The organism is Streptomyces cellostaticus (genome assembly GCF_023630175.1).
Taxonomy (GTDB): domain Bacteria; phylum Actinomycetota; class Actinomycetes; order Streptomycetales; family Streptomycetaceae; genus Streptomyces; species Streptomyces cellostaticus_A.
On sequence record NZ_JALLIN010000026.1, the window covers coordinates 1 to 55,976 of the forward strand.

Annotated in this window: 55 protein-coding genes and 1 pseudogene (1 of these 56 running past the window's edge); 28 read left to right on the top strand and 28 right to left on the bottom strand. The window is 71.6% G+C overall.

Annotation, left to right across the window (positions count from 1 at the left end; translation table 11 throughout):
* The first annotated feature begins 158 nt into the window (after positions 1-158).
* Positions 159-488: an antibiotic biosynthesis monooxygenase family protein gene (locus MXD57_RS17870; RefSeq protein ID WP_250402436.1), complete on the top strand. Its 330-nt coding sequence runs from the start codon at positions 159-161 to the stop codon at positions 486-488.
* A 460-nt stretch (positions 489-948) separates the two neighbouring features.
* On the opposite strand, the gene MXD57_RS17875 is transcribed toward MXD57_RS17870, so the two are convergent.
* Complete coding sequence (locus MXD57_RS17875) at positions 949-1,140, bottom strand: hypothetical protein (protein ID WP_250402437.1); 192 nt, start codon at positions 1,138-1,140, stop codon at positions 949-951.
* Between the two features lie 195 nt (positions 1,141-1,335).
* On the opposite strand from MXD57_RS17875, the gene MXD57_RS17880 reads away from it, so the two are divergent.
* From MXD57_RS17880 to MXD57_RS17895, 4 genes and pseudogenes are all read left to right on the top strand, one after another.
* Positions 1,336-4,071: a hypothetical protein gene (locus tag MXD57_RS17880; protein WP_250402439.1), complete on the top strand. Its 2,736-nt coding sequence runs from the start codon at positions 1,336-1,338 to the stop codon at positions 4,069-4,071.
* A gap of 209 nt (positions 4,072-4,280) precedes the next feature.
* On the top strand, positions 4,281-5,675 hold the full coding sequence (locus MXD57_RS17885; RefSeq protein WP_250402440.1) for a hypothetical protein: 1,395 nt from the start codon (positions 4,281-4,283) through the stop codon (positions 5,673-5,675).
* A 266-nt stretch (positions 5,676-5,941) separates the two neighbouring features.
* A complete protein-coding gene (locus MXD57_RS17890; protein ID WP_250402441.1) occupies positions 5,942-6,343 on the top strand; it encodes a helicase associated domain-containing protein in 402 nt (133 codons plus the stop codon).
* A 531-nt stretch (positions 6,344-6,874) separates the two neighbouring features.
* Positions 6,875-7,712 (top strand): annotated as a pseudogene (locus MXD57_RS17895) (IS5 family transposase).
* Here the strand turns inward: MXD57_RS17895 and MXD57_RS17900 are convergent.
* Positions 7,678-8,295: a dihydrofolate reductase family protein gene (locus MXD57_RS17900; RefSeq protein WP_250402442.1), complete on the bottom strand. Its 618-nt coding sequence runs from the start codon at positions 8,293-8,295 to the stop codon at positions 7,678-7,680. The pseudogene MXD57_RS17895 and the gene MXD57_RS17900 overlap by 35 nt on opposite strands.
* Complete coding sequence (locus MXD57_RS17905) at positions 8,292-9,080, bottom strand: alpha/beta fold hydrolase (RefSeq protein ID WP_250402443.1); 789 nt, start codon at positions 9,078-9,080, stop codon at positions 8,292-8,294. Before MXD57_RS17905 ends, MXD57_RS17900 begins: the two co-directional genes overlap by 4 nt.
* A gap of 120 nt (positions 9,081-9,200) precedes the next feature.
* Between MXD57_RS17905 and MXD57_RS17910 the strand changes: the two genes are divergently transcribed.
* A complete protein-coding gene (locus tag MXD57_RS17910) occupies positions 9,201-9,842 on the top strand; it encodes a TetR/AcrR family transcriptional regulator (protein ID WP_250402444.1) in 642 nt (213 codons plus the stop codon).
* 136 nt (positions 9,843-9,978) lie between these two features.
* Here MXD57_RS17910 and MXD57_RS17915 read toward each other — a convergent pair whose 3' ends face one another.
* The 3 genes from MXD57_RS17915 to MXD57_RS17925 all read right to left on the bottom strand — a co-directional run bounded on the left by MXD57_RS17915 (position 9,979) and on the right by MXD57_RS17925 (position 11,552).
* On the bottom strand, positions 9,979-10,233 hold the full coding sequence (locus MXD57_RS17915; protein WP_284505745.1) for an IS3 family transposase: 255 nt from the start codon (positions 10,231-10,233) through the stop codon (positions 9,979-9,981).
* Positions 10,220-10,726 carry a hypothetical protein gene (locus tag MXD57_RS17920; RefSeq protein WP_250402445.1) on the bottom strand — a complete coding sequence of 169 codons (507 nt, stop codon included), beginning with the start codon at positions 10,724-10,726 and terminating at the stop codon, positions 10,220-10,222. The genes MXD57_RS17915 and MXD57_RS17920 overlap by 14 nt, the downstream gene beginning before the upstream one ends.
* 166 nt (positions 10,727-10,892) lie before the next feature.
* On the bottom strand, positions 10,893-11,552 hold the full coding sequence (locus tag MXD57_RS17925; RefSeq protein WP_250402446.1) for a class I SAM-dependent DNA methyltransferase: 660 nt from the start codon (positions 11,550-11,552) through the stop codon (positions 10,893-10,895).
* 360 nt (positions 11,553-11,912) lie between these two features.
* On the opposite strand from MXD57_RS17925, the gene MXD57_RS17930 reads away from it, so the two are divergent.
* The 7 genes from MXD57_RS17930 (at position 11,913) to MXD57_RS17960 (ending at position 20,376) form a co-directional block, all read left to right on the top strand.
* On the top strand, positions 11,913-13,136 hold the full coding sequence (locus MXD57_RS17930) for an amidohydrolase (protein ID WP_250402447.1): 1,224 nt from the start codon (positions 11,913-11,915) through the stop codon (positions 13,134-13,136).
* A gap of 290 nt (positions 13,137-13,426) precedes the next feature.
* Positions 13,427-14,479, top strand: a complete 1,053-nt coding sequence (locus MXD57_RS17935; protein ID WP_250402448.1) for a BMP family lipoprotein — start codon at positions 13,427-13,429, stop codon at positions 14,477-14,479.
* 200 nt (positions 14,480-14,679) lie between these two features.
* Positions 14,680-16,203 (top strand): ABC transporter ATP-binding protein, encoded by a 1,524-nt coding sequence (locus MXD57_RS17940; protein ID WP_284505748.1) that lies wholly within the window; start codon positions 14,680-14,682, stop codon positions 16,201-16,203.
* Positions 16,203-17,330 carry an ABC transporter permease gene (locus MXD57_RS17945; RefSeq protein WP_250402450.1) on the top strand — a complete coding sequence of 376 codons (1,128 nt, stop codon included), beginning with the start codon at positions 16,203-16,205 and terminating at the stop codon, positions 17,328-17,330. The genes MXD57_RS17940 and MXD57_RS17945 overlap by 1 nt, the downstream gene beginning before the upstream one ends.
* Positions 17,330-18,616, top strand: a complete 1,287-nt coding sequence (locus MXD57_RS17950) for an ABC transporter permease (RefSeq protein WP_250402451.1) — start codon at positions 17,330-17,332, stop codon at positions 18,614-18,616. The genes MXD57_RS17945 and MXD57_RS17950 overlap by 1 nt, the downstream gene beginning before the upstream one ends.
* A complete protein-coding gene (locus MXD57_RS17955; RefSeq protein ID WP_308290815.1) occupies positions 18,613-19,020 on the top strand; it encodes a cytidine deaminase in 408 nt (135 codons plus the stop codon). The genes MXD57_RS17950 and MXD57_RS17955 overlap by 4 nt, the downstream gene beginning before the upstream one ends.
* A 72-nt stretch (positions 19,021-19,092) precedes the next feature.
* Entirely contained in the window at positions 19,093-20,376 is a 1,284-nt protein-coding gene (locus MXD57_RS17960) for a thymidine phosphorylase (RefSeq protein ID WP_250402452.1), read from the top strand.
* 150 nt (positions 20,377-20,526) lie between these two features.
* Here MXD57_RS17960 and MXD57_RS17965 read toward each other — a convergent pair whose 3' ends face one another.
* On the bottom strand, positions 20,527-21,447 hold the full coding sequence (locus MXD57_RS17965) for an AEC family transporter (protein WP_250402453.1): 921 nt from the start codon (positions 21,445-21,447) through the stop codon (positions 20,527-20,529).
* A gap of 74 nt (positions 21,448-21,521) precedes the next feature.
* Here MXD57_RS17965 and MXD57_RS17970 point away from each other — a divergent pair, with 74 nt between their 5' ends.
* Positions 21,522-21,908: an STAS domain-containing protein gene (locus MXD57_RS17970; RefSeq protein WP_250402454.1), complete on the top strand. Its 387-nt coding sequence runs from the start codon at positions 21,522-21,524 to the stop codon at positions 21,906-21,908.
* On the opposite strand, the gene MXD57_RS17975 is transcribed toward MXD57_RS17970, so the two are convergent.
* On the bottom strand, positions 21,792-22,805 hold the full coding sequence (locus MXD57_RS17975) for a sigma-70 family RNA polymerase sigma factor (protein WP_250402455.1): 1,014 nt from the start codon (positions 22,803-22,805) through the stop codon (positions 21,792-21,794). The two genes, MXD57_RS17970 and MXD57_RS17975, sit on opposite strands and share 117 nt — an antisense overlap.
* Positions 22,806-23,005: 200 nt before the next feature.
* Positions 23,006-24,295 carry an MFS transporter gene (locus MXD57_RS17980; RefSeq protein ID WP_250402456.1) on the bottom strand — a complete coding sequence of 430 codons (1,290 nt, stop codon included), beginning with the start codon at positions 24,293-24,295 and terminating at the stop codon, positions 23,006-23,008.
* 119 nt (positions 24,296-24,414) lie between these two features.
* Here MXD57_RS17980 and MXD57_RS17985 point away from each other — a divergent pair, with 119 nt between their 5' ends.
* Positions 24,415-25,308: a LysR family transcriptional regulator gene (locus tag MXD57_RS17985; RefSeq protein ID WP_250402553.1), complete on the top strand. Its 894-nt coding sequence runs from the start codon at positions 24,415-24,417 to the stop codon at positions 25,306-25,308.
* Between the two features lie 55 nt (positions 25,309-25,363).
* Here the strand turns inward: MXD57_RS17985 and MXD57_RS17990 are convergent, their stop codons facing one another.
* Entirely contained in the window at positions 25,364-26,125 is a 762-nt protein-coding gene (locus tag MXD57_RS17990) for an alpha/beta hydrolase (RefSeq protein WP_250402457.1), read from the bottom strand.
* A 130-nt stretch (positions 26,126-26,255) separates the two neighbouring features.
* On the opposite strand from MXD57_RS17990, the gene MXD57_RS17995 reads away from it, so the two are divergent.
* Together MXD57_RS17995 and MXD57_RS18000 are read left to right on the top strand one after the other, a co-directional pair.
* Positions 26,256-27,431 (top strand): adenosine deaminase, encoded by a 1,176-nt coding sequence (locus MXD57_RS17995; protein ID WP_250402459.1) that lies wholly within the window; start codon positions 26,256-26,258, stop codon positions 27,429-27,431.
* Between the two features lie 151 nt (positions 27,432-27,582).
* Entirely contained in the window at positions 27,583-27,915 is a 333-nt protein-coding gene (locus MXD57_RS18000) for an ATP-binding protein (RefSeq protein WP_250402460.1), read from the top strand.
* Positions 27,916-28,004: 89 nt separating this feature from the next.
* On the opposite strand, the gene MXD57_RS18005 is transcribed toward MXD57_RS18000, so the two are convergent.
* The 5 genes from MXD57_RS18005 to afsQ1 all read right to left on the bottom strand — a co-directional run bounded on the left by MXD57_RS18005 (position 28,005) and on the right by afsQ1 (position 31,849).
* The gene (locus tag MXD57_RS18005; protein WP_250402461.1) at positions 28,005-28,208 is read right to left on the bottom strand and encodes a PspC domain-containing protein; all 204 of its coding nucleotides are present in this window, start codon (positions 28,206-28,208) and stop codon (positions 28,005-28,007) included.
* 92 nt (positions 28,209-28,300) lie between these two features.
* Positions 28,301-28,861 (bottom strand): VanZ family protein, encoded by a 561-nt coding sequence (locus MXD57_RS18010; protein WP_250402462.1) that lies wholly within the window; start codon positions 28,859-28,861, stop codon positions 28,301-28,303.
* A gap of 92 nt (positions 28,862-28,953) precedes the next feature.
* Positions 28,954-29,592, bottom strand: a complete 639-nt coding sequence (locus tag MXD57_RS18015) for a hypothetical protein (protein WP_250402463.1) — start codon at positions 29,590-29,592, stop codon at positions 28,954-28,956.
* A complete protein-coding gene (locus MXD57_RS18020) occupies positions 29,589-31,175 on the bottom strand; it encodes an ATP-binding protein (protein WP_250402464.1) in 1,587 nt (528 codons plus the stop codon). Before MXD57_RS18020 ends, MXD57_RS18015 begins: the two co-directional genes overlap by 4 nt.
* A complete protein-coding gene (gene afsQ1 / locus MXD57_RS18025; RefSeq protein WP_190012869.1) occupies positions 31,172-31,849 on the bottom strand; it encodes a two-component system response regulator AfsQ1 in 678 nt (225 codons plus the stop codon). The genes MXD57_RS18020 and afsQ1 overlap by 4 nt, the downstream gene beginning before the upstream one ends.
* Before the next feature lie 296 nt (positions 31,850-32,145).
* On the opposite strand from afsQ1, the gene MXD57_RS18030 reads away from it, so the two are divergent.
* Positions 32,146-32,883 (top strand): SigE family RNA polymerase sigma factor, encoded by a 738-nt coding sequence (locus MXD57_RS18030; protein ID WP_250402465.1) that lies wholly within the window; start codon positions 32,146-32,148, stop codon positions 32,881-32,883.
* A gap of 151 nt (positions 32,884-33,034) precedes the next feature.
* Here MXD57_RS18030 and MXD57_RS18035 read toward each other — a convergent pair whose 3' ends face one another.
* Positions 33,035-33,664, bottom strand: coding sequence for a uridine kinase family protein (locus MXD57_RS18035; RefSeq protein ID WP_250402466.1), 630 nt, complete (start codon positions 33,662-33,664; stop codon positions 33,035-33,037).
* Positions 33,665-33,791: 127 nt separating this feature from the next.
* On the opposite strand from MXD57_RS18035, the gene MXD57_RS18040 reads away from it, so the two are divergent.
* Positions 33,792-34,184: a hypothetical protein gene (locus MXD57_RS18040; RefSeq protein ID WP_250402467.1), complete on the top strand. Its 393-nt coding sequence runs from the start codon at positions 33,792-33,794 to the stop codon at positions 34,182-34,184.
* Positions 34,185-34,283: 99 nt separating this feature from the next.
* On the opposite strand, the gene MXD57_RS18045 is transcribed toward MXD57_RS18040, so the two are convergent.
* From MXD57_RS18045 to deoC, 3 genes are read right to left on the bottom strand one after another with little or no spacing between them, the layout of a single operon-like run.
* A complete protein-coding gene (locus MXD57_RS18045) occupies positions 34,284-35,186 on the bottom strand; it encodes an aldehyde dehydrogenase family protein (RefSeq protein WP_250402470.1) in 903 nt (300 codons plus the stop codon).
* Positions 35,179-36,615, bottom strand: a complete 1,437-nt coding sequence (locus MXD57_RS18050) for an aldehyde dehydrogenase family protein (protein WP_250402471.1) — start codon at positions 36,613-36,615, stop codon at positions 35,179-35,181. The genes MXD57_RS18045 and MXD57_RS18050 overlap by 8 nt, the downstream gene beginning before the upstream one ends.
* Positions 36,616-36,620: 5 nt before the next feature.
* Positions 36,621-37,586: a deoxyribose-phosphate aldolase gene (gene deoC / locus MXD57_RS18055; RefSeq protein ID WP_374114718.1), complete on the bottom strand. Its 966-nt coding sequence runs from the start codon at positions 37,584-37,586 to the stop codon at positions 36,621-36,623.
* 130 nt (positions 37,587-37,716) lie between these two features.
* Here deoC and MXD57_RS18060 point away from each other — a divergent pair, with 130 nt between their 5' ends.
* Positions 37,717-38,382, top strand: coding sequence for a PH domain-containing protein (locus MXD57_RS18060; protein WP_250402473.1), 666 nt, complete (start codon positions 37,717-37,719; stop codon positions 38,380-38,382).
* Between the two features lie 122 nt (positions 38,383-38,504).
* Here the strand turns inward: MXD57_RS18060 and MXD57_RS18065 are convergent, their stop codons facing one another.
* The 3 genes from MXD57_RS18065 to MXD57_RS18075 all read right to left on the bottom strand — a co-directional run bounded on the left by MXD57_RS18065 (position 38,505) and on the right by MXD57_RS18075 (position 41,711).
* Complete coding sequence (locus MXD57_RS18065; RefSeq protein ID WP_250402475.1) at positions 38,505-40,151, bottom strand: phospho-sugar mutase; 1,647 nt, start codon at positions 40,149-40,151, stop codon at positions 38,505-38,507.
* A 104-nt stretch (positions 40,152-40,255) separates the two neighbouring features.
* Positions 40,256-41,080: a purine-nucleoside phosphorylase gene (locus MXD57_RS18070; RefSeq protein ID WP_250402476.1), complete on the bottom strand. Its 825-nt coding sequence runs from the start codon at positions 41,078-41,080 to the stop codon at positions 40,256-40,258.
* Between the two features lie 193 nt (positions 41,081-41,273).
* Entirely contained in the window at positions 41,274-41,711 is a 438-nt protein-coding gene (locus MXD57_RS18075; protein ID WP_250402477.1) for a gamma-glutamylcyclotransferase, read from the bottom strand.
* A gap of 96 nt (positions 41,712-41,807) precedes the next feature.
* On the opposite strand from MXD57_RS18075, the gene MXD57_RS18080 reads away from it, so the two are divergent.
* Positions 41,808-43,256 (top strand): NAD(P)H-quinone dehydrogenase, encoded by a 1,449-nt coding sequence (locus tag MXD57_RS18080; protein WP_250402478.1) that lies wholly within the window; start codon positions 41,808-41,810, stop codon positions 43,254-43,256.
* A gap of 167 nt (positions 43,257-43,423) precedes the next feature.
* Positions 43,424-44,371 carry a DeoR/GlpR family DNA-binding transcription regulator gene (locus MXD57_RS18085; protein WP_441350705.1) on the top strand — a complete coding sequence of 316 codons (948 nt, stop codon included), beginning with the start codon at positions 43,424-43,426 and terminating at the stop codon, positions 44,369-44,371.
* Positions 44,372-44,890: 519 nt separating this feature from the next.
* Here MXD57_RS18085 and MXD57_RS18090 read toward each other — a convergent pair.
* Complete coding sequence (locus tag MXD57_RS18090; RefSeq protein WP_250402480.1) at positions 44,891-46,663, bottom strand: acetyl/propionyl/methylcrotonyl-CoA carboxylase subunit alpha; 1,773 nt, start codon at positions 46,661-46,663, stop codon at positions 44,891-44,893.
* Positions 46,664-47,029: 366 nt separating this feature from the next.
* On the opposite strand from MXD57_RS18090, the gene MXD57_RS18095 reads away from it, so the two are divergent.
* Positions 47,030-47,617 (top strand): hypothetical protein, encoded by a 588-nt coding sequence (locus tag MXD57_RS18095; protein WP_250402481.1) that lies wholly within the window; start codon positions 47,030-47,032, stop codon positions 47,615-47,617.
* Here the strand turns inward: MXD57_RS18095 and MXD57_RS18100 are convergent.
* The 4 genes from MXD57_RS18100 to MXD57_RS18110 all read right to left on the bottom strand — a co-directional run bounded on the left by MXD57_RS18100 (position 47,589) and on the right by MXD57_RS18110 (position 50,333).
* Positions 47,589-48,206, bottom strand: a complete 618-nt coding sequence (locus tag MXD57_RS18100; RefSeq protein WP_250402482.1) for a Maf family protein — start codon at positions 48,204-48,206, stop codon at positions 47,589-47,591. The two genes, MXD57_RS18095 and MXD57_RS18100, sit on opposite strands and share 29 nt — an antisense overlap.
* Before the next feature lie 40 nt (positions 48,207-48,246).
* Positions 48,247-48,375: a morphogenic membrane protein MmpB gene (gene mmpB, locus MXD57_RS31550; protein ID WP_284505742.1), complete on the bottom strand. Its 129-nt coding sequence runs from the start codon at positions 48,373-48,375 to the stop codon at positions 48,247-48,249.
* A 79-nt stretch (positions 48,376-48,454) separates the two neighbouring features.
* Positions 48,455-48,664, bottom strand: coding sequence for an acyl-CoA carboxylase epsilon subunit (locus MXD57_RS18105; protein WP_250402483.1), 210 nt, complete (start codon positions 48,662-48,664; stop codon positions 48,455-48,457).
* A 67-nt stretch (positions 48,665-48,731) separates the two neighbouring features.
* Complete coding sequence (locus tag MXD57_RS18110; protein WP_250402484.1) at positions 48,732-50,333, bottom strand: acyl-CoA carboxylase subunit beta; 1,602 nt, start codon at positions 50,331-50,333, stop codon at positions 48,732-48,734.
* Between the two features lie 111 nt (positions 50,334-50,444).
* Here MXD57_RS18110 and MXD57_RS18115 point away from each other — a divergent pair, with 111 nt between their 5' ends.
* Both MXD57_RS18115 and MXD57_RS18120 read left to right on the top strand, forming a co-directional pair.
* The gene (locus MXD57_RS18115) at positions 50,445-51,305 is read left to right on the top strand and encodes a biotin--[acetyl-CoA-carboxylase] ligase (RefSeq protein ID WP_250402485.1); all 861 of its coding nucleotides are present in this window, start codon (positions 50,445-50,447) and stop codon (positions 51,303-51,305) included.
* Positions 51,306-51,658: 353 nt separating this feature from the next.
* Positions 51,659-52,777, top strand: coding sequence for an adenylate/guanylate cyclase domain-containing protein (locus tag MXD57_RS18120; RefSeq protein ID WP_250402487.1), 1,119 nt, complete (start codon positions 51,659-51,661; stop codon positions 52,775-52,777).
* Here the strand turns inward: MXD57_RS18120 and MXD57_RS18125 are convergent.
* Complete coding sequence (locus tag MXD57_RS18125; protein WP_250402488.1) at positions 52,768-53,400, bottom strand: hypothetical protein; 633 nt, start codon at positions 53,398-53,400, stop codon at positions 52,768-52,770. The genes MXD57_RS18120 and MXD57_RS18125 overlap by 10 nt on opposite strands.
* A gap of 187 nt (positions 53,401-53,587) precedes the next feature.
* Here MXD57_RS18125 and MXD57_RS18130 point away from each other — a divergent pair, with 187 nt between their 5' ends.
* The 3 genes from MXD57_RS18130 to hutH form a co-directional block, all read left to right on the top strand.
* Positions 53,588-54,382: an enoyl-CoA hydratase/isomerase family protein gene (locus tag MXD57_RS18130; protein ID WP_250402490.1), complete on the top strand. Its 795-nt coding sequence runs from the start codon at positions 53,588-53,590 to the stop codon at positions 54,380-54,382.
* Between the two features lie 201 nt (positions 54,383-54,583).
* Positions 54,584-55,726: a GGDEF domain-containing protein gene (locus MXD57_RS18135; RefSeq protein ID WP_250402491.1), complete on the top strand. Its 1,143-nt coding sequence runs from the start codon at positions 54,584-54,586 to the stop codon at positions 55,724-55,726.
* 96 nt (positions 55,727-55,822) lie between these two features.
* Positions 55,823-55,976, top strand: the start of a protein-coding gene (gene hutH / locus MXD57_RS18140; protein ID WP_250402555.1) for a histidine ammonia-lyase. Its footprint extends 1,385 nt past the window's final position; the window shows 154 of its 1,539 coding nt (coding positions 1-154); its start codon is at positions 55,823-55,825; its stop codon lies off the right edge, out of view.

Here is a 55,976-nt window from a genome sequence, read left to right on the forward strand (position 1 = left end):
ACCGGGGTGCCCGACGCCGTCCGCGACCGGGTGACCGCCCGCACCGAAGCGGGCCCGCTCGAAGTCCGGGCCCGGCGGGCGATGCACGCCGGGGGGCACGGCGGTGCGGTTCGCCGGGGGAGTGGGCGGGCGGCGCGGGCGCGGGGCAGGATGGGGGCATGAGCGTAGTGAAGATCAACGTGCTGACCGTCCCCGCCGAGCAGCGGGAGACACTGGAGAAGCGGTTCGCGTCGCGGGCCCACGCCGTGGAGAACTCCGACGGCTTCGAGTGGTTCGAACTTCTCCGCCCGGTTGAGGGCACCGACAACTACCTCGTCTACACGCGGTGGCGTGATGAGGAGTCCTTCCAGGCCTGGCTTGAGGGCCCCATGAAGGCAGCGCACCAGGGCGGTGGCGGGGAGAGCGGTGAGAAGCCGAAGCCGGCGGCATCGGGTTCGACTCTGTGGTCCTTCGAGGTCGTTCAGCAGGCCGAGCCTAAGGACGTATAGACAAGAAGGCACGTGACGCATGACAGCGCTCTAATCGGCACAGATTCGCCGTCTGACGGGCACGGCCATACAGATCAGCCCGGCCAGCAACAAGCTGCTGCCTCTGGCGGGCAAGAACGCAGGTCCGGCGCCGGCTTCGAGTGGTCACTCGCGCTGACGTGAGCGAGGCGCTCGATCGGGTGAGGGAGGCGCTGGCAGGGGTGAGCGAGGCGGAGGTGGCGGCTGCGGCCGGCGCTTCGCTCCCTCGCCCGTCGGCGCCGCCAGCGGGCGCGGGCAGCGGCCGTGCGCATTGGGGATCATCCCCGCGGGTGCGGGGATCAGGTCGGCACCGCCACAGTCCTGGCCCTGGTCTCGGGACCATCCCCGCGGGTGCGGGGAGCAGGCGCTGACGACTTACCGGCTGCCCGCCTGACCCACGTCCTTCACTCCAGAAGAGCTACAGATCCTGGTTTGCGCATTTTTACGTCGGCGGTGCCGGGGGCATCTTGGCGATGGTCACAACGGTCTCGGCGCGGACACTGAACACTTTCTTGCCGTCGGCAGTAGTGAACTCCACGAACGCGTCTCTCACCGCGAAGTCGTCTGCCTCCACCTTGCGTTCCCTCAGGGGCGGGGTTTTGGGTGTCGAATACTCGACGAGATAGACGTTCACGCGTGCACCTCCCGTAGCCGTAGCTGATGAGACATCGTCCCATCCGTATACCTCGCGCGCCGTGCAGCGATCCGACGAGGGGCGCCGTCACCCGATCGGCCCGCCATTCGCGTGGCCGACTGGCTCTCAGCGCGCCGCGCCCCGTATGCCAGGCGAGTATGACTCCGGAGATACGGCGAGCTGAGGAGCGTCTCGATGACGTACACGGTCACATTCCAGGGCACGTCATCCCTTCCTGTGGCGAACAGCGGCGGTGCATATCGGATCTGGTCGTACAAGGTGGAGGGCTCCAACACGGAGATCGTCACCGGACGCCGGATGACCATGGCCTTCCCTGGCAGCGTCACGGTGGTGGACCCCAGCGCCTATCCCGGCGTGGACGCCCTGAACGGGACTCTCGTGTGGCGGAGCCCGGACGGGGCACGCCAGTATGTCGCGGCCCGGGCCAGCGCGGCCGGCAGCGTGGTGATCGCGTTCGTCGCCACGGCGCAGACATCCAGCGGCCTGGTCCAGCTCTTCAAAGCCACCCCCGGAAACGACCTGGTGGAAGTCCAGTACCAGGCCATTCCCGACGGTGGCGAGGCCGGCCCTTCCCAGCGTCTGGTCATGCCCGCCGCCGGCGCCCCCGCGTTCACTGGACAGCCGGTCTACAACTTCGCAGGGGCGCTGCCCTACGACAGTGAACTGTTCGGCGTCTACCAGCCGCTGTCCGGGTGGGTGGGGGCGACGGCCGGACTGTCTGCGAAACCGATCTACCCCCCGTCGTCCGACATTGGCAATCTCACCTTTGCGAATTTCCGCGGGAGCGACGCCCTCACGCTCAGCCAGCCTGGTCTGAAGGCCCTGGCCGACCGCTACAGCGCCGGCGCGGGGGGAGCACTGTCGCCGGTGGGGTTGGTCAACCTCTTCCGCGAGTACTTCTTCGAGTTCGACAGCTTCTTGGGCGCCCCCTCGGGTCACATCTGGGTCAGCCCGGGAGGCACCGTCGAGGTGGTGGAGAGCAGCACGCGGCGCACCTTGGTCGAGAAGGTGGTGGAGCAGTCAGAGGAGGTCTCCCGCAAGAGCGAGGAGAGCCTCACCGATCAGACAGACGTCTCGGACGCTGTCAAAGAGGAAAACACCAACGACACGAAACTCGGCGTCAGCGCCACCGGTGGGGTGAACGCGAAGATTTACCATGCCGACGCCAGTCTCAGTTTCAGTACCCAGAACACCGTCAAGCGGGGTGGCGAGACGGCGCACAAGCGCGCCCGCACACAGACCTCCAAGGTCACCAGCGAGATCAAGCGGAACTTCAAGACGACGTTCCGGACGGTGACGGAGACCACCGATACGTCGAGCCGCCGCTACGTCCTGCAGAACACGACCCCCGAGCTGGTGAACTACGAGATGCGGCGCAAGATGCGCAAGGTCGGCATCCAGCTGCAACACGTCGGAACACGCCTGTGCTGGCAGATCCACCTGATGGATCCCGGCAGGGAACTCGGCCTGGGGGACATGGTGCACGTCGTTCCCGCGCCTGACCTCAGCTCGATCCAGAAGCCGGAGAAGATCCCGGACCCGGCGAGCAAGGAAGTGCCCTACCACTTCGAAATCTCTTTCAAGCACGACCAGGGCCCGGACGACGAGGCCGAGGAAACCTATCAGCCCGAGCCGGGCAACGATTGCCGGGGACTGCACGATACTCCCGACTTCCTCCCGGGGAAGGACGACATCATCCAGTTCTGCTTCCCCAAGCCGCTGCCACCCGTTCCGGAGGGCTACAGCTTCAGCAAAGTGCATTCCCTGGACAAACACGGCGCCCAGGTCGAGTTCGCACCGTTCACAGTGGATACGTCAACGAACCCCCACACGCTCAACGTGAAAATGACGTACGCCAACTTCCAGGGACGCAAATCCTTGCCATTCGACGTCACGCTCCTCTACGAGCCGACGCAAGAAGCTAAGGATAAGGTCAAGGCACTCAACGACGCGACACAGGCCGAATACCAGAAGGAGGTCGACCGGCTCCAGCACGAGGCGTACGGCCAGGCCGTCCGTGAGCGGCTGCGCCTGATCAGCTCGATGCGCCTCCGCTCCTCCGAGGACCTGCGCAACGAGGAGCGGCGATGCGTGTTCCGGAAACTGATCAAGCAGCTGCCGGAGGGAATTTATCCCACGCCCAACAACAACACGCCGTACCTGGAGGCGCAGGAGATCCAGAAGTTCTTCGACGTCGACGAGATGCTGTACTTCGTCGCCCCCGACTTCTGGCGCGCCGGCGCGGTGAACGCGCCCATGCCCTCCGCTCAGAGCACCGGCAGGTATCCCGTACGCGCCATCCCGCAACCCGCACCCGGCGTCACGCTGCCGCCTCTGGCCGGCCAGACCGTCGCGGGGTGGTACACCCGGGCGGATTCCTACGCGCCCCCCAGTGGCGCGGCGACATCGCAGGAAGAGTGGCGGGTCGACTACCTGATCTCCGAGGAGACCGTGCCGGCACCCCTCGGAAGTTCATTGGGCTGGCTGATCCAGATTGACGCTGACGAGCGCCGCAATGAATTCCTGAACGCCGCCTGGGCCAAAGTGGTCTTGCCCGTCCGGCCCGGCCAAGAACAGACAGCGCTCGCATGGCTGAAGAAGGTCGAAGGAGAAGCCGGCCTCGGCAAGACGTACACAAAGCAGCTGGACGACCCTGACGACTACCAGGGCAAGACGGTCGGGCAGGTTCTGGACCTCCTCGCCACGCAGCTGCGGTCCCTTGCCCAGGAGAAGTTCGACACGACGCTCGCCGCCGATAAGGTCTTCGAGAACGGGTTCGATCCCCTGGCTGGCGGCTTCCGGCCCGCGGAGCCCTATCAGATCTTCGATCAGTGGGTCGAGGTGCTCCCGACCGACCAAGTCGTCGCCGTCAGTGTCAAGTACGACCCCAAGACGGGCCAGCAGCTGTGAACACGACGTGCGCTCGAGCTCGTGCAGGAAGAACGTTGGCGACGAAAGGCGTCAGCAGACCACGGAGGCACATCATTGCCCTGGCCTCGATCGCGCCGCTTAGTCGAATTATCGACGAAAGATCCCGGCCCCTCAAATAGCGTAATTATCGGCGTAGCGCCGGCAGAAGGGGCAGCAGCGCAAACGATAATGGCGTCCCAGGACATGCGGTGAGTAAGGTTACCAGCCTGATGATGACTGACGCATTCGCCCGGTTTCAGCCACTCCAGGGCCCCGGCTACAGTGTCCTCAAGCCTGATGGCACAACCGACACCGATCTCCTGCTGCCGCTCATGTTCCACCGGGACCGCGCCATCGACGTGCCGGGGCGGCGCGTACTGGATGCGGGCAAACCCGATGGTCTCAACGTCCGGATGGTTGAGTACACCGACATCCCGGGCGGGCTGGCGGACGAGCACGGGACCGTGCTCGTCGCGGAACGGGAGAAGGGCACCCAGCTCTTCCTCATGTGGGTTTCGCGGACCGCCGCGCTGCACCTGAAGGGCCGAACCCCGGAAAAAGTCAATGTGCATTTCCTGTTCCATCCGCCCACGTATCGAGAGTGTTATACCGAATCCACGTACTGGACCGGCACCTGCGGCATCGACGGAAAAGACAGGTACTGTGTCGATTCGGGATTCAAAGGGCAGCAGCCTTACGTCCAGCTCGGTGAGCGCTATCTCTGCACGGGCGATACGGGCTTCCGGGCGGTGGCCCAGCATTTGCTGGCGTCGGACCGGTTGGAGCCGAACGTAATCTACGTAGTTCCGGTGGCGTCCACGCGGGGTGGCAACTTCGACGACCTTCTCACGGCCGAGGCCCTGGCCCGCGCAGTCCAGGACGTGATTATCTTTGCTTCCCGGAAAATCGCCGGAAGTCCCGATGTGGACGGCTTCGTTGACTTCGGTGAGGTAATGCTGTCCGGCTACAGTCACAGCGGAGATCGCGTGGAGAAACTGCTTCTCACTGTTAGTGACACGCCGTTCTTCCGTAGGCATCTCTCACAGATCAACCTTTTCGACCCAAATCTCGACGAAAAGGATGCGAGAATCCGTTTGGTGCGATTTAAGGCCCTTCTCGAGAAGGCAGCCCTATGGAAGAAGAAGATCAATCGCGATGCTCGGATTTTCGTCTACACCTCTTATGGAGATCACCAACAGGCAATGCTCGGCAGCGACCTGAAGCTCGAGTCACCAACCGTGGTGAACCTCGACACCGTCGACTGGAGTGTCGACCGGAGCGGTGCTCGGCCCTCGAAGAGGGCCAAGGGTGCACGGCCACGGGGCAGTGGCGTCGAAGCCTATGACCACGACCGCACCGTGGGTCTGGTCCACATTCCTGTCGCATTCTTCCGGCACTGGCTGGAGGATAAACTCGACAACCCGTCCGGCTGGGACCAAGCCACGCGGGACAGCGGCCACGGACACGGCTGGATCCTCCGCACGCTCATGTCACACGCCCTGTCCCATGCCGCACCGTCATGGTTCGGCGCACAGCGCGGCTTCAAGGCGGCCACTCCAATCGAGAAGTCAAAGCCGGAACGACCGGTGCTCCCAGACGGCTGAGATCCTGTCGCGGCACTGAGAAGAGAGCATCTCCTCGAAGAGCTGAGTCGGCCCGCGGTGAGTACGCCGGCACCCTCGCCCTGCGCTCGGATTCATCGACGTCAAGGCGATCGGACTCATCTCGACCCGGATGTCCCACGGGACTCCGATTTCCTCTCTCCTCCACCTCCGGGTCAAGTCGAAGTCCGCGGAGATCTATCGACGAAGAGCGGGAACCACACTCACTCTCGCCTACAACCGGACCCGTTGGTACAACGGTCGCGTGCGTGAAGGCCGGCGGCGCGCTCCCGGCCCGGGCGGGCGAGGTGATCGTGCAGGGCGAGGACCTCGGAGCCTGGATCGCCGGGCAGCGGGGCGCGTGGGATCGGCTGATGCCGGCACAGCAGTACCTCCTGGAGACCATCGGCATCGAACCCGCGAGCGAAGACGAGACCCTGCGCCCAGTACCAGTACGGCGGTCCCAGGATGAGTTGTGGGAGCGGAACATGGCCGCAGCACAGCAGTTCCACGCCCGCGAGGGGCACTTGACGGTGCCTCGCCAGCACCGCGAGGAAGTCAACGGCGAGCTGCTGGGACTCGGGTCATTCGCAGCCAACGCCCGGCGCCGGGCCGCGAAGCTGAGCCCAGAACGCCGCGCGGCCTTGGACCAGTTGGGGATGCGCTGGTGAGGGCTCTCGGTGGTGTGGTTTCTCACGAGAGCTGGGGGAAGCGTGTCGAGGAGTGCGGACTGTGGCGTGGTTGAGGACGGTGGGGGCGTCGTAGGCAGCAGGTTCCTGGGACTGGAGTCCGGTCGTCGGCGTGCTCCCCCGGGTGCACCCCGCCGATCGGAGGAAGGCGCCCAACCAATCAGTCACTATCCGTGCGCCCCCGCCGTCACGGCTGCCGGTATGACCTGGAGGCGGCGGAGATGCTGACCGCTCACGGGAACAACCGTTCCTCAAGGTGAACAGTCATCGGAGGCAACCATGGCGCAACTGACTCCCGTCGACCACAGGGTCAAGCACAAATCGACCATCCCGGCGAATTCCGGCGAGGACATCGAGCTCTTCGTACGGGAATACAGGGCCGCCGGATCCAGCGGCACCCCTGACTGATCGTTTCAGAATCAGGCTGTCAGCGCCTGGGAGGGCCAGTCGAGGTGGTGACGGATCTGCGTGAGCCGCTCACCTCGGCCACCTGTCTCTGGCACGCTTCCACGCGTGAGTAGGGATCTTGTGCCTGATGACCTGTGGACGCGTGTCGCTGCCCTGTTACCGCCGCCTCCGGAGCGGCGACGCCGACACACGGGTCGGCATCGGATACCCGATCGCACTGCATTGGGGGGGGCATCATCTACGTCCTGCGGACCGGAGTGGCCTGGCGTGATGTGCCACGCCAGGTAGTGGGCTGCTCAGGTGTCACGGCCTGGCGCCGCCTGCGGGACTGGACTGAGGCCGGCCTCTGGCCCCAGCTGCACGCCGCGCTGCTGACCGGACTGCGGGCAGCGGGTCTGCTGGAGATGGACGACTGCGCTATTGACGGCTCGCATGTCCGGGCACTCAAAGGGGGCTCCGCACCGGGCCATCGCCGGTCGACCGAGGCCGTTCTGGCAGCAAGCACCATGTGATCGTTGATCGGCGCGGCACTCCTCTCGCAGTGTCGCTGACCGGAGGGAACCGGCACGACGTCACCCAGCTGGTGCCGTTGCTCGATGCCGTTCCCCACATCCGCGGTCTGCGCGGTCGTCCCCGTCACCGTCCCCGTCGTCTGTTCGCCGACCGCGGTTACGACTTCGACAAGTACCGTCGACTTCTGCGCAGTCGGGGAATCACCCCGGAGATCGCCCGACGTGGTGCCCCGCATGGCTCTGGTTTGGGCAAGACCCGGTGGGTGGTCGAGCGTACTTTTTCCTGGTTGCACCAGTTCAAGCGCCTGCGCATCCGATACGAAGTGCGAGCCGATCTGCGTCAGGGCCTGCTCGAACTTGCTTGCAGCATCGTTTGTTTGAGGCGCCTCCGCGCGGTCAGGGCCGCACAACCTGGTATGTCAGGTGGGTGACGCCGGGCGAGTGGATCGCGCGGGTGGGTTCGAGGGCAAGGTCGGGCGAGACGTCGTTGAAGAGACGGACTCCCTTGCCCAGCACGATGGGCGCCAGGTGGATCTGGAGTTCGTCGACCAGGCCGGCCTCGAGGTACTGGCGCACGGTGTGGGCGCCGCCGGAGATCTGCACGTCCTTGCCGGCTGCGGCCTCACGGGCCTGGGCCAGGGCGGATTCGATGCCTTCGGTGACGAAGGTGAAGGTGGTGCCGCCTTGGCGGACCCAGGGTTCCCGGGGCGTGGTGGTCAGGACGAAGACCGGGGCACGGAACGGCGGCGGGTCAGGCCATCCCCGCTCGCCCTCGTCGAACAGGCGGCGCCCCATGACGTACGCCCCGGCGCGGTTGAAGTTCGCGCGCACGATCTCGTCGTCCGCGTTGCTCTGGCCGCCTGCCATGCTCTGGCGTTCCCGCCAGGACTCGATGTTCTCGACCCATTCGTGGATGCGGAGTCCGCCGTCTCCGAGGGGGTTGTCCGGGCCTGCGTTCGGGCCGGCGATGAAGCCGTCCAGGGACATGCCCAGGCTGGCGAAGACCTTGCTCATGCCATCTCCCCGGTGGTGAAGAAGTCGATCAGGGCGGGGGCGAGGACGTGCGGGTCGACGCCGTGGTCCTGGCCGTCGAGCGTGCGGTGCAGGCCGGGCAGGGCGCGGGCGCCGTTGCGGATCCAGCTGTCGCTCGCGCCGCCGTCCAGTACGAGGAGCCGGTCGGCCAGGGTGTTCCATCGCCCCGTCGGCAGCGGGCGCCCGGACATGGTGTCGCCCATGACCGCGCCGTCGTAGGGAAGGGTGTGGGCGACGGCCTCCATATCCGCCCAGAACGGCGCATGACGCATCCCGGCCACCGCATCGTCCGGGACACCGACGGCCCGGGTCAGGAAGTAGGCGACCGCGTCGCCGCGCGCGTCGTCCTTCACGAGCGCGCCCAGGTGTTCGAGGTAGTCCGCGGGAAGCGGCGAGCGGCTGTCGTCGACGACGAATGGCGGCTCGTACACCGAGAGCCGGGAGACCGCGCTGCCCCGGACCGCTGTTTCCAGCGCCAGGACGGCTCCGGAGGACATGCCGTGGACGAACGCGGTTCCACCGGCGAGCCGGATCAGTGCGTCCAGGTCTTCGACCTCGCGCTGGACGTCGTACGGGGCGGTGTCACCGCTGTCGCCCCGGCCGCGGCGGTCGTAGGTGATGACACTGAAATGCCCGGCGAGCAGGTCGGGAAGTGCCCCGAAGTCACCGCGCCGCTGAAAGGCGCCTCCGACGAGCACCAGGGTCGGTCCCCGCCCGGTCCGTTCGTAGGCGATGGCAGTGCCGTCGTGCGAGAACACCTTGTCCATGGGATCTGTCTCCGCTCATACCGGCAGGTCACACACCTGCCTCGTGGGAACTGGACGGTACAGTACCCATTCGAGTACTGGTCGGTCCAGTACTGTTCTCGTATGGAAGCAGGGAGGAACATGGAGACGAACGCAGGAGGCCGCTCGGCCCTCAAGCGACAGGCGATCCTGGAAGCAGCCACCACGGTGTTCCTGAACAAGGGGTACCTGGGCACGAGCATGGACGAGGTCGCCGCCCTGGCCTCGGTGTCCAAGCAGACCGTCTACAAGAACTTCGCCGACAAGCAACGGCTGTTCACCGAGATCATCCATGGCGGGCTCGACCGCATCGACGAACTCTTCAGCGACGTCACCGGTTCACTGGCCGGCACGCAGGACCTGGAGAAGGACCTCACGGCACTCGCCCGGCAGTTCGTCACCATCCTCACTCAGCCCCGCCTGCTCCAACTGCGAAGGCTGGTCATCGCCGAGGCCGACCGATTCCCCGAACTCGGGCGCACGTACTACGAACGCGGCCCTGAGCGCGTCCACGCCCTGCTCGCCGAAAGCTTCGGACAGCTCGCCGACCGCAACCTGCTGACTCTGGACGACCCGGTGCTCGCGGCCAACCACCTCACGTGGCTCATCACCTCGATCCCGGTCAACAAGGTCATGTTCTGCGGCTCTGGCGAATACTTCACCCGCGCCGAACTAGACCACTACGCCGACGAAGCAGTACGGGTCTTCCTCGCCGCCTATCGCCGGGACACGAAATCCGCCTGACGGAGCACACGCCCGGCGTCTTTCTGAAACGATCAGTAAGCCGGTTCTCATGCTCCACGGCCGGAGCGTCCCGGCCCTACCCGGCTTCGACCTCGTCCTCCCTCCTGAGGTTCCCCCGCTGCGCGGGAGCGGATGACTAGCCGGTCAGGGCGGGTTGACGTGGTTTCAGGTTCACTTGTTCGGTCGTTCCCTGGTTGGCGTAGTGCTTCTCCTCGTACTCGATGGGGCTGAGGTAGCCGAGCCGTTTCTGGATGCGGCGGGGGTTGTAGAAGCCGTCGATGTACTCGAAGAGGGCGAGGTTCGCTTCGGCCCTGGTGGCGAAGCCCCGACCGCGGATGCAGCAGGCCGAGCCGAAGGGCGCCTGACCCCGAAGCCCGTCAGGGCGAATCAGCCGCGGCCGTCGGGGGCTCCTCCGGTGCCGGCGCTCCCCGGCCGATGGTCATCGCCCAGCGCACGGATGACGGGGCCTCGACGGAGGCGACGCCGCCGTTCTCCGCGCCGCCGATGTTCACCTGGTTGTAGATGGTGGTCGGCCGTCCGGTGCGGCACTTCAGCGGGAAGGCGACGTAGACGGGCCGCACGGCGATCTCCATGCGGCCCGCGCCCTGGCAGCGCACCGCGAGGATCAGGGCCTCGCCCTTCCCGCCCTTGCCGAAGGCGATGCTCGCGTTCCCCGTGGTCACCCCCAGGCGGCCGGCCAGGGTCTCGCCGATGTCCAGCTCCGGGGGCCGCCGGAACGTGGGCGCCGGGCTGCGGTGCGGGATGGTCGCCGCCGCTGACGGGCTCCGCCCGGACGGGTGGCCGTGGCCCGCCGCGCAGCCCGCCAGGGGGACGAGCAGCAGCGTGCACGTGATGGTCAGGCCCGCGCGGGTCCGGAGGGGCATGTCGGCTCTCCCAGGTAGCGGCCGCATGGCGGCCGTCGGCTGGCGCGATCATGGCAGGGCCGGGAGGCGGACCGGGGGCGTCCGCGTGTTCCCTGAGCAAGATATGAGGTGTGGCGGGGGCGGGCCCCGGGGCGGTTCCGCCGGGGGCCGGGGCATCCCGGCGGCCTCACCCGGGCCGGCGCGCCAGCAGGAAGGCTCGCGGCCGGGTCTCCCCGTCCCGGGGCTCGCGGACCACCGTCGCCACCAGGTCCAGGCCCGCCGCCGTGAGCAGGGATGCCATCCGCTCCGGCGTACGCCAGTGGTACCGCAGGTCGATCTCGTGACCGAAGCGTTCGGTCAGGTGGAGGCCGCCGGGCTCGGTGCCGGTCCGGAAGGCGAGCAGCACGTGGCCGCCGGGGACCAGGGTGCGGCGGAAGCCGGCGAAGGTGGCCGGGAGGTGGCCGTCCGGGACGTGGGTCGTGGAGTGGAGGGCGAGGATGCCGCCCAGCGTGGCGTCCGGGAGGTCCAGGGACGTCATCGAGCCCACGTGGAAGCGCAGCTCCGGGTGGGCCTCCCGGGCCAGGGCCACCATCGCGGGGGAGACGTCCACGCCGAAGACGGGGACGCCCAGGCCCTGCACGAGTGCGGTGACGCCGCCGGGGCCGCTGCCGAGGTCGGCGACGGGGGCGGGGCCGTTCGCCGTGACCAGCTCGGCGAAGGCGCTGATCAGCGAGCGTTCGAGGGGGTGGGACAGGCCGTGCGGACGGCGGGCCGCGTAGTCCTTGGCGATCACGTCGTAGGAGGAGGCGGTGGCCCGCAGGAAGTCCGTGTCCGAGTCGTCGCTCACGGCGCCGCACCCTACCGGCCGGGTCGAGCCCGGCAGCGCTCGCCGCGATCCCGGTCCCGGCGGGTCACCGCTGGTCCGCCGCCTGTGACCGCCGGGGCCGGGGCCGCCCGGCGCCGCGCGTCCGCCACCGGCCACCGCGGGGCCCGTCACCCCCGCGCGTGCGTCCGCTCGGCGGACTGGGGGAGCGTGACGGTGGTGCGGCATGGTATGCGTGGAGAGAGGAAACAGGGGTTTTACCCGTCGAAGTCCGCCGCCATGCGTCCGCCGGTCAGTTTTTCTTCCCCTAACGGACTGAACTTTTGTTGATCCGGGGTCAGTTGGCCGGGCGGGCGTCCTACCCTTCAGAGGGTGAAGCAATTGATGTCCCGAGAGTCCGAGGCCGAACTGCCCGGGGACGTGCTCCCCGGCGTGCTCAGCGAGTCCCTGCACGCCGAACTGGTCGCCTTCCGCCGCGACCTGCACATGCATCCCGAGCTGGGCAACCAGGAGTTCCGTACGACCGCCGCGATCAAGGAGCGGCTGGAGCAGGCCGGGCTCAGGCCCCGCGTCCTCGCCACCGGAACCGGGCTCATCTGCGACATCGGTCTGCCCGAGGGGCAGCGGCCCACCGTGCCGATGCTCGCCCTGCGCGCCGACATCGACGCCCTGCCCATCCCGGACACCAAGACCGACTGCCCGTACCGGTCCACCGTGCCCGACCGGGCCCACGCCTGCGGCCACGACGTGCACACCGCCGTGGTGCTCGGCGCCGGTCTCGTCCTCGCCGACCTGCAGACCAAGGGGCTGCTGTCCCGCCCGGTGCGGCTGGTCTTCCAGCCCGCCGAGGAGGTACTGCCCGGCGGCGCGCTCGTCGCGATCGGGGACGGGGCGCTCGACAACGTGGGCCGGATCCTGGCCGTGCACTGCGACCCGAAGGTCGAGGCCGGCCGGATCGGACTGCGGCACGGGCCCATCACCAGCGCCTGCGACCGGCTGGAAGTCGCCCTTGACGGGCCCGGCGGCCACACCGCCCGGCCGCATCTGACCACCGACCTGGTCACGGCGGCCGCCCGTGTCGCCATCGACGTGCCCGCGCTGGTCGCCCGCCGTGTCGACACCCGCGCCGGGCTCGCCGTCACCTGGGGCCGGATCGAGTCGGGCCATGCCCCGAACGTCGTACCGCAGCACGCAGAGCTGTCCGGCACCGTGCGCTGCCTGGACCTGGACGCCTGGCGGGACGCTCCGGACATCGTGCACGCGGCCATCGACGAGATCGCCACGCTGCACCGCGCCAAGTCGGAGATCAACTACGTGCGAGGGGTCCCGCCGGTGGTCAACGACCGGGAGTCCGCCGAACTGCTGCGCCGGTCGATGGTGGCCCGGCGCGGTATGAAGTCGGTCGAGAGCACCGAGCAGAGCCTCGGCGGGGAGGACTTCTCCTGGTACCTGGAGAACGTGCCCGGCGCCATGGCCCGCCTGGGCGTGCGGGCCCCCGGCGACCGCATGGTCCGGGACCTGCACCAGGGCGACTTCGACGCCGACGAGCACGCCATCACGGTCGGCGTGGAGATGTTCACGGCCGCCGCCCTGCTCGACGACATGTAGCCGGTCCCGGCCGCCGACGGGCGGACCCGGAGCAGCCGGGCCGCCCCGGGGCAACACGCTCGTAAGCCAAGCGTGCACTGTGCGCAACGGGCGTGTGAGAGGTCCGGTACGCCGAGTTCAGGAGGTGTTTGCCTCGAATAGATAACGGCTTCGTGAGGGGGTTTTTTGCGACATCTACGCGCGTTACGATGCCGCGAAGCCGACGCCGCCGGGGCGTTTCGGCCCGAGCGCCGCCACGGCGCTCACATCAAGCGCCGACATGGCGCTCAGGTCAGGTGAAGGAGCCTCCCGTGCGCCGGGTAGCCAAGCTTTCCGCTGCGGTCGTCGCGTCCGCGGCACTCGCCATGACTGCCACCGCGTGTGGCAGCACCTCCTCCGACAACTCCTCCTCGTCCTCCTCCGACGGCGGCAAGGGCGTCAAGATCGGTCTCGCCTACGACGTCGGCGGCCGCGGTGACCGTTCCTTCAACGACTCCGCCGCGCGCGGTGCCGACAAGGCCAAGGACGAGTTCGGCGGCTCCATCAAGGAGCTGACCGCCAAGACCTCCGACACCGAGGCCGACCGCGAGCAGCGCCTGTCGGACCTGGCGGACGCGGGTTACAACCCGATCATCGCCGTCGGTTACGCCTACGCGCCCTCCATGACCAAGGTCGCCGCGAAGTACCCGAAGACCAGCTTCGGCATCGTCGACTCGGTCGTGGACGCCAAGAACGTCGACAGCATCACCTTCACCGAGGAGCAGGGCTCCTACCTGGCCGGCGTCGCCGCGGCGCTGAAGACCAAGAAGGACCACGTCGGCTTCATCGGCGGCGTCGACGTCCCGCTGATCAAGAAGTTCGAGGCGGGTTACGTCCAGGGCGTCAAGGACACCAACCCCAAGGTCAAGGTCGACACCCAGTACCTGTCCCACGGCTCGGACACCTCCGGCTTCGCCAGCCCCGACAAGGGCAAGGCGGCCGCCAAGGGCATGCTGGACAACGGCGCCGACGTGATCTACTCGGCGGCCGGCTCCTCCGGCAACGGCGCGATCGAGGCCGTCAACGGCGTCAAGGGCGCCTGGGCCATCGGCGTGGACTCCGACCAGTACAACGTCCCGGGTCTGGCCAAGTACAAGAACTCGATCCTGACCTCGATGGTCAAGAACGTGGACGTCGGCGTCTACGACTTCGTCAAGTCCGTCAACGACGGCAAGCCGCTGACCGGCACCAACAGCTACTCGCTCGCCAAGGACGGTGTCTCCCTGTCCACCAGCGGCGGCTTCATCGACGACATCCAGGCCAAGCTGGACACGGCGAAGAAGAAGATCACCGACGGCGACGTCAAGGTCAAGACCACCCCGTGACCTGACGGGTCCCGCCGGACCCCGGCTCGGCGCGGGGGCGCCTGACGGAGCCCCCCGCCGAGCCATAACAATGTGTCAACTCTACGCGTGTAGCATGGAGTTGCCGCGCTAGCGTCGCCGACGCCTGCCCTCCCCTACGCAGCCCCTTTCCCCGAGGAGAGTGCGCCATCAACGCGTCCAGCCCTCCCGCTGCCGTCGAACTGCGCGGCATCACCAAGCGTTTCCCCGGCGTCGTCGCCAACCGCGACATCGACATCACGGTCCGCACGGGCACCGTACACGCGCTGTGCGGTGAGAACGGTGCCGGCAAGTCCACCCTGATGAAGATCCTCTACGGCATGCAGCAGCCGGACGAGGGCACCATCACCGTCGGTGGCGAACAGGTGGTCTTCCACAACCCCGGCGACGCCATCGCCCGCGGCATCGGCATGGTGCACCAGCACTTCATGCTCGCCGACAACCTCACCGTCCTCGAGAACGTCGTGCTCGGCGCGGAGAAGCTGCACGGCATCGGCGGCAAGGCGCGCGCCAGGATCAAGGAGATCTCGGACGCGTACGGCCTCAACGTCCGCCCCGACGTGCTGACGGAGGAGCTCGGCGTCGCCGACCGCCAGCGCGTGGAGATCCTCAAGGTCCTCTACCGCGGTGCCCGGACCCTCATCCTGGACGAGCCGACCGCCGTGCTCGTGCCGCAGGAGGTCGACGCGCTCTTCGACAACCTGCGCGAGCTGAAGGCGGAGGGCCTCACGGTCATCTTCATCTCCCACAAGCTGGGCGAGGTGCTCTCCGTCGCCGACGAGATCACCGTCATCCGCCGCGGCACCACCGTCGGCACGGTCGAGCCGCGGGGCACCACGCCCAAGCAGCTCGCCGAGCTGATGGTCGGCAGCGAGCTGCCCACTCCGGAGACCCAGGAGTCCACCGTCACGGACGTCCCGATGCTCGAGCTGAAGGGGCTGCACCTGGCGCAGACCGACCTCGACGGCGTCGAGCGGATCATCCTCGACCAGATCGGCCTCACCATCCACAAGGGCGAGGTCCTCGGCATCGCGGGCGTCGAGGGCAACGGCCAGTCCGAGCTGGTCGAGGCGATCATGGGCATGCGCCAACCGGACGCCGGGTCGGTCACGCTCGACGGCACCGACATCTCCCGTGTCGCCACCCGCCACCGGCGCGAGGCCGGCATCGGCTACATCCCCGAGGACCGCCACCGCCACGGCCTGCTCCTGGAAGCGCCGCTGTGGGAGAACCGCGTCCTCGGCCACGTCACCGAGAAGCCGAACTCGCGCGGCGGACTGCTCGACATCAAGGCCGCCCGCACCGACACCGAGCGCATCGTCGAGGCGTACGACGTCCGTACGCCCGGCATCGACGTGACCGCCGGCTCGCTGTCCGGCGGCAACCAGCAGAAGCTGATCGTCGGCCGCGAGATGAGCCACGACCCCAAGCTGCTCATCGCCGCCCACCCCACCCGCGGCGTGGACGTCGGCGCGCAGGCCGCGATCTGGGACTACATCCGCGAGGCCCGCCGCGAGGGCCTGGCCGTGCTGCTGATCTCCGCCGACCTGGACGAGCTGATCGGGCTCTCCGACACCCTGCGGGTGATGTACCGCGGCCGCCTGGTCGCCGACGCCGACCCCGCCACGATCACCCCCGAGGAGCTGGGCTCCGCCATGACGGGTGCGGCCTCCGGCCACCTGGAGCACACAGAGGACGACGCGTGATGAAGAAGCTGACCTCACGGATCGACAAGGAGCGGCTGCTCCTCGGAATCGCGGCGCCGCTGCTGGCGATCGTGGCCGCGCTCGTCGTCACCGCCCTGGTGATCCTCGCGACCGGCAAGAACCCCGGCCCCGCCTTCAGCGACATGCTGACCTACGGTTTCGCCAGCGACAGCCAGGTCTACATCCTCAACAAGGCGACGACCTACTACCTCTCGGGTGTCGCGGTGGCCGTCGGCTTCCGCATGAACCTGTTCAACATCGGCGTCGACGGCCAGTACCGGATCGCCGCGTTCTTCGCCGCCGTCCTCGGCGGCGCGCTGACCGTGCCCGGATGGCTCGCCATCCCGATGATCATCATCTGCGCCATGGCGACCGGTGCCCTGTGGGCCGGCATCGCCGGTGTGCTGAAGGTGACCCGCGGCGTCAGCGAGGTCATCGCCACCATCATGCTGAACGCCATCGCCACCGCGGTCATCGGCTACCTGCTCCAGCCCGGCAAGCTCGGCGAACTCCAGCAGGGCGGCACCCTGGTCTCCACCAAGCCGCTGCCCGAGTCGTCGTACTTCTTCACCATCGACACCGGCCCGGCCGGTGTCCTGGACGGCTTCATCGTCGTCGCGGTGCTCGTCGGCCTCGCCTATTGGTTCATCCTCGGCCGCACCCGCTTCGGCTTCGACCTGCGCACCGTCGGCCAGTCCGAGAGCGCGGCCTCCGCCAGCGGCGTGTCGGTGAAGAAGATGGTCGCCACCAGCATGATCATCTCGGGTGCGGTGGCCGGTCTGATCGGTATGCCGACCCTGCTCAACGAGAGCCACCAGTACGACAACAGCTTCCCCGTCGGGATCGGCTTCACCGGCATCGCCATCGCGCTGCTCGGCCGCAACAACCCGATCGGCATCGCGCTGGGCGCCCTGCTGTGGGGCTTCCTGGAGCGCACCACCAACCACCTGGAGTTCCAGGGCTACGACAAGGAGATCCTCGGCGTCATCGAGGGCGTCATCGTCCTCTGCGTCGTGATCGCCTACGAGGTCGTGCGCCGCTACGGCCTCAAGCGCCAGCAGCAGCGGGTCGGCGCCGAGCTCGCCGCCCAGGCCGCCGCTCCGACGAAGAAGCAGGAGGTGGCGTGATGACTGCCACGATGACAGACACGCCGCCGCCGGCGGCACCCAAGGCGCCGGGCGCGGCCAAGCGCACCGGCCGCTCCACCGGCCAGATCCTGCTGCTCGTCGCGGGCGCCCTGCTGCTCCTGGCCGCCGTCCGCATGATCACCGGCTCGAACCAGCTCGACTCCGCCGGACAGGTCGGCGCCGCCCTCAGCCTGGCCGTGCCGATCGGTCTGGCCGGACTGGCGGGCCTGTGGTCCGAGCGGGCCGGCGTGGTCAACATCGGCCTCGAGGGCATGATGATCCTCGGCACCTTCGGCGCCGGCTGGATCGGCTGGCAGACCAGCCCCTGGCTGGGCCTGCTGTGCGGCGTCGGCTTCGGTGTCCTCGGCGGTCTGGTGCACGCCGTCGCCACGGTCACCTTCGGTGTCGACCACATCGTCTCCGGTGTGGCCGTCAACCTGCTCGCGCTCGGCGCCACCCAGTACCTGGCCAAGGTGTTCTTCGCCGAAGGCGCCCCGGCCGAGGCGGGCGGCAACCCCAAGCAGTCCCCGCCGGTCGACTCGCTGCCGCGGGTCACCGTCCCCGGCCTCTCCGACGCCCTCTCCTCGATCGAGAAGCACCACTGGTTCCTGGTGTCCGACCTCGCCGGCATCGTCGGCGGGCTGATCACCGACCTCTCCGTGGTGACGATCCTGGCCGCCGTGCTGTTCGTCGCCAGCTGGTGGGTGCTGTGGCGCACCCCGTTCGGGCTGCGGCTGCGCTCCTGCGGCGAGAACCCCACCGCCGCGGAGTCGCTCGGCGTCAACGTCTACCGCTACAAGTACGCGGCCGTCGCCGTCTCCGGCGGTCTCGCCGGCCTCGGTGGCGCCTTCCTGGCCCTGGTCACCTCCCACACCTACCTGGAGGGCCAGACCGGCGGGCGCGGCTACATCGGTCTCGCCGCGATGATCTTCGGCAACTGGCGGCCCGGTGGTCTGGCCATGGGCGCCGGCCTGTTCGGCTACTCCGACGCGCTGCAGCTCCGCAACGGCGGCACCACCGTGCACGCGCTGCTGCTCCTGCTGGTCGTCCTGCTGGTGGTCCTGGCCGGCTGGAAGCTGTACCGCTCCGCCCTCTGGCAGGGCGCCGTCAGCCTCATCGTGGGCGGGCTCGTCCTGGCCTGGTACCTGCTCACCGACGAGGTCCCCAGCGACTTCGTGGGCGCCACGCCCTACGTCGTGACGCTGCTGGTGCTCTCGCTCTCCGCCCAGCGGCTGCGCATGCCCAAGGCGAACGGCATGCGGTACCGGAAGGGACAGGGCAAGTGACCGCCGCGCCGGACGCGGGCTTCGACTGGGAGCCGCTGCGCGCCGAGGCACGGGAGGCCATGACCCACGCCTACGTCCCGTACTCGGGCTACCCGGTCGGCGTGGCCGCCCTGGTCGACGACGGGCGTACGGTCACCGGCTGCAACGTCGAGAACGCCTCCTACGGCCTCAGCCTGTGCGCCGAGTGCGGGCTCGTCTCGCAGCTCCAGCGCACGGGGGGCGGCCGTCTCACGCACTTCACCTGCGTGGACGGCGAGGGCGCCCTGCTGGTGCCGTGCGGCCGCTGCCGCCAGCTCCTCCACGAGTTCGGCGGCCCCGGCCTCCTGCTGGACACTCCCGAGGGCGTCCTCCCGCTCTCCGAGATGCTGCCCCAGGCCTTCGGCCCGGGCCATCTCTCCAAGTAACTCCCCGTACGGCCCCCCTGACCCGATCAGGGGGGCCGTGCACTTCGCACCTCCCGGAAGGAAGCCATAGCCATGGCCATGGACGCCATCTCCGTCATCCGTACCAAGCGGGACCGCGGTGAGCTGACCGACGAGCAGATCGACTGGGTCATCGACGCGTACACCCGCGGCGAGGTCGCCGACGAGCAGATGTCGTCGCTCGCGATGGCGATCCTGCTGAACGGGATGAACCGCCGGGAGATCGCCCGCTGGACCGCGGCCATGATCGCGTCCGGCGAGCGCATGGACTTCTCCTCGCTGTCCCGCCCGACGGCCGACAAGCACTCCACGGGCGGCGTCGGCGACAAGATCACGCTCCCGCTGGCCCCGCTGGTCGCGGCGTGCGGCGCCGCCGTCCCGCAGCTCTCCGGCCGGGGCCTCGGCCACACCGGCGGCACGCTGGACAAGCTGGAGGCCATCCCCGGCTGGCGGGCGCTGCTGTCCAACGAGGAGATGCTGCACGTCCTCGACACCACCGGCGCGGTGATCTGCGCGGCCGGCGACGGCCTGGCCCCGGCCGACAAGAAGCTGTACGCCCTGCGGGACGTGACCGGCACGGTCGAGGCGATCCCGCTGATCGCGTCCTCCATCATGTCCAAGAAGATCGCCGAGGGCACCGGCTCCCTGGTCCTGGACGTGAAGGTGGGCTCCGGCGCCTTCATGAAGACGATCGAGGACGCCCGTGAACTGGCCTCCACGATGGTCGGCCTCGGCACCGACCACGGCGTGCGGACGGTCGCGCTGCTCACGGACATGTCCACCCCGCTCGGCCTCACCGCGGGCAACGGGCTCGAGGTCCGCGAGTCGGTCGAGGTCCTGGCGGGCGGCGGCCCGGCGGACGTGGTCGAGCTGACGGTCGCCCTGGCCCGCGAGATGCTCGACGCGGCCGGCGTCAAGGACGCCGACCCCGCGAAGGCGCTGGCCGACGGCTCGGCGATGGACGTGTGGCGCCGGATGATCGCGGCCCAGGGCGGCGACCCGGACGCCCCGCTGCCCACGTCCAGGGAGCAGCACGTCATCAGGGCCTCCGCGTCCGGTGTCCTGACCCGGCTGGACGCCTACGGCATCGGTGTCGCCGCCTGGCGCCTCGGTGCGGGCCGCGCCCGCAAGGAGGACCCGGTGCAGGCGGCCGCGGGCGTGGAGATGCACGCCAAGCCGGGCGACACGGTGACCGAGGGCCAGCCGCTGCTGACCCTGCACACGGACACCCCCGAGCGCTTCGAGTACGCGCTCCAGTCGGTCGAGGGCGCGTACGACATCGCGGCCCCGGGCACGGCCTTCACGCCGTCGCCGGTGGTGCTGGAGCGCATCGCCTGACCAGGGACCGCGGCCTGCGGCGACAGCCCTTTCGGGCGAACGGGACCGGTGGAGGGCCACCGGTCCCGTTCGGCACGCCGGGACCGGTGACGGAGCCGTTCGACATCACCATCGGCACCGGCGGGTTCCCCGCCGGCTGACGGCACGCCCTCATCCCAGCACCGTCGCCACCCCCACCAGTACCGGCACCGAGACCACCGTCGACAGCAGCACCGACTCGCGGGCCAGGGTCTCCGCGACCCGGTAGCGGCCGGCGTAGGTGAACAGGTTCTGGGCGGCCGGCAGGGCCGAGGTGACGACCACGTCCAGCAGGGGCGCGCCGTGCAGGCCGAAGACGCCGCGGGCCAGCACCCAGGCCACCAGCGGCTGGCCGAGCGACTTCAGCGCCACCGACAGCAGCACCGGCCCGCGGTCGAGCCCCCGCCCGGGAGCCGCACTGCCGCGCAGGGACATGCCGAAGACCAGCAGGGCCGCCGGGACCGACATGTTGCCGATCATGGCGAGCGGCTCCATGACCGGGCCCGGCACCTCCCAGCCCGCCGCCGACACCGCCACACCGGTGAGCGAGCCCACCGCGATCGGGTTGCGCAACGGCGTCAGCAGCCGTTGCCACACCGTGCCCCGCCCGCCGGTGGCGGTGAGGTCCAGGACGGTCAGGGCGACGGGCGTGACGATGACGACCTGGAACAGCAGGACCGGGGCGACCAGGGACGCGTCGCCCAGGACGTAGGCGGCGATCGGGATACCCAGGTTGCCCGCGTTGACGTACCCCGCGCACAGGGCGCCGATCGTCGTGCGGCCCACGCCCCAGCGCCGCAGCGCGCCCACCGCCACGAAGGCCGCCGAGACCGCGGCCGTGCTCAGCGCCGTCACCAGCAGGCGGCTGGAGAACAGCACGGAGAGGTCGGCCCGGGCCAGCGTCCGGAACAGCAGGGCCGGTCCGGCCACCGAGAAGGCGAGGCGGGTCAGCACGTCACGGCCCGGCTCACCGAGCGTGCCGCGCCACCCGAGCACATAGCCCACCCCGATGACGACCGCGATCACCGCGAACCCGCTCAGCACCCCCGTCACGGCCCCAACCCTCCGCCGGGCACGGCGGAGGGTCAATGTGATCTCCGCCCGGGACGTCCGGCGGACGGCTCGCGATGAGTTGCGCCCGCGCCGCGGGTCTACCGCACGTGGACGCCAAGACACCCGCTGTGCTCGTACTGAACGGACCCGTCACCCGCGCCGAGGCGGCCGGGCTCTGCGCCGATGTGCGGGCGCTGCTGGAGGGCGGCGGGGCCGCGGCCGTGGTGTGCGACGTGGCCGGGCTCGGGCCGCCGGGGCTCCGGGACGTGGACCTGCTGGGCCGGCTGGAACTCGCCGCGCGCCGGGCCGGCGGGCGGATACGGCTGCGCGACCCGGACCCCGCGCTACACGCCCTCCTCGATCTGGTCGGACTCCGCTTCCAGGTGGAGGGGCAGACCGAAGAGCGGGAACCAGCGCGCGGTGTCGAGGAAGCAGTGGAAACCGGTGATCCGGCCTTCTGACGCCTCCAGCACCTGCACCGCCCAGGGGGTGAACCCGCCCTTCTCCTCGTCCGGCTTGTAGTGCGCGAACCCCGGCAGGCCGTTTGCCCGCACCGGCAGCAGCCGCGAGCCCGCGCAGGACGCGCCCAGCGTGGTCATGAATCCGGTGATGTCGGCCGGGCCCCGCAGCCACAGGTCGAACGGCGGCATCGTCATCACGGCGTCCTCGTGCAGCAGCGCGGTCAGCGCCGTCATGTCGTAGCCCTCGAACGCCTTCACATAGCGCTCCAGCAGTCTCTGCTGCTCCTCGTCGAGCGGGTCGGACACCGACCCCGCGGCGGTCCCGGGGTCCCGCTCGGCGAGGGTGGCCCGGGCCCGCTGCAGGGCGCTGTTGACGGAGGCGACCGTCGTGTCCAGCAGTTCGGCGACCTCGCTCGCCCGCCAGGCCAGCACCTCGCGCAGGATCAGCACCGCCCGCTGCTTGGGCGGAAGCTGCTGCAGCGCCGCCATGAACGCCAGCCGGACCGACTCCTTGGCGACGGCCGCCTCCGCCGGGTCCTCCACCGCCGGCAGCACACGGGCGTCCGGCACCGGTTCCAGCCAGGTGTTGTCCGGACGGGGGGAGAGCGCCGCCCGCGCGAGCGGACTGGAATCGGTCAGGTCCATCGGCCGGGCCCGCTTGTTGCCGGCCGACAGCATGTCCAGGCAGACGTTGGTCGCGATCCGGTACAGCCACGAGCGCAGGGAGGAGCGGCCCTCGAACCTGTCGTAGCTCCGCCAGGCCCGCACCAGCGTGTCCTGCACCGCGTCCTCGGCCTCGAAGGAGGAGCCCAGCATCCGGTAGCAGTACCCGGTCAGCTCCGTGCGGTGCTTCTCCAGTGCCGTGTCGAGATCCGTCGTCGCCGTTCCGCTGCCCATCACGCACCCACCCCTGTGGCCGTCCCCGTCGCGCGCCTTCGCGCCCCAGCACTTGGGAAGCTACCGCAGCCCACTGACAACGGCGCCCGGAGCGCCCGAATGCCCCGGCCGGGGCGGGCCGGGGCCGGGTTCCCCACCCGGAACGGAACGGAACGGGCGGGCACCGCAGAGGGTGCCCGCCCGTTCGTCCGCGCGTCGCCTCAGTGCGCCGGCACCGGCTCCCGCCGGGCCGCCGCCCGGGCCGCCCGGGACCCGAGGACGGTGATGGCCACGACGCCGAGGACCGCGAGGACACCGACGCCGACCGTGCCCGTCCAGCCGCCGGCGTGGTACGCCGTCGCGCCCACCGTGCTGCCCGCGCTGGAGCCGATGTAGTACGCGGACTGGTAGAGGGCGGAGGCCTGGGCGCGGCCGTGCTCGGCCGTCCGGCTGACCGCCGAGGAGGCGACCGCGTGGCCCGCGAAGAAGCCCGCCGTGATGAGCACCAGTCCCAGCAGGACCAGCGGCAGGGAGGGGGCCAGCGACAGCAGCAGGCCCGCCGCCGTCGTACCGCCCGCCAGGTACAGCGCGCCCCGGCGGCCGAGCCGGCCCACCAGACGGCCCGCCGCCGACGCCGACACCGTACCGACGAGGTACACCAGGAAGATCGAGCCGATGATGCCCTGCGGCAGGGAGAACGGCGCCTGCGTCAGCCGGTAGCCGATCACCGTGTACACGCCGCCGAACACCGTCATGAACAGCGCGCCGATCGCGTACAGCCGGCGCAGCAGCGGGTCGGCGAGATGGCCGCGCACCGTGCCCAGCAGCACCCGCGGGCGCAGCGAGCCCGCCGCGAAGTGCCGCGGGGCCGGCAGCAGCAGCCGGAACGCCACCGCGCAGGCCACCGCGACCGCGCCGATCACGCCGACCGCGACCCGCCAGCCCCACTCCTGCGCGACCCAGCCGGTGATCACCCGGCCGCTCATCCCGCCGACACTGTTGCCGGCGACGAACAGCCCGATCGCCGTGACCAGCGCCTTCGGCCGGACCTCCTCGGCCAGGTACGCCGTCGCGGAGGCGGGCAGTCCCGCGAGGGCCGCGCCCTGCACCGCGCGCAGCGCCACCAGCGCGCCGATGGACGGCGCGAACGGCACCAGCAGGCCCACGCCCACCGCGACCGCCAGCGAGGCCGTCATCACCGTACGGCGGCCGAAGCGCTCCGACAGGGCGCTCATCGGCAGCACGAACAGCGCCAGACCGCCGGTCGCGGCCGCCACCGTCCAGCTCGCCCGGCTCGCCGCCACCCCGAACTCACCGGAGATCAGGGGCAGCAGGGCCTGGGTGGAGTACAGCAGGGCGAAGGTCGCCACCCCGGCGAGGAAGAGGGCGAGGCTCATCCGGCGGTAGCCGGGGCCGCCCGGAGCCATCCGGGGGTCGGTCGCGGAGTCGGAGGAGGGGACGGGCGTTGCGGCGTCCAAGGTGGCGGACGCCCCGGTACTGGCGGGAGACATGCTTCGACGCTAGGCACGGCCCACTGATCCGTCCAATGCATGGAATCGCCATAATCGTTCCCGTGAAGCATGAGCAGAGGTCACCGGATCAGCTGTCATCGTTCAGTGACATGGAAGACATGGCGCTGTTGCTCGCGCCACGCCTCGCGTACTTCGCCGGGGTCGCCCGCACCGAGCACGTCACCCGGGCCGCGCGCGAGATGAACGTGCCCCAGTCCACGCTCTCCCGGGCCATGGTCCGGCTGGAGCAGGACCTCGGCGTCGCCCTGTTCGCCCGCCACGGCCGCACGGTCTCCCTCACCACCGCGGGCCGCACCTTCCTGGTCTCCGCCGAGCGCGCCCTGGCCGAGATCGAGCGCGCCGCCGAGGAGGTCCGCGCCGACGCCGACCCGGCCACCGGCAAGGTCGCCTTCGGCTTCCTGCACACCATGGGCGCCGAGACCGTCCCCGGCCTGCTGCACGCCTTCCGCGCCGACCATCCGCGCGTGCGCTTCAGCCTCGTCCAGAACTACGGCGAGGCCATGCTGGAGCGGCTGCGCGCCGGCGAACTGGACCTCTGCCTGACCTCCCCGGTTCCCGACGCCCCCGACCTGGTCGCCCGCCGCCTGGACGAGCAGAAGCTGCGCCTGGTCGTACCGGCCGACCACCGCCTGGCCGGCCGCCGCCGTGTCCGGCTGGCCGAGGCGTCCGAGGAAACCTTCGTCACCCTGGAGCCCGGCTACGGGCTGCGCCGCATCACCGACGACCTGTGCCGCGAGGCGGGCTTCAAGCCCCGGATCGCCTTCGAGGGCGAGGAGGCGGAGACCCTGAGGGGCCTGGTGGCGGCCGGGCTCGGGGTCGCCCTGCTGCCGCCCCCGACGGTGCCGCGCCCGGGAGTGGTGGAACTGACGGTCACGGCGCCGCGGGCGGCCCGGGAGATCGGCGTCGCCTGGCTGGCCGACCGCCCGGACACCCCTCCGGTGGCGGCCTTCAAGAAGTTCCTGCTCTCCAGGAGGGGGAGTCTGCTTCCCTGAGGGCTGTCCCGCGGTCCCCCGGCGGGCGCACGGCGACGGCTGCGGCGCCCCGCCCCTACCGCCGCAGCGACCTGCCGAACCCCGCGGCCAGCGGCATCCGCAGACCGATCGGCGGCGGAGCGGCCAGCGCGTCCTCCACCGGCCGTGACAGCGGGTGGCCGAACAGCGCGCCCATGACGAAGTCCACCGCGAGCGAGCGCACTTCGTCGCGGTACTGGTGCAACGTGTGGCCGTCGGTGTGCACTTCGAACCGGCACACGTTCCGGTTCGCCTTCTTGGCCCGCTCCGCCAGCCGGAACGACAGCTCCGGGTCGGTGCGCTCGTCGTTCGTACCGTGCACGATCAGCACCCGCCGCCCCACGAGCTGCCGCACCGGCTCGGCGGGCGCGGCCACGTCCTCCTCGGGCAGCCAGGGGGCGAGCGCGACGACGGAGTTCACCGCGTCGTGGCCGCCCGCCCGCAGTGCCGCGCGGCCGCCCATGTCCAGGCCCACCAGGCACACCGGCACATCCCCGTACCGGCGCACCACCTCGTCGGCGGCCCACGCCGCGTCCGCGGCGAGATGCGCCTCGCCGCCGTTCCAGCCGCGGTACCGGTAGTGCACGGCGTGCACGGCCAGTCCCTCCTCCCGGCCCGCCCGGGCGAACCGGCGGCCCAGGGAACGGACGAAGGCCGTCGCCCGAAAAGGTGACGGCCTGCGGTCGGAGTTCTCCTCGCCGCCGGGGAGCAGCAGCACCGCTCCACCCACCGCCGTCGGCTCCGGCCCGACCGCCTTTCCCAGTCCGGCCGTTCGGACCGGCATCGCTTGCTGTCCCATGGCAGAACAGTGTCAGAAGGCGCCGGGTACGAAACCCGTCCGGGCGGTCACCGTTGCGTATCGGCGAAAACCTGCTCCGTCTCCTGGCGTAACGCAGGTGATCTACGCGCGTAGGAGTTAGAGTGCGGAAATGACGAGCCAGATTGCACCGGCTGGGAACGTCCCGGCCCACGTTCCGGCGCCGGACCAGATCCGACGGGCGCCCAAGGTTCTGCTGCACGACCATCTCGACGGCGGGCTGCGTCCCGGTACCGTCGTCGAACTCGCCCGGGAGGCCGGGTACCGCCAACTGCCCGAGACCGACCCCGACAAGCTGGGCCTGTGGTTCCGTGAGGCCGCCGACTCCGGCTCGCTCGAACGGTACCTGGAGACCTTCTCGCACACCGTCGGCGTGATGCAGACCCGGGACGCGCTGGTCCGGGTCGCCCGGGAGTGCGCCGAGGACCTGGCCGAGGACGGGGTCGTCTACGCAGAGGTGCGCTACGCGCCCGAACAGCACCTCTCCGCCGGACTGAGTCTCGAGGAGGTCGTCGAGGCCGTCAACGAGGGGTTCCGGCAGGGGGAGCGGCTGGCCAGGGAGGGCGGCCACCGCATCCGCGTCGGCGCCCTGCTGACCGCCATGCGGCACGCCGCACGTGCCCTGGAGATCGCCGAACTCGCCAACCGCTACCGGGACATGGGCGTCGTCGGCTTCGACATCGCCGGTGCCGAGGCCGGCTACCCGCCCACCCGGCACCTGGACGCCTTCGAGTACCTGAAGCGGGAGAACAACCACTTCACCATCCACGCCGGCGAGGCCTTCGGGCTGCCCTCCATCTGGCAGGCGCTGCAGTGGTGCGGCGCGGACCGGCTCGGACACGGGGTGCGGATCATCGACGACATCGAGGTCCGGGCGGACGGCTCGGTGCGGCTCGGCCGGCTGGCCTCCTACGTCCGCGACAAGCGCATCCCGTTGGAGCTGTGCCCCAGCTCCAACCTGCAGACCGGGGCCGCGCACTCCTACGCCGAGCACCCGATCGGGCTGTTGCGGCGGCTGCACTTCAGGGCGACGGTGAACACGGACAACAGGCTGATGTCGCACACCACCATGAGCCGGGAATTCGAGCACCTCGTCGAGGCGTTCGGTTACACGCTCGACGACCTTCAGTGGTTCTCCGTCAATGCGATGAAATCAGCGTTCATTCCTTTCGATGAACGACTCGCGATGATCAATGACGTGATCAAACCCGGATACGCGGAACTGAAGTCCGAATGGCTGTTCCAGCAGACCGCCTCCACCATTGGTTCTTCCGGTCCGGAGAGCTGACGGCAGGTAAGTCCGCCACCGACATGCGAACGCCCCTTCACGAGTCGTACGCATTTCGGTGTTTGCGGCGGGCTGCGCGGGATGTCTACGGTCGTGGGACCGCTCGGATCTCTTGCGATCACCCGTCTCCGTATTCAAGGACGCATTTAACATGAAGCAGTCTGCTGCCAAGACCCTCGGCGTCGCCGCCCTCGGTGCCGCTTTCGCGGCCGTGGGCGCGGGCGCCGCCGAGGCGGCCCCGGCCGTGCCGGTCGCCCCGCAGGCCCTGGACTCCGTCACCACCGTGCTGCCGGCCCAGCACGTCGGCCAGGCGCTCGCCCAGGGGCAGGGCGCGCTGGGCGCCGGGGGCACCACCGCGCGGCCGGTCGTCGGGAACGTCCTCGCCGGAGGCCCGACCGCGCCGCTCGCCGGGCTGCTCGGCGGACTGCCGCTCCAGGGCATGCCCACCCAGGGCGTCGGGGTGAACGGCCTGCCGCTCGGCTGACATCCGCCGCACGCGCCGCCGGCGCGCCCCGGAACCTTCCCGGGGCGCGCCGGCGGCGATCGCGTGCGAGGGGTCCGGCCCGCGGGGGCTCACCAGGTGGCGGCGCGGGCCTTGTCCTCGGCCGGGAGCAGGATCCACAGCGCTATGTAGAGCAGGAACTGCGGGCCGGGCAGCAGGCAGGACACCAGGAAGACGACCCGCATCGTCGTCGCGGAGGTGCCGAAGCGCCGGGCCAGCGCGGCGCACACTCCGCCGATCACACGGCCGTGGGTGGGGCGGGCGAGGCTGGACATCTGCGGCTCCTTCGTGGACGTCAAACGAGGCGGTCCGGTCGGCTGCCTCAACGATGTCCACGGTACGCGGACGAAGGGGGCGAAGCGTCGCTCTAGGGGGCGATCCCGACCCTGGGAATCGTCGGGGTGCGACCCTGAGCCTGGTCCTCCTGGACGCCGGCCCGCCCGGTCGCGTCCGGTGCCCGCCCGGCCCGCCGGCGCAGCAGCGACCGGCCGGCCGGGACCACGGCCAGGTGGGCCAGGGCCACGCCCACGGTGTTCAGCAGCAGCGAGTCGACGTCCACGACCCGGCCGGGCACGCCGGTCTGCAGCAGGGCGATGCCGGTGGAGACCAGGGCGCCCGCGGCGGTCGTACGGACCAGCGAGGCCAACGGCGACACGGCGAGCCGGCCGTGTGCGGCGGGCAGCAGCACCCCGAGCGGCGCGAGCAGCACCAGCCCCTCGGCGACGCGCCGGGCCGCCCGGGCCGCGCCCAGTGCCAGATCGGCCCGGATGCCGGCCAGGGGACGCAGATTGGCGGGTGCCATCCAGGGCACGTCCAGGGGTCGCAGCATCAGCCAGGCGACGAGCCCGAGATGGGCGACGAGGAGGACACCCCCCGCCACACGGATACGGATCGCGGCGCTGCCGCCGATGGAGCCTTGACGCTGCACGCCCCCCAAGACGCGCCCCTGTGCACAATCGGTTCCGCAACCGTCACGGGGGCGCGGCGAGTCGCCCGCCACATCCGGGCGCCGCCGGTCCCTCAGCCCGCGTCGACCTCGCTCGACGGCGGCTCCGTGCTGACCGGGCGGCTGCGGACGGCGTCGGTGCACTCGTAGCGGCGCAGCGGGGCGGGGGCCGGTCCGCCGAGGATCACCGAGCCGTCGCCCTCCGTCGCCGCCGAGTCGGAGAGGGTGCAGACGATCTGGGCGAGGGCGTAGGAGGTGAGCCGGGACGGGGCGGTGCTCAGCCGCAGCGTGTCCTCGGGGTCCTTGTGGCCGGGGCCGGTCACACCCTGGCCGCCCGGCACGTACGTGGTGTAACCGGCCGACTTCTCCGCGGCCGACGGGGACGCGGCGAGCTGGTCCAGCAGGCCCTGGGCCACGATGACCCGGCGCCGCGCGTCCGGGGTGCCGTCCGGGACGCGCACGGTGCGGTCGACGGCGACCAGGGAGGACCGGCACAGCAGGAACACCTGTACCGGAACGCCGTGCGCGGACTGCGTCGTCACATCGGGCGCGGACAGCGAGCACGGCACCCGCGAGGGTGCCGCGCCGAAGTCGGTCGGCACCTCGGTGGGCCGGATCCCGCACCCGGCCACCACCGTGGTCAGGAGGCAGGCCGCGAGCAGACGCCGTACGGTCCGGGCCGTCGGTGCGGTCCGTGCGGTCCGTGCGGTCATGATCCCTCCTTCCCGGTGGTGTTCCCGGCCTTGCCGTCCTGGGTGTCCTCGTCGTCCTCCGCGGCCAGCCGGGAGGCGTCCCGCGGCAGCCGCAGTGTGAACACCGCGCCGCCCTCCGGTGAGTTGGCGGCGGTGATGCCGCCGCCGTGGATGTGGGCGTTCTCCATGGCGATGGACAGGCCCAGGCCGCTGCCCTCGGAGCGCGGCCGGGACGCGCTGGCCTTGTAGAAGCGGTCGAAGACGTGCGGCAGGACGTCCTCGGGGATGCCGGGCCCGTGGTCGCGCACCGCGATGACCAGGTCGTCGCCGTCGATCCGTACCGACACCCTGACCGGCGAGCCGCCGTGCTTGAGGGCGTTGCCGATCAGGTTGGCCAGTATGACGTCGAGGCGGCGTGGGTCCAGCCGGGCGTGGCGTCCGCGCTCGGCGTCCAGCTCGACCGCGTCCAGCCAGGCGCGGGCGTCGATGCAGGCGGTGATCTGGTCGGCGATGTCCACGTCGTCCAGGACCAGCCGGGCGGTGCCCGCGTCGAAGCGGGTCACCTCCATCAGGTTCTCGACCAGGTCGTTCAGCCGCCGGGTCTCGCTGACCACCAGCCGTACCGCCGGCTCGATCATCGGGTCGATGCCCCCGGCCTCGGAGTCCAGCTCCTCCTCCAGCACCTCCGTCACGGCGGTGATGGCGGTCAGCGGGGTCCGCAGCTCATGGCTCATGTCCGCGACGAAGCGGCGCGAGGACTCGTCCCGGGCGGCCATCTCGGCGACCCGTTTCTCCAGCGCCTCGGCCGCGTTGTTGAACGTCCGCGACAGATCGGCGAGTTCGTCGGTGCCGGACACGCTGAGCCGGGTGTCCAGCCGGCCCTCGCCGAGCCGCCGGGCGGCCACCCCGAGCCGGTGCACCGGCTTCAGCACGGTGGTCGCGGCGGCCTGCGCGAGCAGCGCGGAGCCGATCAGGGCCAGGCCGGTCGCGATCCCCAGCGACCAGGCCAGCGAGTTGAGGTCCTTGGCCTCCGGTTCCAGCGACTTGGCCAGGTAGCCGGTGGGCCCGCCCCCGACCAGCCGCGCTCCGGCCACCAGGTACGGCGTGCCGTGGTCGTCGACCCGCTGCCAGTACAGGTGGTACGGCGCCTTGTTGCCGTCGGTCACCGGCTGCCGCTTGTTCACCGCCGCGCGCAGCGACGCCGGCACGTCCTCCAGCGAGAAGCCGTTGATCCCGCCCGACGTGCCGTACACCGTCTTGCCGCGCGCGTCCTCGGCGACCAGCAGCACGCTGAACCGCTGGCTGCTGCCGGCCATCTGGCCCGCCGCCCGCTGCAGCTCGTCCTGGGTGGGGCGGGCGGGCAGCGCGCCCGCCCGGTTCTGCATCTCCTGCTGGAAGTCGCGCAGCACCGCGTCCTGCGCGCGTGTCAGCACGGCCTCCCGGTTCAGCCAGTACGCGATGCCCGACGCCGACACCGCGGCGGTGAGCGCGACCAGCGCGAAGACCACGACCAGCCGCAGCCTGAGGCTGGTGAACCGCAGCCGCGACACACTTCCCTTGCGCCCCGCGGCCCAGCGGCGCGGTCCCCCTCGCGTGTCGGTCACTGAGGAGTGTCCAGGCGGTAGCCGACACCACGGACGGTACGGATCAGGGTCGGGGAGGAGGGCACGTCCTCCACCTTGGCGCGCAGCCGCTGGACGCACGCGTCCACCAGCCGGGAGTCGCCCAGGTAGTCGTGCTCCCAGACCAGCCGCAGCAACTGCTGCCGGGACAGCGCCTGACCGGGCCGCCGGCTCAGCTCCAGCAGCAGCCGCAACTCGGTCGGCGTGAGCTGCAGGTCCTCGCCGTTCTTGGTCACGGTCATCGCGGAGCGGTCGATGACGAGGCTGCCGAACGTCGCCGAGTCGCTGGACTCGCGCTCCCCGCGCCGCAGGACGGCCCGGATCCGGGCGTCCAGCACCCGGCCCTGGACGGGCTTCACCACGTAGTCGTCGGCACCGGACTCCAGTCCGACCACCACGTCGATGTCATCGCTGCGGGCGGTCAGCAGGATGATCGGAAGCTGGTCGGTGCGCCGGATGCGCCGGCACACCTCGAACCCGTCGATGCCGGGCAGCATCACGTCCAGCACGATCAGATCCGGCCGCTGCTCGCGCAGCAGCTTCAGACCGTCCTCACCGCTGGCAGCGGTCGCCACCCGGTGGCCCTGGCGCGTCAGGGAGAGCTCCAGGGCCGTGCGGATGGCGTCGTCGTCCTCGATCAGCAACAGGGAAGGCACGGGCTCATTCTGGCCCATGGACGGGGTGTGGATCGACCGGTGGGACGCGGATCGAGGCCGCAGCGGCCGGACGGCGGCTCGCGCTCGCCCGCACGGGCGGGTCCGCACGGGCGCGGACGGGACCGTGCCGCCCGCTCCGCGCGGGCCCCGCGACCCGCCCCGGCCCGACCCCTGTGACAGGTCTGTGACAGTCGGCGGACACGGCCATGAAGGTCACTCGGCAAGCTTTCCGGCACAGGCAAGGAAGCACGACCGAGCCGGCCGGGGTACCGGAAGTCCACGACGGGGAGCGCGAGATGAACACGCTGCACGGCATCAGCACCAGCGCAGTGGTCACGCGTCTGCACGACGTGCACCGGGGCTCGGAGAAGTCCGGTGCCGTGAGCGGGCGGGGGTGCGCTCGCGGCACCGGGCGTCAGCACACCGGTTACATGACGGTGGTTGACGCGCGCACGGGGGAGACGCACGGGGGAACCGCGTACGGGGAGGAACCGGGGGAGCGCCGTTCGCTGACCGAGGCGGAGTTCACCGCCTACGTCCAGGAGCGCCGCGCCTCCCTGTACGCCACCGCCTACCACCTGACCGGCGACCGTTTCGAGGCCGAGGACCTGCTGCAGAGCGCGCTGTTCTCGACGTACCGGGCGTGGGAGCGGATCAGCGACAAGGCGGCGGTCGGCGGCTACCTGCGCCGGACCATGACCAACCTGCACATCAGCGCCTGGCGGCGCCGCAAGCTCAACGAGTACCCGACCGAGGAACTGCCGGAGACGCCCGGCGACACGGACGCGATGCGCGGCACCGAACTGCGCGCGGTCCTGTGGCAGGCGCTGGCCCGGCTGCCCGAACTCCAGCGCACCATGCTGGTCCTGCGCTACTACGAGGGCCGTACGGACCCGGAGATCGCGGAGATCCTCGGCATCAGTGTCGGCACGGTGAAGTCCAGCATCTGGCGCTCCCTGCGCCGGCTGCGCGAGGACGAGGTCCTCAGCTTCGGCCGTGACGAGGAGGACGCCTTCGGCGAGCTGGTCGCCTGAGGCCGGGGGGAGCGACGGGGGAACGGGGGACCACTGGGGGGTGGGACCCACGGGGGAGCACGGGGGAGCACGGGGGAGCGAAAGGAGCGGGATCGGACGGGCCTCGGGCCGGTCCGGTCCCGCCTCGCGTTGCGGGCGTCTCGCGTCGTGCTCAGGCCACCGTCCGCTGCGGAGCCGGCCGGCCCGCCGCGGCCATCCGGTCCAGTGCCTCGTCGCGGTCGCAGGGATGCGCGCCCAGGGACACCTGCCGGGCCACGATCGACCGCTCGGAGCGCATCAGCCGCCAGCCCCGCCGCAGCAGGAACGGCACCGACTTGCGGCCCTCCCTGAGGTCCCGCAGGAAGCGCCGGCGGAAGGTGGTGACCGAACCCCGGCTCAGGCACAGCGCGTCGGCCAGCACGCCCCGCTCCCGGCAGCGCTCCACGATCTCGGCGGCGAAGATGCCCTCCGCGATGAACAGCGGGGCGGACCCGATGCCCAGCGTCTCCTCGCCGGTGCGGGCGCTCAGCGCGAGGTCGTACACGGGTACGGTCGTGGCCCCCGTGGCGCACAGCCGGACGATGGACTCGACGGCGACGTCCGCGTCCCACGACCCGGGGTGGTCCCAGTCGATGTCCGAACTCCCGTCCACCAGCGGCAGGGTCGGGTCGCCGGCTTCCTTGTAGAAGTCGTCGAGGCGCAGTACGGGTAGCCCGGAACGGGCGGCGACGAGGGACTTGCCCGAACCCGAGGGGCCGCAGAGCAGCACGACGCGGGCGGGGGACGGCGGATGAAGGCTCACGGAACACCAGTTTGACGCATGGCGGCGCTCCTGCCGACCCCGCGGGTCGGCTTTGGAGCGCGCGTCACATCTCAACTACCCTACGTGCTGATCTGTTTACCCTGCGCACCAGAAGGCGGCATCGGCGATGGCCCGACACACTTCCTCCCAGCACCCCACCGTGCAGCGCGCCCTGATCGCCCTCGCGGCCGCCGGAGCGGCGCTGGGAGCGGGTGCGGCGTCCGCGCACGCGGACGGCGGCGCCCGGCTCGCCGACACCCCCGCCCCGGTCGGCGGCCTCGACCCGGCCGCGGGTCCGGCGTCCCTCACCGGCACGGTCGGCTACGCCACCGGCCCGCTCTCCGCCCTCAAGCCCAACCCCCTCGCGGGTACCGGTGTCGACCCCCTGGACAACGGCGTCGGCACCCAGATCGCCGACTTCAAGCCGATCGGCACCGGCGATCTGACCCGGCCGATCGCCGAGGCGGACTCGTTCGGGAGCCTGCCGGTGCTGGGGCAGGTCATCAGCCCGCGGGGCTGACCGGCGCCGCCCGGCCGGTGCCCCGGTACGACGAAGAGCCGCGCCACCCCCGGACGGAGGGGTGACGCGGCTCGCTCGTGCGGGCGGGCGCGGGGCGGCTCAGTACGACGAGCCCGAGGCGCCCAGCGACCCCGTGGGGTGCCAGACCGTCTTGGTCTCCAGGAACGCCGTCAGCCGGTCGGTGCCCGGCGTCCCGAAGTAGTCCACAGGCTGTGGACGCAGGACGCGCTTCAGGTTGTCCGCCGCCGCGATCTCCAGCTCCTTGGCCAGCGCCTCGTCGGCGCCCGCGAGGTCGATCGCGTTGACGTCCTGGTGCGCGGCCAGCGGCGTGGCGATCTCCGCCGTGCGGCCCGACAGGACGTTGACGACACCACCGGGAACGTCGGAGGTCGCCAGCACCTCGCCCAGGGACAGGGCGGGCAGCGGGGCCTCCTCGGAGGCGATCACGACCGCCGTGTTGCCGGTGGCGATGACCGGGGCCACGACCGAGACCAGGCCCAGGAACGACGACTCCCGCGGGGCCAGGACGGCGACCACGCCGGTCGGCTCGGGGGAGGAGAGGTTGAAGAACGGGCCCGCGACCGGGTTGGCGCCACCCACCACCTGGGCGATCTTGTCGGTCCAGCCCGCGTACCAGACCCAGCGGTCGATGGCGGCGTCCACGACGGCGGCCGCCTTGGACTTCGACAGGCCCTCGGCGTCCGCGACCTCCCGCACGAACTGCTCCCGGCGGCCCTCCAGCATCTCCGCGACGCGGTAGAGGACCTGGCCGCGGTTGTAGGCGGTCGCGCCGGACCAGCCGCCGAACGCCTTGCGGGCGGCGACCACCGCGTCACGGGCGTCCTTGCGGGAGGACTGCGGAGCGTTGGCCAGCCAGTTGCCCTTCGAGTCCGTCACCTCGTACACCCGGCCGCTCTCGGAACGCGGGAACTTCCCGCCGACGTACAGTTTGTAGGTCTTGAAGACCGACAGCCGCTCGATCTTCTCGGACTTCTCAGACATCGAGGTACGCCTCCAGGCCGTGGCGGCCGCCCTCGCGGCCGAAGCCCGACTCCTTGAAGCCGCCGAACGGCGAGGTCGGGTCGAACTTGTTGAACGTGTTGGACCAGACGACACCGGCGCGCAGCTTGCCCGCGACGGCCAGGATCCGGGAGCCCTTCTCGGTCCAGATGCCCGCCGACAGGCCGTACGCCGTGTTGTTGGCCTTGGCGACCGCCTCGTCGGGCGTGCGGAAGGTGAGGACGGACAGCACCGGGCCGAAGATCTCGTCGCGGGCGATGGTGTGCGCCTGGGTGACGTTCGTGAAGAGCGTCGGCGCGAACCAGTAGCCGGAGCCGGGCAGTTCGCAGGCCGGCGACCAGCGCTCGGCGCCCTCCGCCTCGCCCTGCTCGGCGAGCGCGGTGATCCGGGCGAGCTGCTCGGCGGAGTTGATCGCGCCGATGTCGGTGTTCTTGTCGAGCGGGTCGCCGAGCCGCAGGGTGGACAGCCGGCGCTTGAGGGAGTCGAGCAGCTCGTCGTGGATCGACTCCTGGACCAGCAGCCGGGAGCCCGCGCAGCAGACCTGGCCCTGGTTGAAGAAGATGCCGTTCACGATGCCCTCGACGGCCTGGTCGATGGGCGCGTCGTCGAAGACGATGTTGGCGCCCTTGCCGCCCAGCTCGAGGGTGAGCTTCTTGCGGGTGCCGGCGACGGTCCGCGCGATCTCCTTGCCGACGTTCGTCGACCCGGTGAACGCGACCTTGTTCACGTCCCGGTGCGCGACGAGGGCGGCGCCCGCGTCGCCGTAGCCCGGGAGGATGTTGACGACACCCTTGGGCAGGCCCGCCTGGCGGCAGATGTCCGCGAAGAACAGGGCCGACAGCGGGGTGGTCTCGGCCGGCTTCAGCACGACCGTGTTGCCGGTCGCCAGCGCCGGGGCGATCTTCCACGCCAGCATCAGCAGCGGGAAGTTCCAGGGGATCACCTGGCCGGCGACGCCGAGGGGCCTGGGGTCCGTGCCGAACCCGGCGTGGCCGAGCTTGTCCGCCCAGCCCGCGTAGTAGAAGAAGTGCGCGGCGACCAGCGGAAGGTCCGCGTCCCGGGTCTCCTTGATCGGCTTGCCGTTGTCCAGCGTCTCCAGGACCGCCAGCTCGCGGCTGCGCTCCTGGATGATGCGGGCGATGCGGAACAGGTACTTGGCGCGGGCGGAGCCGGGCAGCGCCGACCACTTCTCGAAGGCCTTGCGGGCCGCCTTCACGGCGCGGTCGACGTCCTCGGCGCCGGCCTGCGCGACCTCGGAGAGCACCTCCTCGGTGGACGGCGAGACCGTCTTGAAGACCTTGCCGGCGGCGGCCTCGGTGAACTCGCCGTCGATGAACAGGCCGTAGGAGGGGGCGATGTCGACGACCGCGCGGGACTCGGGCGCCGGTGCGTAATCGAATGCGGATGCCATGGTGATCAGTCCACCGTCACGTAGTCGGGGCCGGAGTAGCGGCCGGTGGCCAGCTTCTGACGCTGCATCAGCAGGTCGTTCAGGAGCGAGGAGGCGCCGAAGCGGAACCAGTGGTTGTCCAGCCAGTCCTCACCCGCGGTCTCGTTGACCAGGACGAGGAACTTGATGGCGTCCTTGGTGGTGCGGATGCCGCCGGCCGGCTTCACGCCGACCTGGACGCCGGTCTGGGCGCGGAAGTCGCGGACGGCCTCCAGCATGAGCAGGGTGTTGGCGGGCGTGGCGTTCACCGCCACCTTGCCGGTCGACGTCTTGATGAAGTCGGCCCCCGCCATCATGCCCAGCCAGCTCGCCCGGCGGATGTTGTCGTAGGTCGACAGCTCGCCGGTCTCGAAGATGACCTTCAGCCGGGCGCTCGTGCCGCAGGCCTCCTTCACGGCGACGATCTCGTCGTGCACCTTGAGGTAGTCGCCCGAGAGGAACGCGCCACGGTCGATGACCATGTCGATCTCGTCGGCGCCGGCGGCCACGGCGTCCCGGACGTCGGCCAGCTTCACCGCCAGGGCGGCCCGGCCGGCCGGGAAGGCGGTGGCGACCGAGGCGACCTTCACGCCGGAACCGGCGACGGCCTCCTTGGCGGTGGCCACCATGTCGGGATAGACGCAGACGGCCGCCGTCGTGGGGGTGGTGCGGTCCGTGGGGTCGGGATGGGCCGCCTTGGCGCCGAGCGCCCGGACCTTGCCCGGGGTGTCCGCGCCTTCCAGCGTCGTCAGGTCGACCATCGAGATGGCGAGGTCGATGGCGTACGCCTTCGCGGTGGTCTTGATGGAACGGGTGCCGAGAGACGCGGCGCGCGCCTCCAGGCCGACCGCGTCGACGCCGGGCAGCCCGTGGAGGAAGCGGCGCAGCGTGCTGTCGGACGCGGTGACGTCAGCGAACGGCTGTGCGGGGGAAGCAGTGGTGGGCATGGTCACCAGGGGAGCATATCTACGCGCGTAGCGAATGTATAGCCCCGGGTGCTCACCGGCTACCCGGCGATCTCGGACGAGCGCGGGGACCGGGGTGCGCGGGAACGCTCCGCCGGCGTCGGGCAGAATCGGCACCATGACGACGCCCGACCACCGGTCACCCGAGTCACGGCCCACCGCCAAGGACGTGATCTACCGCTCGCCCCTGGCACTCGTGGCCGGTGTGCTGCTGCTGGTGCTCGCCTGCTGGCTGGGCTTCGACGCGCTGGTCCGCGGGCACGGGCGCACCCCCTGGCTGGCCCTCGCCGCGCTGATCCTCGCCGTGCCGCTGGTGGTCGCCTTCACCCTGCGCCCGGCGGTGTTCTCGGGCGAGGACCGGCTCCGGGTCCGCAACCCCTTCCGGTCGGTCACCCTGCCCTGGGGCGAGGTCGCCTCGCTGCGCTCCGGCTACACCAACGAGGTCGTCGCCAACTCCGGCGACAAGTACCAGCTCTGGGCCATCCCCGTCTCCCTGCGTGCCCGCAAGAAGGCGGCCCGCAGGCAGGCCCGCGCGGACGCGGCGGCCCGGGGCGGCCGGTCGGGTGCCTTCGGCTTCGGCGGCGCCTTCGGGGGCCTCGTCGACCACGACGGACCGACCCGCGCGGAGAGCGACCGGATCATCGACGATCTGCGGGCGACCGCGGAGCGCCGGGGCCCGGCGAGCACGGCCCAGGGCGAGGTGACGGTGCGCTGGGCCTACGAGCTGATCGCCCCCGCGGTCGCCGGCGCGGTGCTGCTCGTGGTGCTGCTGGCGGTGGGCTGAGGCCGGCCCACGCGGCCGGGGAGGGCGCGGGCTCGGAGCGGCCCCGCCGCCGTGACCGGGGGCACCGGTCACGGCGGCGGGGCCGACGTGGGGGTGTGCGGCGGTCGCCGGGCAGGCGCCGCTCAGAGGCCGGCCGCCGCCGACAGGTCCCGCTTCAGGGCCGCCAGGAGTTCGGCCGCCCTGGTGCGGGCCGCCGGGAGGGCGGCGCGGTCGGCGGCCGGGACGACGACCTCCAGGTAGCACTTCAGCTTGGGCTCCGTGCCGCTGGGGCGGACGACGACCCGGGCGCCGTCGAGCGTGTAGCGCAGGCCGTCGGTGGGCGGGAGCCGGTCCGTGCCCCGGGTCAGGTCCTCGGCGCGGGTGATGGCCAGGCCCGCCAGCCCGGTCGGGGGCTGCTCGCGCAGCCGGCGCATCGCGTCCGAGATGACGGAGAGGTCCTCGACGCGGACCGAGAGCTGGTCGGTCGCGTGCAGCCCGTGCTCCACGGCCAGGTCGTCGAGCAGGTCGAGCAGGGTGCGGCCCCGCTCCTTGAGCACCGAGGCCAGCTCGGTGATCAGCAGCGCGGCGGTGATGCCGTCCTTGTCCCGCACGCCCTGCGGGTCGACGCAGTAGCCGAGCGCCTCCTCGTAGCCGTAGCGCAGGCCGTCCACGCGGGCGATCCACTTGAAGCCGGTCAGGGTCTCCTCGTACGGGAGCTTCGCGCTCTCGGCGATGCGGCCGAGGAGGGAGGAGGAGACGATCGACTCCGCGAAGGTGCCGGTGGCCCCGCGCCCGACCAGGTGTGCGGCGAGCAGCGAGCCCACCTCGTCGCCGCGCAGCATCCGCCAGTCGGCGCCGTCACGGACGGCCACGGCGCAGCGGTCGGCGTCCGGGTCGTTGGCGATGACCAGGTCCGGGTCGGTGGCGCGGGCCCGGGCGAACGCCAGGTCCATGGCGCCCGGCTCCTCCGGGTTGGGGAAGGCCACGGTCGGGAAGTCCGGGTCCGGGTCGGCCTGCTCGGCGACCAGCACCGGCTCCGGGAACCCGGCGCGGGCGAAGGCGGCCAGCAGGACGTCCCGGCCGACGCCGTGCATCGCCGTGTAGACCGTGCGCGCGGTACGCGGGGAGTCCGCGTCCAGGACGGCGTCCGTGCGGGCCAGATAGGCCTCCAGGACCGAGTCGTCCAGCGTCTGCCAGCCCGACTCCGGACGGGGGACGTCGTCCAGCGAGGCGATCGCGTCGATCTCGGCGGCGATCTCCGCGTCGGCGGGCGGGACGATCTGGGAGCCGTCGCCGAGGTACACCTTGTAGCCGTTGTCCCGGGGCGGGTTGTGGCTGGCGGTGACCTCCACGCCCGCGACCGCGCCCAGGTGCCGGATGGCGAACGCCAGTACCGGGGTGGGCAGGGGCCGCGGCAGCACGGCGGCCCGCAGGCCGGCGCCGGTCACCACGGCGGCGGTGTCCCGGGCGAAGTCGGCGGACATGTGGCGGGCGTCGTAGCCGATGACGACCAGCCCGGCCTCGTCGCCCCCGTGGGAGGCCCCGTGCTTCCTCAGGTACGCGGCCAGCCCGGCCGCGGCACGGATCACGACCGAGCGGTTCATGCGCATCGGGCCGGCGCCCAGCTCGCCGCGCAGGCCCGCGGTGCCGAACTGGAGGGTGCCGGAGAACCGCGCGCGCAGTTCGGGCACGTCACCGGCGTCGAGCAGCCCGGCCAGCTCCTCGCGGGTGCGCGGGTCGGGGTCCTCGGCGAGCCATGCCTTGGCCTTGGCGATGAGTTCGTCCTGCACCTTGGGTCAACCTCTCCTCAGTTCCTGCCGGAGGCTTCGCCCCCGGACCCCCGTTCCGCACCGTCCCACCGTCCCACCGGCCCGGCCGGCGGGCGTGCGGTCTCTCAGATCCTGCCCAGCACCTGCGTCAGGAGCTGCCCCATGCGCGCCGCCGAGTCGCGGCCCGCCTGCAGGACCTCCTCGTGGTTCAGCGGCTCGCCGGTCATGCCCGCGGCGAGGTTGGTGACCAGGGAGATGCCCAGCACCTCGGCGCCGGCCTCACGGGCGGCGATGGCCTCGAGCACCGTGGACATGCCGACCAGGTCCGCGCCGATGACGCGGGCCATGCGGATCTCCGCCGGGGTCTCGTAGTGCGGGCCGGGGAACTGCGCGTAGACGCCCTCCTCCAGGCTGGGGTCGATCTCCTTGCACAGGGCGCGCAGGCGCGGGGAGTACAGGTCGGTGAGGTCGACGAAGTTGGCGCCGACGATCGGCGAGGTCGCCGTCAGGTTGATGTGATCGTTGATCAGCACCGGCTGGCCGGGGCGCATGCCCTCGCGCAGGCCGCCGCAGCCGTTGGTGAGGACCACGGTCTTGCAGCCGGCGGCGACGGCCGTGCGGACGCCGTGGGCGACGGCGGCCACGCCGCGGCCCTCGTAGTAGTGGGTGCGGCCCAGGAAGACCAGGGCCCGCTTGTCACCGAAGGAGTACGAGCGGACCCTGCCGCCGTGCCCCTCCACGGCCGGCGGCGGGAAGCCGGGCAGCTCGGTGACCTGGAACTCGGCGTCGGGTGCGCCGAGGGCGTCGACGGCCGGAGCCCAGCCGGAGCCCATCACGAGAGCTACGTCGTGGGTCTCGGCGCCGGTCAGTTCGCGCAGGCGCGCGGCGGCGGCGTCGGCGGCGGCGTAGGGATCGCCCTGGATGTCGTCCGGAAGAAGAGATGCGTTCACGCCGACGAGGGTAGCCGGTTCTCGCCTACGCGCGTAGATGACGGACCCCACGGGATGGCGATCGTTGTCTTGTCGTTTCCAACGAGGCACGGTCTCCGTCCGGACGGTGTCCGGCGCGCGGCCGCTGCCGCCGCCCGCGTGGGCCCGGTTCCGCCCGGTCGCGACGGGCGGAACCCGGCTTGCCGGACAGCCCTCAGCACGGGCGCTTGCGCAGCTCCATCACGTAGTCGTGGGGTGCGCCCGCCGATTCCGCCGCGTCCGCGATCTCGCCCAGGTAGCGGGCCGAGGGCAGTCCGCCCTCGTAGCCGTTGAGGGCGTACACCCAGGCCGGCTCCTCGCCGTCCAGGGTGTGCGCGCGGACCCGGACGCGGCGGTAGATGCCCAGCCCCACGCCCTCCCACCGGTCGAGGGACTCCTCGTCCATCGGTGCGATGTCGTACAGGCCGACGAAGACCTGCGCCCCGGGCTCCTCGACGATCATCGCCAGCGCCCCCTCCCAGCCGAGCTGCTCGCCGCCGAAGGCGAGCCGCCAGCCGTTCAGCCAGCCCACGGCGCGCAGCGGCGAGTGCGGGGCGCGGCGGGACATCAGCCGCGCGTCGAGGTTGCCGGCGTACGCGGCATAGAGCGACATGCACGAAGGGTACGGCAGGCGAAACACTCGTCCCGCACGTACCGGAGGGCACCGGCGGGCGCCCCCGGGCAGTAGCACCTTGAGGCGTGCGGGACAATGGGGTACGTGACTCGGATCGTGATCATCGGTGGCGGACCCGGCGGATATGAAGCGGCCCTGGTGGCCGCCCAGCTCGGCGCGGAGGTGACCGTCGTCGACTGCGACGGTCTGGGCGGGGCGTCGGTGCTGACCGACTGCGTGCCGTCGAAGACCCTTATCGCTACGGCCGAGGTGATGACCACCTTCGACTCCTCCTACGAGGAGCTGGGCATCATCGTCGCCGACGACACCCCGCCGCTGGAGCAGGCGGCGCGGGTGGTCGGCGTGGACCTCGGCAAGGTCAACCGCCGGGTGAAGCGCCTCGCGCTCGCCCAGTCCCACGACATCACCGCGTCCGTCACCCGGGCCGGCGCCCGTGTCATGCGCGGGCGCGGACGGCTCGACGGCATGCAGGCCCTGGACGGCTCCCGCAAGGTCGTCGTCACCGCCGCCGACGGCACCGAGGAGACGCTCACCGCCGACGCCGTCCTCATCGCCACCGGCGGTCACCCCCGCGAGCTCCCGGACGCCCGTCCCGACGGCGAGCGCATCCTCAACTGGACGCAGGTCTACGACCTCACCGAGCTGCCGGAAGAGCTGATCGTGGTCGGCTCCGGCGTCACCGGCGCCGAGTTCGCCGGCGCCTACCAGGCGCTGGGGTCCAAGGTCACCCTGGTCTCCTCCCGGGACCGGGTGCTGCCGGGCGAGGACCCGGACGCCGCCGCGGTCCTCGAGGACGTCTTCCGCCGCCGCGGCATGAACGTCATGGCCCGCTCCCGCGCGCAGTCCGCCAAGCGCGTCGGCGACCGGGTCGAGGTGACGCTGGCCGACGGCCGGGTCATCACCGGCTCGCACTGCCTGATGGCCGTCGGCGCCATCCCCAACAGCGCGGGCCTGGGCCTGGAGGAGGCCGGCGTCAAGCTGCGCGACTCCGGGCACATCTGGACCGACAGGGTGTCGCGCACGAGCGCTCCGGGCGTCTACGCCGCCGGTGACGTCACGGGCGTCTTCGCCCTGGCCTCGGTCGCGGCGATGCAGGGACGCATCGCCATGTACCACTTCCTCGGCGACGCGGTGGCCCCGCTGAACCTGAAGACGGTCTCCTCCAACGTGTTCACCGACCCCGAGATCGCCACCGTCGGGTACAGCCAGGCGGACGTGGACGCGGGCAAGATCGACGCCCGGGTGGTGAAGCTGCCCCTGCTGCGCAACCCGCGCGCCAAGATGCAGGGCATCCGGGACGGCTTCGTCAAGATCTTCTGCCGGCCGGGCACCGGGATCGTCGTCGGCGGTGTCGTCGTCGCGCCGCGCGCCTCGGAACTGATCCACCCCATCTCGATCGCCGTCGACAACGATCTGACGGTCGAGCAGATCGCGAAGGCCTTCACGGTGTACCCCTCGCTTTCGGGGTCGATCGCGGAGGTGGCACGGCAGTTGCACACGCGCAAGGCGGGCATCGAGGCCTGACCCCTGGGAGCCGACTTCCCGCTGGTCACGGGGAGTTGTCGAGCATGCGTGCGGCATAGGCGGGCGGATTAGGCCCTATACCACCTCCTGCCGTGCCGTACGAACAACTTCTGTAATTCGGCGCAAACTGCTGAAACCAGACGCTCGTTGGGGTTACTGTCAGTTTCGTGTTCGCTGCAGAACGTCGCCAATTGATTCTCGAAATGGTGCGAGCGAACGGAGCGGTGTCGCTCCGTGAACTCGCCCGCGTCGTCCAGACCTCCGAAGTGACCGTACGGCGGGACGTGCGCGCGCTGGAGGCAGAAGGACTCCTCGACCGCCGGCACGGCGGTGCGGTACTGCCGGGCGGGTTCACGCGGGAGTCCGGCTTTCCGCAGAAGTCCCATCTCGCGACCGCCGAGAAGACGGCCATCGCCGACCTCGCCGCCGGCCTCGTCGAAGAAGGCGAGGCCATCGTGGTCGGGGCGGGCATCACCACGCAGGAGCTGGCCCGTCGGCTCGCGCGGGTGCCCGGGCTGACCGTCGTGACCAACTCCCTGCTGGTGGCGCAGGCGCTGGCCCACGCCAACCGGGTGGAGGTCGTCATGACCGGCGGCACCCTGCGCGGCTCCAACTACGCCCTCGTCGGCTCCGGCGCGGAGCAGTCCCTCCAGGGGCTCAGGGTCTCCAAGGCCTTCCTGTCCGGGAGCGGGCTCACCGCGGAGCGGGGGCTGTCCACGTCCAACATGCTCTCGGCCTCCGTCGACCGGGCCCTGGTCCAGGCCGCCGCCGAGGTCGTGGTCCTCGCCGACCACACCAAGCTGGGCACCGACACGATGTTCCAGACGGTGCCGACCGACGTCATCACCCGCCTGGTCACCGACGAGCCGCCCGGGCACGACGACCGTGCCGGCACCGAGCTGCAGGCCCTCGCCGACCAGGGCGTGCAGATCGCCGTGGCGGGAGCGGGGGGAAACCCGGTGGGTGAACCCGTGCCCGCGGCCCGGCAGCAGAGGTCCTCCTCACTGCCGGGGCCCCGTCGGGGGCAGGTCGCCCCTGGCGCGCTGCGGGGCATGCTCGGGGACCAGCCGGCCGGTGCCGAGCGGGGGCGTGTCGCCGACCTGCGCAGGCGCTGAGGGGCTTCACGCGGGCCTGGGGAGCCTCTGTGCGGGTACCGGGGGGCCGCGGTCGCGGGCGAGTCGACAGGCTGTCGCGGGGGTGCTCCGGGGGCGTCACGGGCTCCGCGGGGCATGCCCGGGGGGCAGCAGGCCGGTGCCGACGGTGCCGAGCCGGGGCGTGTCACCGACCTGTGCAGGCGCTGAGGGGCTGTCACGGGGCGCTCCGGAGCCGTCACGGGCGGCCGGGCCCCCGTGGGCGTGGAGGCCGCGGGGCTGCGGCGCGGTTCGCCGGACGCCGGTCCACCGGCTCGCTGCGGGGCCGTGGGACGCCGGTGCGCCGCGGTGGGACGGGCCGCCGGACGGCTGCGTGAGCCCCGCAGGTCCGCTCGGCCACGTGGCCGAGCGGCGACCGGCACGGCTCGCCGCCCTGCGGGCCGGGCGCCGGGACCCCCCTCCGTGTGGCGGCCCGTCAAAGCCGGACGCCCGGTGCGGCCCTGTCGGGCGCCACCGGGCGTCGGGGTACGCAGACGCCTCGCGTCAGTCCTTGATCTCGCAGATCGCGGCGCCGGACGTGACCGAGGCGCCCACCTCGAAGTTCAGGCCCTTGATGGTGCCGGACCGGTGGGCGTTGAGCGGCTGCTCCATCTTCATGGCCTCCAGGACGACGACCAGGTCGCCCTCCTTGACCTCCTGGCCCTCCTCCACCGCGACCTTCACGATCGTGCCCTGCATCGGGGAGGCGAGGGTGTCACCGGAGGCGACCGGGCCGGACTTCTTGGCCGCGCGGCGCTTCGGCTTCGCGCCGGCCGCGAGGCCGGTGCGGGCCAGCGACATGCCCAGGGAGGACGGCAGGGAGACCTCGAGGCGCTTGCCGCCGACCTCGACCACGACCGTCTCGCGGCCCGTCTCCTCCTCGCCCTCGGCGTCGGCCGGAGCGGCGAAGGGCTTGATCTCGTTGACGAACTCGGTCTCGATCCACCGGGTGTGGACCGTGAACGGGTCCTCGGATCCGGTCAGTTCCGGGGCGAACGCCGGGTCCCTGACGACCACGCGGTGGAACGGGATGGCCGTGGCCATGCCCTCGACCTGGAACTCGTCCAGCGCCCGGGCCGCCCGCTCCAGGGCCTCCTTGCGGGTGCGGCCGGTGACGATCAGCTTGGCCAGCAGGGAGTCCCAGGCCGGGCCGATCACGCTGCCGGCCTCCACACCCGCGTCCAGCCGGACGCCGGGACCGGTCGGCGCCTCGAAGGCGGTGACGGTGCCGGGAGCGGGCAGGAAGTTGCGGCCCGGGTCCTCACCGTTGATCCGGAACTCGAACGAGTGTCCGCGCAGCGCGGGGTCGTCGTAGCCCAGCTCCTCGCCGTCGGCGATGCGGAACATCTCGCGGACCAGGTCGATGCCGGCGACCTCCTCGGTCACCGGGTGCTCCACCTGGAGGCGGGTGTTGACCTCGAGGAACGAGATCGTGCCGTCCTGGCCGACCAGGAACTCACAGGTGCCGGCACCCTCGTAGCCGGCCTCCTTCAGGATGGCCTTCGAGGCGCGGTACAGCTCGGCGACCTGCTCCTCGGACAGGAACGGCGCCGGGGCCTCCTCGACCAGCTTCTGGTGCCGGCGCTGCAGCGAGCAGTCACGGGTGGAGACGACGACCACGTTGCCGTGCTTGTCGGCCAGGCACTGGGTCTCCACGTGCCGCGGACGGTCGAGGTAGCGCTCCACGAAGCACTCGCCGCGGCCGAAGGCGGCGACCGCCTCGCGCACCGCGGAGTCGTACAGCTCCGGGACCTCCTCGAGGGTCCGGGCCACCTTCAGGCCGCGGCCACCGCCGCCGAAGGCGGCCTTGATGGCGATCGGCAGTCCGTGCTGCTCGGCGAAGGCGACGACCTCGTCCGCGCCGGAGACGGGGTCGGGCGTGCCGGCGACCAGCGGGGCGCCGGCGCGCTGGGCGATGTGCCGGGCGGCGACCTTGTCACCCAGGTCGCGGATCGCCTGCGGCGGCGGTCCGATCCAGATCAGGCCCGCGTCCAGCACGGCCTGCGCGAACTCCGCGTTCTCCGAGAGGAAGCCGTAGCCCGGATGAATGGCGTCGGCCCCGGACTCCCGGGCGGCGTTCAGGACCTTCTCGATGTCCAGATAGCTGGTGGCCGGAGTGTCACCGCCCAGAGCGAACGCCTCATCCGCGGCGCGGACATGCAGAGCGTCCCGGTCCGGGTCGGCGTAGACGGCCACGCTCGCGATCCCGGCGTCCCGGCAGGCCCGGGCCACGCGGACAGCGATTTCGCCACGGTTGGCGATGAGCACCTTGCGCACGATTGAGGCTCCCTCCTTGAAACAAGCCGAGTTTAGGGACTGCCGACACGGCTCATCGACCCGTTCCCAATGGTGAGCTTGCCCACACGGAGCGTGATCCGAGGCCCGCTCGACCCGCGAAAGCCCATGTCGCACCTGGGGTGCGGCAGGACTCCTCCGGGCAACCCTAGCCCCGACATGTGGTCAAGGTCTCTGTGAGAGGGTGCCGCGCCCCACTCCGTTTCTTTGTCGAGTCCCTACGAATGGCCCAATGATTCTTTGCTGGTGGCCGAACCCTTGTCCCGGGGTTTACCCGTTAGTAGCGTTCGCGATGACTTGAACGTACCCGGAGTAACCGGGTTTTGGCCGGAGAGTGGGTGGAGGCCGGTGGTGCGCAGACCGGTGGCATGGGCCGTGGCGATCGTCCTCCTGGGTGAGGCGTTCGTCATCGGGGCGCTGAACTGGTTCCTCGGGATGGTGGTCGAGCGCCAGAGGATGTCGCTGGCCGGACTCGATCCGGACGTCATGTCGACGTCCTCGAAGGTCGGCGGCCTGGTCTTCGGCCTCTACTTCGCCCTGTGCGCCCTGGTGGCCCTGCTGGTGGCGGTACGAGACCGGGCGCCCGCCGGGCTCGGCCGGGTGCTGCTGATCAGCGTGGCGGTCGTGCACGGCCTGCTGGGGGCGTTCGCGCTGAGCCTGATGGGCTGGCCGGCCTTCCTGTTCATGGTGGTGATGCTCGGCCTGCTCGTCCTGCTCCTGGTGACCTACGACCGGGACGCCGGCCCGGAGCAGGGCGCGTCCGGCGGCGCCCCCGGGGCGGGCGGCGCCCCGAGGGCCGAGGACGAGCCGGCCGCCGGGTCCCCGCAGGGCGTGGGCGCGGAGCACGGCGGGACGGGCGAGCGGCGGGACGGGGACGAGGGGCCGCGGGACTCCGCCCCCGCCCAGGTCACTCAGCCGGCGACCACAACTCCGTGATGCCGACGCCCAGTTCGGCCAGCAGCCGGCGAACGAGGGGCAGGCTGATGCCGATCACGTTGCCGTGGTCGCCGTCGATGCCCTCGATGAACGGCGCCGATCGGCCGTCCAGGGTGAACGCCCCGGCGACGTAGAGAGGTTCGCCGGAGGCGACGTACGCGGCGATCTCCTCGTCCGAGGGCTCGCCGAAGCGCACGACGGTGGAGGCGGTCGCGGAGACGTGGCGCTTCGCCGTCGTGTCCCAGACGCAGTGCCCGGTCTGCAGGGTTCCGGCCCGCCCGCGCATGGCCTTCCAGCGGGCGGTGGCCTCCTCGACGTCGGCGGGCTTGCCGAGCGCCTGCCCGTCCAGCTCCAGCACCGAGTCGCAGCCGATCACCAGGGCACCCCGCACCTCCGGCCGCGCCGCCACCACGGAGGCCTTGGCCTCGGCCAGCGCGAGTGCCAGCTCCGCCGGGGTGGGCGCGGTGACGGCGTCCTCGTCGACCCCGCTGACGATCACCTCGGGGGCGAGGCCCGCCTGGCGCAGCAGGCCGAGCCGGGCGGGGGACTGGGAGGCGAGCACGAGTCGCCTGCGTGGCTTGGCAGTCATGCGGCCAGGTTAGGCCCTCCCGCGCGGATCGGGCGCCGCGCTACCGCAGGCCGATCACGATCATCCCGAGCACCATCGCCAGGGCCAGGACGAGTCCGAGCCGCCGCAGCATCTCCTGCGTGTCCCGCAGGTCCTCGGGCGGCTCGTCATCGGGGTCTGACCACAGCATTCCCCCAGCGTGCGGGTGGTGCCGGGCCGGGCGCCTGAGTACCCGTACTCAAGTTGGCGCCCGGCCCGGCCGGCCGGGCTCAGCTCGGCCAGTAGGTCCGCGTCCAGGACGCCGGGCCCGGCTGGGGCAGACGCGCGGACGCGATACGGGCCGGGTCCGACCACGAGTCCCTCGTCCCGGGCGCGCCGGGCGGCGCCGCGGCGGCCGCTACGGCGCGGGCCCGGACCACCGCCAGGGCGGCGGCCAGCTCCTCGGGGGTCGGATTGCCTCGTACGACCTTGATGTTCATGACCGCTCCAGGGGTCCGCCGGGCGGGGGCCCGTCCGCCGTGGTCCGCCGGCCGGGCCCCACGGGTCCTACAGGGGGATGTTGCCGTGCTTCTTCGGAGGCAGGGATTCCCGCTTCGTACGCAGTTGACGCAGGCCGCGGACGATGTGGGAGCGGGTGTCGGACGGCATGATCACCGCGTCGACGTAGCCCCGCTCGGCCGCGACGTAGGGATTGAGGAGGGTGTCCTCGTACTCCTGGATGAGCCGGGCCCGGGTGGCCTCGCCGTCCCCCTGGCCCTCCGCCTCGGCGATGGTGCGGCGGTGCAGGATGTTGACGGCTCCCTGGGCGCCCATGACGGCGATCTGCGCGGTCGGCCAGGCCAGGTTGAGGTCGGCGCCCAGGTGCTTGGAGCCCATGACGTCGTAGGCGCCGCCGAAGGCCTTGCGGGTGATGACGGTGATCAGCGGGACCGTCGCCTCGGCGTAGGCGAAGATCAGCTTGGCGCCGCGCCGGATGATGCCGGTGTGCTCCTGGTCGACGCCCGGCAGGAAGCCCGGCACGTCGACGAAGGTGAGCACCGGGACGTTGAAGGCGTCGCAGGTCCGCACGAAGCGGGCGGCCTTCTCCGAGGCGTCGATGTCCAGGCAGCCGGCGAACTGCATCGGCTGGTTGGCGACGATGCCCACCGGGTGGCCCTCGACCCGTCCGAAGCCGGTGACGATGTTCGGCGCGAACAGCGCCTGCGTCTCGAAGAACTCGGCGTCGTCCAGGACGTGTTCGACCACCGTGCGGATGTCGTACGGCTGGTTCGCGCTGTCCGGGACCAGGGTGTCCAGCTCCAGGTCCTCGGCGCCCACGGTGAGGTCCGCCTCCTCCGCGAAGACGGGGGCCTCGCTGAGGTTGTTGGACGGCAGGTACGACAGGAGCTGCTTGACGTACTCGATCGCGTCCTTCTCGTCGCCGGCCATGTGGTGGGCCACGCCGGAGGCGGAGTTGTGGGTGCGGGCGCCGCCCAGCTCCTCGAAGCCGACGTCCTCACCGGTGACCGTCTTGATGACGTCGGGACCCGTGATGAACATGTGCGAGGTCTGGTCGACCATGACCGTGAAGTCGGTGATGGCGGGCGAGTAGACCGCGCCGCCCGCGCACGGGCCCACGACCAGGCTGATCTGCGGGATCACGCCGGAGGCGTGGGTGTTGCGGCGGAAGATCTCGCCGTAGGCGCCCAGCGAGGCCACGCCCTCCTGGATGCGCGCGCCGCCGGAGTCGTTGATGCCGATGACCGGGCAGCCGGTCTTCAGCGCGAAGTCCATCACCTTGACGATCTTCTGGCCGTAGACCTCGCCGAGGGCCCCGCCGAAGACGGTGAAGTCCTGCGAGAACACCGCGACCGGACGGCCGTCGACCGTGCCGTAGCCGGTCACGACGCCGTCGCCGTACGGGCGGTTCTTCTCCAGGCCGAAGTTGGTGGAGCGGTGGCGGGCGAACTCGTCGAGCTCGACGAAGGAGCCCTCGTCGAGGAGGAGTTCGATGCGCTCACGCGCCGTCAGCTTGCCCTTGGCGTGCTGCTTCTCCACGGCGCGCTCCGAGCCGGCATGCGTCGCCTCGTGGATGCGGCGCTGCAGATCCGCGAGTTTGCCCGCGGTCGTGTGGATGTCGATCTCTTGACGCTCTTCCGGCTCGGACATCGGGATCGCGGCTCCCTGCCTGCTCAAAAGGGGGGACGGTTACTCATCCGTAGCGTAGTGGTGTCGCTGCGCATCAGCAGTGCGGCGTTTCCCACACCTAGGGTGACTTGCATGACGCCGCACAATGCATCAGACGACAACCGCTGGTCCGACCTCGACCGTCCGCCCCTGAACGTCGCGGCCCTGCGGCGCGGGCTGGTCCGCGCGGGCGGGCTGTGGTCGCAGGTGGAGCTGGTCCAGCGGACCGGATCCACCAACTCCGACCTGGTGGCCAGGGCCGCGGCCGGCGGGGCGGGCGAGGGCGCGGTGCTGGTCGCCGAGGAGCAGACCGCCGGGCGGGGCCGGCTGGACCGGCAGTGGACCGCGCCGCCCCGGTCCGGCCTGTTCTTCTCCGTGCTGCTCAAGCCGACCGAGGTGCCGGTGGCCCGCTGGGGCTGGCTGCCGCTGCTCACCGGCGTCGCGGTGGCGACGGGCCTGTCCCGCGCGGCCGGCGTGGACACGGCACTCAAATGGCCCAACGACCTGCTGGTGACCGTCGGCGGCGAGGAGCGCAAGACCGGCGGCATCCTCGCGGAACGGGCCGGGGACGACGGGGTCGTCATCGGCGTCGGTGTCAACGTCAGCCTCCGGGCCGAGGAGCTGCCGGTTCCGCAGGCGGGGTCGCTGGCACTGGCGGGGGCGGCCGGCACGGACCGGGATCCGCTGCTGCGCGGAGTGCTGCGGTCGCTGGAGGACTGGTACGGGCGGTGGCGCTCGGCCGGGGGCGATCCTGCCGCCAGCGGACTGCAGGAGACCTATGCGGCGGGCTGCGCGACGCTGGGACGCACCGTGCGGGCGGAACTCCCCGGGGACCGTGCCGTGGTCGGTGAGGCCGTCGCGGTCGACGGCGACGGCCGCCTGGTCATCGCCACGGAGGCCGGTGTGCGGGAGCCGGTGGGAGCGGGCGACATCGTCCACCTGCGCCCCGCGTAGCCACGTGGCCCGCCGCCGGCCGGGGGCTTCTCCCACCCTCGGTCGTGAGCGCCCCGCAGGGGGCGCGGGAACCGCGCGACCGGCCCCGTGCCGCGCGGGTCGGGGGTGGCGCAAAGGCGCCCGCAGGGGGCGCGGGGAATCGCGCGAGCGGCCCGGGCGCGGCCGGGGGGCCGGGAGCGCCGGGAGGTGTGCTGAGCGGGGTCGTTCCGCTGGGCGGAGGGGGGTGACGGCCCCTGGGAAGGCCGGTGCCGGGAGGGGCCCCCGGCTCAACCCGGCGGAGTGAGCTGGCGCACACCTGCCGTAGAGTTGAGGCCGGTCGTACCTGACCGTGACAGATACGAAGGGCAGCAGGCGTGACCGTCGACGACACGGGCTCCGGCGCGGACGCGCGGGTGGATCCCCACGCCGCCGACCCCGGCGAGGATCCGCTCGCCCTCCGTCTGGAGCAGCTCATTCTCGGCGCCGAGCGGCGCTACACCCCCTTCCAGGCGGCCCGCAGCGCCGGTGTCTCCATGGAGCTGGCGTCCCGCTTCTGGCGGGCCATGGGCTTCGCCGACATAGGGCAGGCCAAGGCGCTCACCGAGGCCGACGTGCTGGCCCTGCGACGGCTCGCCGGCCTGGTCGAGGCGGGGCTGCTCAGCGAGGCCATGGCGGTGCAGGTGGCCCGGTCGACGGGGCAGACCACCGCCCGGTTGGCCGAGTGGCAGATCGATTCCTTCCTGGAGGGGCTGACCGAGCCGCCCGAGCCGGGCATGACCCGCACCGAGGTCACCTATCCGATCGTCGAGCTGCTGCTGCCCGAACTCGAGGAGTTCCTGGTCTACGTGTGGCGGCGGCAGCTCGCCGCCTCGGCCGGCCGGGTCGTGCAGACCGCCGACGACGAGGAGATGGTCGACCGGAGGCTCGCGGTCGGCTTCGCCGATCTGGTCGGGTTCACCCGGCTGACCCGGCGGATGGAGGAGGAGGAGCTCGGCGAGCTGGTCGAGGCCTTCGAGACCACGGCCGCCGACCTGGTCGCGGCGCGCGGCGGGCGGCTCATCAAGACCCTCGGTGACGAGGTGCTCTACGTCGCCGACGACGGGGGCACGGCCGCCGACATCGCGCTGCGGCTGGTCGAGACGATGGCCAACGACGAGACGATGCCGGAGCTGCGGGTCGGCATGGCGTTCGGCACGGTCACCACGCGCATGGGCGACGTCTTCGGCACGACCGTCAACCTCGCCTCCCGGCTGACCTCCATAGCCCCGCGCGACGCCGTGCTGGTCGACAGCGCCTTCGCCGAGGAGCTGATCCGCACCAAGGAGGCGCCCGCCTCGGAGGCGGCGGCCGCCGAGGCCGCGGCCGCCGCGGAGAAGGAGGGCGAGGAGCCGCCGTCGTACCGCTTCGCGCTCCAGCCGATGTGGCAGCGCCCGGTCCGTGGGCTCGGCGTCGTCGAGCCGTGGCTGCTCGGCCGCCGCGACGGTCAGTCCTGACCGTCGTCCAGCACGCCCACGCAGAGGCCGATCACCGGTAGGCACAGTCCGTCGTCCCGGCTGGGCGGGGCCGTCGTGACCCGGCTCGGGGCGGGCGCGGGCCCGGGCGCGGTCCGGGACGGCGCGGGGGCCGTGGGCGGGGCGTCCGCCGCGGTCGTGGCCGGATCGGTGTGCCGCGGGGCGGCTCCCGGCGTGCCGGTGCCGTCCGGCGTCGGCACGCGGCTCGCCGAGGCGCGGGGGACGGCCTCGCGCGGCTCCGGCGGGGCCGTCGGTGCGGTCGGGGCCGGGCTCACCCCGCCCATGGCCGTGGTGGCGGAGGGCCGGGTCGTGCGGGCGGCGCCGGTGGTCGGTGCCGGGGCGGTGGAGCGGGCGGTGGCGCCGCCGCCCGGGTCGAGACGGGGTTCGGCCCGCGCCGTGTCCGGGGCGCCCACACCGGACTCCGGTGCCACGCGGACGAGGGTGAGGACGCCGGCGGCCAGCGCCAGGCCGCCCGTGGCGAGCAGCACCCTGCGGGGGCGGGGCTTGCGGTGCCGGCCACGGCGGACGAAGGGCGCGGCGCACTGCGCGGCGACGGTCCGCCGATTCGTTTCCCCGGCACCGGACCGGGCGCGTGTCGGTCTCATGAGGTCCCCTCCCCGCCGTGGCGCGGAGCGCACGTTATGCGCTCCCGTGAGCGGTGCGGGAGGAGAGGGCCGGGATGTCACTCGAACGGGTGTAGGGCCCCGATCGGGGCGGCCCTTTCCCGGGGCGGGGTGCGGCTGCGATGATTCGGGCCGGCAGAGAGTTAACCCGCGTTAACCGGAGGATGTCATGAGCGAGGAGCGGTACGGGGAGTTCGTGCTGGTGCGGCGGCACGGGCACGTGGCGGAGCTGGTCCTGGACCGGCCCAAGGCCATGAACGCCGTCTCGACGGAGATGGCCCGCTCCCTCGCGGGCGCGTGCGCGGCGCTCGCCGCCGACCCGGAGGCGCGGGTGGTCGTGGTGACCTCCTCGCACGAGCGCGCGTTCTGCGTCGGGGCCGACCTGAAGGAGCGGAACTCCTTCAGCGACGCCGACCTGGTGCGGCAGCGGCCGGTGGCGCGCGGGGCGTACACCGGGGTGCTGGAGCTGCCGATGCCGACGATCGCGGCCGTGCACGGGTTCGCGCTGGGCGGCGGGTTCGAGCTGGCGCTGTCCTGCGACCTGATCGTGGCCGACCCGACGGCGGTGGTGGGGCTGCCGGAGGTGTCGGTGGGCGTGATCCCGGGCGGTGGCGGTACGCAGTTGCTGCCCCGGCGGGTCGGGGCGGCCCGGGCGGCCGAGCTGATCTTCACGGCGCGGCGGCTGGACGCGGCGGAGGCCGCCGGCCTCGGACTCGTGGACACGCTGGTGGAGGAGGGCCGGGACCGCGAGGAGGCGCTGGCGCTGGCGGCGCGGATCGCCGGCAACTCGCCGGTGGGGCTCCGGGCCGCCAAGCGGGCGCTGCGGCTGGGGCACGGGCTGGATCTGCGGGCCGGTCTCGAGGTCGAGGACGCGGCCTGGCGGTCGGTGGCCTTCTCCGGGGACCGGGCGGAGGGCGTGGCGGCCTTCAACGAGAAGCGCAGGCCGCAGTGGCCGGGGGAGTGAGGGGGCGGAGCCTCGCCCGGATCCCGGCGCCGGGGACGCCTCCGAGGTGATGCCGGCCGGTGCCCTGTCGGACCCGCTGCCCGCCGGTGCCCCGCCGGGTGTGGATCCCCGGCGGGGCCGGCCCGGTCCGGACCGCTACGTTGCGTCAACGGCGATCCCTTAATGTTCCTGTTAGTCCCATTTTCTTCATAATCTGGAGCAATGGGTGAGGACAAGCGGCTGGCCGCCGTGGTGGCGCTGGCTCAGGGGATGGCCGCGGCGCGTGCGCCGATGGAGTCGTGGCGCGCCGCCGCGCTCGGCGCGTGCTGGGCGCTGGACGGCAACTTCGCCGCGCTGTCGGTGTGGGAGCGGGATCTGGGCCGGCTGCGGGTGCTGGTGAACGTGGGGGAGCGTCGCCCGGACGAGGACGAGTTCCCGGAGGCCGAGACCTACCCGGTGCACCAGTTCCCGGAGATCACCGAGTTCCTGCACGAGCGCTGGGTGGGCGGGGGCGGCCCGAACGCCTGGGTGGAGACCGCGGGGGGCGCGGCCGCCGGCGATCGCGGCTACTTCCACCAGCGGGTGGCCGCGCTGCGCCGCCGCGGCCGGGGCTGCTGCGTGGTCGCCCCCGTCGTGCTGCACGGCCGGGCCTGGGGCGAGCTGTATGTGGCCCGGGCGGTCAGCGCGCCGGTGTTCGGGCCCCCGGACGCCGACTTCGCCACCGTGCTGGCCGCGGTCGTCGCCGCGGGGCTGGCCCAGACCGAGCGGCTGGAGGAGGCCCGCCGGCTGGCGTTCACCGACTCGCTCACCGGCCTCGCCAACCGCCGCGCCGTCGACGTGCGGCTGGAGGAGGCCGTCGAGTCGCACCGCACGCGGGGAGTGGTCGTCAGCCTCGTGGTCTGCGACCTGAACGGGCTCAAACGGGTCAACGACACCCTCGGGCACGCGGTGGGCGACCGGCTGCTGGAGCGGTTCGGCTCGGTGCTCTCGCTGTGCGGGGCGATGGTGCCGGGCGCGCTCGCCGCGCGCCTCGGCGGCGACGAGTTCTGCCTGCTGGTGGCCGGGCCGCCGGCCGACGACGTGGTCAAGGCGGCGGACGAGCTGTGCCGCCGGGCCGGGGAGCTGGAACTGGGTGAAGGGGTGGCCTGCGGTGTCGCCTCGACCGAGGACCCGATCGGTCCGGTGCACGACGCCCGGCGGCTCTTCCGGCTGGCGGACGCCGCCCAGTACCGGGCCAAGGCGCTGGGTGCGGACCGGCCGGTGGTGGCGGGCCGGGAGGGGCCGGACGACCCCGTCGTGCGCCTCGCCGACGAGCCGCCGCCGGAGCGTGCCGAGCGGCGCCGCTTCCGGGGCCGGCTGCCCTGAGGGTGCGTGAGGTGAAGCTCACGGGGCGGTAAGGGGTGCTCCCGTGCCCCACTAGTGACACCACCGCATTCAATGCGTACGCTCCTGAATATGGATATGCACACTGTGGTGGTGGGGACGTCGGGAGTCACCGCGTCCGACGTTCTCGCCGTGGCGCGCGGCGGTGCCCGCATCGAGCTGTCGGCGGAGGCGGTGGCGGCCCTCGCGGCGGCCCGCGGGATCGTGGACGCCCTGGCGGCCAAGCCCGACC

Coding starts and splice junctions, on each gene's coding strand:
- MXD57_RS17905 (WP_250402443.1), bottom strand. CDS start 9,080: ATGGACAAGGTGTTCTCGCACGACGGCACTGCCATCGCCTACGAACGG.
- MXD57_RS18075 (WP_250402477.1), bottom strand. CDS start 41,711: ATGTCGCTCTATGCCGCGTACGCCGGCAACCTCGACGCGCGGCTGATG.
- MXD57_RS17930 (WP_250402447.1), top strand. CDS start 11,913: ATGTCCCGAGAGTCCGAGGCCGAACTGCCCGGGGACGTGCTCCCCGGC.
- MXD57_RS18125 (WP_250402488.1), bottom strand. CDS start 53,400: ATGAGACCGACACGCGCCCGGTCCGGTGCCGGGGAAACGAATCGGCGG.
- MXD57_RS18130 (WP_250402490.1), top strand. CDS start 53,588: ATGAGCGAGGAGCGGTACGGGGAGTTCGTGCTGGTGCGGCGGCACGGG.
- MXD57_RS18040 (WP_250402467.1), top strand. CDS start 33,792: ATGGCCCGACACACTTCCTCCCAGCACCCCACCGTGCAGCGCGCCCTG.
- MXD57_RS17880 (WP_250402439.1), top strand. CDS start 1,336: ATGACGTACACGGTCACATTCCAGGGCACGTCATCCCTTCCTGTGGCG.
- MXD57_RS17910 (WP_250402444.1), top strand. CDS start 9,201: ATGGAGACGAACGCAGGAGGCCGCTCGGCCCTCAAGCGACAGGCGATC.
- MXD57_RS17975 (WP_250402455.1), bottom strand. CDS start 22,805: ATGGGCAGCGGAACGGCGACGACGGATCTCGACACGGCACTGGAGAAG.
- MXD57_RS17900 (WP_250402442.1), bottom strand. CDS start 8,295: ATGAGCAAGGTCTTCGCCAGCCTGGGCATGTCCCTGGACGGCTTCATC.
- MXD57_RS18015 (WP_250402463.1), bottom strand. CDS start 29,592: ATGACCGCACGGACCGCACGGACCGCACCGACGGCCCGGACCGTACGG.
- MXD57_RS17990 (WP_250402457.1), bottom strand. CDS start 26,125: ATGGGACAGCAAGCGATGCCGGTCCGAACGGCCGGACTGGGAAAGGCG.
- MXD57_RS18100 (WP_250402482.1), bottom strand. CDS start 48,206: ATGACTGCCAAGCCACGCAGGCGACTCGTGCTCGCCTCCCAGTCCCCC.
- MXD57_RS18105 (WP_250402483.1), bottom strand. CDS start 48,664: ATGAACATCAAGGTCGTACGAGGCAATCCGACCCCCGAGGAGCTGGCC.
- MXD57_RS18045 (WP_250402470.1), bottom strand. CDS start 35,186: ATGTCTGAGAAGTCCGAGAAGATCGAGCGGCTGTCGGTCTTCAAGACC.
- MXD57_RS17970 (WP_250402454.1), top strand. CDS start 21,522: ATGAGTTGCGCCCGCGCCGCGGGTCTACCGCACGTGGACGCCAAGACA.
- MXD57_RS18080 (WP_250402478.1), top strand. CDS start 41,808: ATGGGGTACGTGACTCGGATCGTGATCATCGGTGGCGGACCCGGCGGA.
- MXD57_RS17950 (WP_250402451.1), top strand. CDS start 17,330: ATGACTGCCACGATGACAGACACGCCGCCGCCGGCGGCACCCAAGGCG.
- MXD57_RS17985 (WP_250402553.1), top strand. CDS start 24,415: ATGGCGCTGTTGCTCGCGCCACGCCTCGCGTACTTCGCCGGGGTCGCC.
- MXD57_RS18030 (WP_250402465.1), top strand. CDS start 32,146: ATGAACACGCTGCACGGCATCAGCACCAGCGCAGTGGTCACGCGTCTG.
- MXD57_RS18110 (WP_250402484.1), bottom strand. CDS start 50,333: ATGTCCGAGCCGGAAGAGCGTCAAGAGATCGACATCCACACGACCGCG.
- MXD57_RS18000 (WP_250402460.1), top strand. CDS start 27,583: ATGAAGCAGTCTGCTGCCAAGACCCTCGGCGTCGCCGCCCTCGGTGCC.
- MXD57_RS18050 (WP_250402471.1), bottom strand. CDS start 36,615: ATGGCATCCGCATTCGATTACGCACCGGCGCCCGAGTCCCGCGCGGTC.
- MXD57_RS18115 (WP_250402485.1), top strand. CDS start 50,445: ATGACGCCGCACAATGCATCAGACGACAACCGCTGGTCCGACCTCGAC.
- MXD57_RS18005 (WP_250402461.1), bottom strand. CDS start 28,208: ATGTCCAGCCTCGCCCGCCCCACCCACGGCCGTGTGATCGGCGGAGTG.
- MXD57_RS17945 (WP_250402450.1), top strand. CDS start 16,203: ATGAAGAAGCTGACCTCACGGATCGACAAGGAGCGGCTGCTCCTCGGA.
- MXD57_RS18060 (WP_250402473.1), top strand. CDS start 37,717: ATGACGACGCCCGACCACCGGTCACCCGAGTCACGGCCCACCGCCAAG.
- MXD57_RS17920 (WP_250402445.1), bottom strand. CDS start 10,726: ATGCCCCTCCGGACCCGCGCGGGCCTGACCATCACGTGCACGCTGCTG.
- MXD57_RS17870 (WP_250402436.1), top strand. CDS start 159: ATGAGCGTAGTGAAGATCAACGTGCTGACCGTCCCCGCCGAGCAGCGG.
- MXD57_RS17995 (WP_250402459.1), top strand. CDS start 26,256: ATGACGAGCCAGATTGCACCGGCTGGGAACGTCCCGGCCCACGTTCCG.
- MXD57_RS17960 (WP_250402452.1), top strand. CDS start 19,093: ATGGCCATGGACGCCATCTCCGTCATCCGTACCAAGCGGGACCGCGGT.
- MXD57_RS17980 (WP_250402456.1), bottom strand. CDS start 24,295: ATGTCTCCCGCCAGTACCGGGGCGTCCGCCACCTTGGACGCCGCAACG.
- mmpB (WP_284505742.1), bottom strand. CDS start 48,375: ATGCTGTGGTCAGACCCCGATGACGAGCCGCCCGAGGACCTGCGGGAC.
- MXD57_RS18135 (WP_250402491.1), top strand. CDS start 54,584: ATGGGTGAGGACAAGCGGCTGGCCGCCGTGGTGGCGCTGGCTCAGGGG.